The sequence below is a fragment of the Noviherbaspirillum pedocola genome, from assembly GCF_016632335.1.
GTDB classification, from domain to species: domain Bacteria; phylum Pseudomonadota; class Gammaproteobacteria; order Burkholderiales; family Burkholderiaceae_D; genus Noviherbaspirillum_A; species Noviherbaspirillum_A pedocola.
In genome coordinates this window covers 283,897-341,567 of record NZ_JAEPBG010000003.1, presented here as the reverse complement: position 1 = coordinate 341,567, position 57,671 = coordinate 283,897, and the positions used below count along the sequence as shown (strand labels likewise).

At 64.2% G+C, this 57,671-nt stretch carries 44 protein-coding genes (1 of these 44 running past the window's edge); 23 read left to right on the top strand and 21 right to left on the bottom strand.

Annotation, left to right across the window (positions count from 1 at the left end; translation table 11 throughout):
- The first annotated feature begins 245 nt into the window (after nt 1-245).
- Nucleotides 246-1,685 (top strand): NAD-dependent succinate-semialdehyde dehydrogenase, encoded by a 1,440-nt coding sequence (locus JJB74_RS10005; protein ID WP_200591704.1) that lies wholly within the window; start codon nt 246-248, stop codon nt 1,683-1,685.
- A 205-nt stretch (nt 1,686-1,890) separates the two neighbouring features.
- Here the strand turns inward: JJB74_RS10005 and JJB74_RS10000 are convergent, their stop codons facing one another.
- Nucleotides 1,891-2,397 carry an acyl-CoA thioesterase gene (locus JJB74_RS10000; protein WP_200591703.1) on the bottom strand — a complete coding sequence of 169 codons (507 nt, stop codon included), beginning with the start codon at nt 2,395-2,397 and terminating at the stop codon, nt 1,891-1,893.
- Nucleotides 2,398-2,710: 313 nt separating this feature from the next.
- Between JJB74_RS10000 and JJB74_RS09995 the strand changes: the two genes are divergently transcribed.
- A complete protein-coding gene (locus JJB74_RS09995) occupies nt 2,711-3,490 on the top strand; it encodes an SDR family NAD(P)-dependent oxidoreductase (RefSeq protein WP_200591702.1) in 780 nt (259 codons plus the stop codon).
- A 95-nt stretch (nt 3,491-3,585) separates the two neighbouring features.
- Here JJB74_RS09995 and JJB74_RS09990 read toward each other — a convergent pair whose 3' ends face one another.
- Entirely contained in the window at nt 3,586-4,203 is a 618-nt protein-coding gene (locus JJB74_RS09990) for a DUF2239 family protein (protein WP_200591701.1), read from the bottom strand.
- A gap of 438 nt (nt 4,204-4,641) precedes the next feature.
- Between JJB74_RS09990 and JJB74_RS09985 the strand changes: the two genes are divergently transcribed.
- The 5 genes from JJB74_RS09985 to JJB74_RS09965 all read left to right on the top strand — a co-directional run bounded on the left by JJB74_RS09985 (nt 4,642) and on the right by JJB74_RS09965 (nt 9,264).
- On the top strand, nt 4,642-5,388 hold the full coding sequence (locus JJB74_RS09985; RefSeq protein ID WP_200591700.1) for a GntR family transcriptional regulator: 747 nt from the start codon (nt 4,642-4,644) through the stop codon (nt 5,386-5,388).
- Nucleotides 5,360-6,490, top strand: a complete 1,131-nt coding sequence (locus tag JJB74_RS09980) for a porin (protein WP_267913149.1) — start codon at nt 5,360-5,362, stop codon at nt 6,488-6,490. The genes JJB74_RS09985 and JJB74_RS09980 overlap by 29 nt, the downstream gene beginning before the upstream one ends.
- An 87-nt stretch (nt 6,491-6,577) precedes the next feature.
- Entirely contained in the window at nt 6,578-7,612 is a 1,035-nt protein-coding gene (locus tag JJB74_RS09975) for an ABC transporter substrate-binding protein (RefSeq protein WP_200591698.1), read from the top strand.
- Nucleotides 7,613-7,697: 85 nt separating this feature from the next.
- Nucleotides 7,698-8,483 carry an ABC transporter ATP-binding protein gene (locus JJB74_RS09970; protein WP_200591697.1) on the top strand — a complete coding sequence of 262 codons (786 nt, stop codon included), beginning with the start codon at nt 7,698-7,700 and terminating at the stop codon, nt 8,481-8,483.
- Between the two features lie 10 nt (nt 8,484-8,493).
- Entirely contained in the window at nt 8,494-9,264 is a 771-nt protein-coding gene (locus JJB74_RS09965; protein ID WP_407672305.1) for an ABC transporter permease, read from the top strand.
- 38 nt (nt 9,265-9,302) lie between these two features.
- Here JJB74_RS09965 and JJB74_RS09960 read toward each other — a convergent pair whose 3' ends face one another.
- The gene (locus JJB74_RS09960) at nt 9,303-9,518 is read right to left on the bottom strand and encodes a heavy-metal-associated domain-containing protein (RefSeq protein WP_200591696.1); all 216 of its coding nucleotides are present in this window, start codon (nt 9,516-9,518) and stop codon (nt 9,303-9,305) included.
- A 208-nt stretch (nt 9,519-9,726) separates the two neighbouring features.
- Between JJB74_RS09960 and JJB74_RS09955 the strand changes: the two genes are divergently transcribed.
- Entirely contained in the window at nt 9,727-10,932 is a 1,206-nt protein-coding gene (locus JJB74_RS09955) for an NnrS family protein (protein WP_234484078.1), read from the top strand.
- A 1-nt stretch (nt 10,933) separates the two neighbouring features.
- Here the strand turns inward: JJB74_RS09955 and JJB74_RS09950 are convergent, their stop codons facing one another.
- A complete protein-coding gene (locus JJB74_RS09950) occupies nt 10,934-11,269 on the bottom strand; it encodes a CzcE family metal-binding protein (protein WP_200591695.1) in 336 nt (111 codons plus the stop codon).
- A 569-nt stretch (nt 11,270-11,838) separates the two neighbouring features.
- Between JJB74_RS09950 and JJB74_RS09945 the strand changes: the two genes are divergently transcribed.
- The 8 genes from JJB74_RS09945 to JJB74_RS09910 all read left to right on the top strand — a co-directional run bounded on the left by JJB74_RS09945 (nt 11,839) and on the right by JJB74_RS09910 (nt 19,987).
- A complete protein-coding gene (locus JJB74_RS09945) occupies nt 11,839-12,840 on the top strand; it encodes an ABC transporter substrate-binding protein (protein ID WP_200591694.1) in 1,002 nt (333 codons plus the stop codon).
- Nucleotides 12,841-12,943: 103 nt separating this feature from the next.
- The gene (locus JJB74_RS09940; protein WP_200591693.1) at nt 12,944-13,987 is read left to right on the top strand and encodes an aromatic ring-hydroxylating dioxygenase subunit alpha; all 1,044 of its coding nucleotides are present in this window, start codon (nt 12,944-12,946) and stop codon (nt 13,985-13,987) included.
- A gap of 38 nt (nt 13,988-14,025) precedes the next feature.
- The gene (locus JJB74_RS09935; RefSeq protein ID WP_200591692.1) at nt 14,026-14,856 is read left to right on the top strand and encodes an ABC transporter ATP-binding protein; all 831 of its coding nucleotides are present in this window, start codon (nt 14,026-14,028) and stop codon (nt 14,854-14,856) included.
- An 11-nt stretch (nt 14,857-14,867) separates the two neighbouring features.
- Nucleotides 14,868-15,677 carry an ABC transporter permease gene (locus JJB74_RS09930; RefSeq protein ID WP_200591691.1) on the top strand — a complete coding sequence of 270 codons (810 nt, stop codon included), beginning with the start codon at nt 14,868-14,870 and terminating at the stop codon, nt 15,675-15,677.
- 154 nt (nt 15,678-15,831) lie between these two features.
- A complete protein-coding gene (locus tag JJB74_RS09925) occupies nt 15,832-17,250 on the top strand; it encodes an amidohydrolase family protein (protein WP_200591690.1) in 1,419 nt (472 codons plus the stop codon).
- Between the two features lie 316 nt (nt 17,251-17,566).
- Nucleotides 17,567-18,820 (top strand): C45 family autoproteolytic acyltransferase/hydolase, encoded by a 1,254-nt coding sequence (locus tag JJB74_RS09920; RefSeq protein WP_200591689.1) that lies wholly within the window; start codon nt 17,567-17,569, stop codon nt 18,818-18,820.
- 262 nt (nt 18,821-19,082) lie between these two features.
- Nucleotides 19,083-19,526, top strand: coding sequence for a hypothetical protein (locus JJB74_RS09915; protein WP_200591688.1), 444 nt, complete (start codon nt 19,083-19,085; stop codon nt 19,524-19,526).
- 128 nt (nt 19,527-19,654) lie between these two features.
- Nucleotides 19,655-19,987, top strand: a complete 333-nt coding sequence (locus JJB74_RS09910) for a hypothetical protein (protein ID WP_200591687.1) — start codon at nt 19,655-19,657, stop codon at nt 19,985-19,987.
- A gap of 319 nt (nt 19,988-20,306) precedes the next feature.
- Here JJB74_RS09910 and JJB74_RS09905 read toward each other — a convergent pair whose 3' ends face one another.
- Nucleotides 20,307-21,275 (bottom strand): threo-3-hydroxy-L-aspartate ammonia-lyase, encoded by a 969-nt coding sequence (locus JJB74_RS09905; RefSeq protein WP_200591686.1) that lies wholly within the window; start codon nt 21,273-21,275, stop codon nt 20,307-20,309.
- A gap of 155 nt (nt 21,276-21,430) precedes the next feature.
- Entirely contained in the window at nt 21,431-22,273 is an 843-nt protein-coding gene (locus JJB74_RS09900) for a leucine-rich repeat domain-containing protein (protein WP_200591685.1), read from the bottom strand.
- Between the two features lie 181 nt (nt 22,274-22,454).
- Here JJB74_RS09900 and JJB74_RS09895 point away from each other — a divergent pair, with 181 nt between their 5' ends.
- The 4 genes from JJB74_RS09895 to nadC all read left to right on the top strand — a co-directional run bounded on the left by JJB74_RS09895 (nt 22,455) and on the right by nadC (nt 26,600).
- On the top strand, nt 22,455-22,823 hold the full coding sequence (locus tag JJB74_RS09895) for a hypothetical protein (protein ID WP_200591684.1): 369 nt from the start codon (nt 22,455-22,457) through the stop codon (nt 22,821-22,823).
- A gap of 143 nt (nt 22,824-22,966) precedes the next feature.
- A complete protein-coding gene (gene nadB / locus JJB74_RS09890) occupies nt 22,967-24,574 on the top strand; it encodes an L-aspartate oxidase (protein ID WP_200591683.1) in 1,608 nt (535 codons plus the stop codon).
- Nucleotides 24,575-24,603: 29 nt separating this feature from the next.
- Entirely contained in the window at nt 24,604-25,737 is a 1,134-nt protein-coding gene (nadA, locus tag JJB74_RS09885) for a quinolinate synthase NadA (protein ID WP_200591682.1), read from the top strand.
- A complete protein-coding gene (nadC, locus tag JJB74_RS09880; protein WP_200591681.1) occupies nt 25,734-26,600 on the top strand; it encodes a carboxylating nicotinate-nucleotide diphosphorylase in 867 nt (288 codons plus the stop codon). Before nadA ends, nadC begins: the two co-directional genes overlap by 4 nt.
- A 959-nt stretch (nt 26,601-27,559) precedes the next feature.
- Here the strand turns inward: nadC and JJB74_RS09875 are convergent.
- From JJB74_RS09875 to JJB74_RS09820, 12 genes are all read right to left on the bottom strand, one after another.
- Nucleotides 27,560-27,991 (bottom strand): type II toxin-antitoxin system VapC family toxin, encoded by a 432-nt coding sequence (locus tag JJB74_RS09875; protein ID WP_200591680.1) that lies wholly within the window; start codon nt 27,989-27,991, stop codon nt 27,560-27,562.
- The gene (locus JJB74_RS09870; protein ID WP_200591679.1) at nt 27,988-28,248 is read right to left on the bottom strand and encodes an antitoxin; all 261 of its coding nucleotides are present in this window, start codon (nt 28,246-28,248) and stop codon (nt 27,988-27,990) included. The genes JJB74_RS09875 and JJB74_RS09870 overlap by 4 nt, the downstream gene beginning before the upstream one ends.
- A 97-nt stretch (nt 28,249-28,345) precedes the next feature.
- Nucleotides 28,346-30,184, bottom strand: coding sequence for a glycoside hydrolase family 2 protein (locus tag JJB74_RS09865; RefSeq protein WP_200591678.1), 1,839 nt, complete (start codon nt 30,182-30,184; stop codon nt 28,346-28,348).
- Between the two features lie 52 nt (nt 30,185-30,236).
- Complete coding sequence (gene galK / locus JJB74_RS09860; protein WP_200591677.1) at nt 30,237-31,391, bottom strand: galactokinase; 1,155 nt, start codon at nt 31,389-31,391, stop codon at nt 30,237-30,239.
- Nucleotides 31,388-32,476 (bottom strand): M24 family metallopeptidase, encoded by a 1,089-nt coding sequence (locus JJB74_RS09855; RefSeq protein WP_200591676.1) that lies wholly within the window; start codon nt 32,474-32,476, stop codon nt 31,388-31,390. Before JJB74_RS09855 ends, galK begins: the two co-directional genes overlap by 4 nt.
- A gap of 18 nt (nt 32,477-32,494) precedes the next feature.
- Nucleotides 32,495-33,625 (bottom strand): galactose-1-phosphate uridylyltransferase, encoded by a 1,131-nt coding sequence (gene galT, locus JJB74_RS09850; RefSeq protein WP_234484077.1) that lies wholly within the window; start codon nt 33,623-33,625, stop codon nt 32,495-32,497.
- 326 nt (nt 33,626-33,951) lie between these two features.
- Nucleotides 33,952-34,395 (bottom strand): hypothetical protein, encoded by a 444-nt coding sequence (locus JJB74_RS09845; RefSeq protein ID WP_200591675.1) that lies wholly within the window; start codon nt 34,393-34,395, stop codon nt 33,952-33,954.
- Nucleotides 34,396-34,420: 25 nt separating this feature from the next.
- Nucleotides 34,421-48,328, bottom strand: coding sequence for a phospholipase effector Tle1 domain-containing protein (locus tag JJB74_RS09840; protein WP_200591674.1), 13,908 nt, complete (start codon nt 48,326-48,328; stop codon nt 34,421-34,423).
- Between the two features lie 400 nt (nt 48,329-48,728).
- Nucleotides 48,729-49,247 (bottom strand): 2-oxo-4-hydroxy-4-carboxy-5-ureidoimidazoline decarboxylase, encoded by a 519-nt coding sequence (gene uraD / locus JJB74_RS09835; protein ID WP_200591673.1) that lies wholly within the window; start codon nt 49,245-49,247, stop codon nt 48,729-48,731.
- A gap of 171 nt (nt 49,248-49,418) precedes the next feature.
- A complete protein-coding gene (gene puuE, locus JJB74_RS09830) occupies nt 49,419-50,363 on the bottom strand; it encodes an allantoinase PuuE (protein WP_200591672.1) in 945 nt (314 codons plus the stop codon).
- A gap of 24 nt (nt 50,364-50,387) precedes the next feature.
- A complete protein-coding gene (locus tag JJB74_RS09825; protein ID WP_407672303.1) occupies nt 50,388-51,878 on the bottom strand; it encodes a nucleobase:cation symporter-2 family protein in 1,491 nt (496 codons plus the stop codon).
- A gap of 52 nt (nt 51,879-51,930) precedes the next feature.
- Entirely contained in the window at nt 51,931-52,665 is a 735-nt protein-coding gene (locus tag JJB74_RS09820; protein WP_200591671.1) for a GntR family transcriptional regulator, read from the bottom strand.
- Between the two features lie 245 nt (nt 52,666-52,910).
- On the opposite strand from JJB74_RS09820, the gene uraH reads away from it, so the two are divergent.
- The 3 genes from uraH to JJB74_RS09805 all read left to right on the top strand — a co-directional run bounded on the left by uraH (nt 52,911) and on the right by JJB74_RS09805 (nt 55,264).
- Nucleotides 52,911-53,264: a hydroxyisourate hydrolase gene (gene uraH / locus JJB74_RS09815; protein WP_200591670.1), complete on the top strand. Its 354-nt coding sequence runs from the start codon at nt 52,911-52,913 to the stop codon at nt 53,262-53,264.
- A 27-nt stretch (nt 53,265-53,291) separates the two neighbouring features.
- A complete protein-coding gene (locus JJB74_RS09810; RefSeq protein WP_200591669.1) occupies nt 53,292-54,482 on the top strand; it encodes a urate hydroxylase PuuD in 1,191 nt (396 codons plus the stop codon).
- Between the two features lie 263 nt (nt 54,483-54,745).
- The gene (locus JJB74_RS09805; protein WP_325170118.1) at nt 54,746-55,264 is read left to right on the top strand and encodes a pilin; all 519 of its coding nucleotides are present in this window, start codon (nt 54,746-54,748) and stop codon (nt 55,262-55,264) included.
- A 24-nt stretch (nt 55,265-55,288) separates the two neighbouring features.
- Here JJB74_RS09805 and JJB74_RS09800 read toward each other — a convergent pair whose 3' ends face one another.
- The 3 genes from JJB74_RS09800 to sucC all read right to left on the bottom strand — a co-directional run.
- A complete protein-coding gene (locus JJB74_RS09800) occupies nt 55,289-56,053 on the bottom strand; it encodes a Stp1/IreP family PP2C-type Ser/Thr phosphatase (RefSeq protein WP_200591668.1) in 765 nt (254 codons plus the stop codon).
- Between the two features lie 144 nt (nt 56,054-56,197).
- Nucleotides 56,198-57,079, bottom strand: a complete 882-nt coding sequence (gene sucD / locus JJB74_RS09795; protein WP_200591667.1) for a succinate--CoA ligase subunit alpha — start codon at nt 57,077-57,079, stop codon at nt 56,198-56,200.
- A gap of 34 nt (nt 57,080-57,113) precedes the next feature.
- Nucleotides 57,114-57,671 carry the 3' end of an ADP-forming succinate--CoA ligase subunit beta gene (gene sucC / locus JJB74_RS09790; RefSeq protein WP_200591666.1) on the bottom strand. Its footprint extends 609 nt past the window's final position, so only the last 558 of its 1,167 coding nucleotides appear in the window; the start codon falls outside the window, past its right edge; the stop codon is at nt 57,114-57,116.

Below are 57,671 nucleotides of genomic sequence, written 5' to 3'. Positions count from 1 at the left end.
CTCAGCTGGGATGGCTTCGGTCATGCGCATTCACAAAGTCCTCTTCATGTTCGTTAATCGTTTAGCAGTTTTTATAGCCGAACTCACAATGTGAGCGCGGCTGCTACACTACGGCGTCCGACGCAGGCAGGGAGACGCTTTGCGCCGGAATGCGCCCCGCCATCCGCGCGCCGCTTCGCCTCTCTCGGGCGGCGCGTTACGCGTACGGCGCGGAACCGTCATCCACCGATTCTCAAGAGCAGAACATGACCTATCCGAACACCCAACTCTTCATCGACGGCCAGTGGCAGGATGCACAGGACGGCCGCTCGCTCGCTGTGCACAACCCCGCCAACGGCCAGGAAATCGGCCGCGTTGCGCATGCCGGCCGCGCCGACCTCGATCGCGCGCTTGTCGCCGCGCAGAAAGGCTTTGAAACCTGGCGCGACATGGCCCCGGCCGAGCGCAGCAAGATCATGCGCCGTGCTGCCGCCCTCATGCGCGAGCGCGCCGATGCCATCGGCCGCCTCGTGACCCAGGAACAGGGCAAGCCGCTGATCGAAGCCAAGGGCGAGGCGCTCGCCGCAGCCGACATCATCGAATGGTTCGCCGAGGAAGGCTTCCGCGTCTATGGCCGCCTGGTGCCGTCGCGCGGCAGCCTGGCGCTGCGCCAGATGGTGATCAAGGACCCGGTCGGTCCGGTCGCCGCGTTCACGCCATGGAACTTCCCGATCAACCAGGTGGTGCGCAAGGTCGGCGCCGCGCTCGCGGCCGGCTGCTCGATGCTGGTCAAGGCGCCGGAAGAAACCCCCGCCGGCCCGGCAGCGCTGATCCAGGCCTTCGCCGATGCCGGCATTCCGCCGGGCGTGCTGGGCCTGGTCTATGGCAATCCGGCCGAGATTTCGAGCTACCTGATTCCGCATCCGACGATCCGCAAGATCACCTTCACAGGCTCCACCCCGGTGGGCAAGCAGCTCGCCGGACTCGCCGGCCAGCACATGAAGCGGGTGACGATGGAGCTGGGCGGCCATGCGCCGGTGATCGTTTGCGAAGACGCCGACATCGCGCTGGCAGTGAAATGCGCCGGCGCGGCCAAGTTCCGCAATGCCGGCCAGGTCTGCATTTCGCCGACCCGCTTCCTGGTGCATGAAAGCATCCGCGGCGACTTCGAAGCCGCCATGGTCGCGCATGCGCAAAAACTGAAGGTCGGCGATGGTCTGGCCGAAGGCACGCAGATGGGCCCGCTGGCCAATCCGCGCCGCCTTACCGCGATGGCCGAGTTCACCAAGGACGCGGTCGAGCGCGGCGCCAAGGTACTGCACGGCGGCGAGCGCATCGGCGACGCCGGCAACTTCTGGCAGCCGACCATCCTGTCCGACGTGCCGCTGGAAGCGAAGGTCTTCAATGACGAACCGTTTGGCCCGATGGCGGCAATCCGCAGCTTCAGCAATCTCGAAGAAGCAATTGCCGAAGCCAACCGGCTGTCCTTCGGACTGGCAGGCTATGGCTTCACCCGCTCGCTGAAGAATGCCGATCTGCTGAGCCGCCGCGTCGAAGTCGGCATGATGTGGATCAACATGCCGGCCATGCCGTCGGCCGAGATGCCCTTCGGCGGCATCAAGGATTCCGGCTACGGCTCGGAGGGCGGTCCGGAAGCGCTGGAGGCGTATCTGAACGTGCGTTCGGTGGCGGTGATGAACGTCTGACGCGGCTGGAAGCGGCGCGGCTGCGCCGCCAATGTCGCCATGACCCGGCAGGTCTGCCCTGTGGACCTGCCGGGTTTTTTCTTGCCTGTAATCCGGATAAAGATGCTCGCAAAGTCGAGCCTTGTTCGCTTTATGCTCGAATCTGCGAACTCTTTATACGTGAGTCTGCGCGCACCGCTGTCGTAGCACAGGCAATCGCCGCCAACTAGCCTTCATCGGACGCCGCCGCCGACATCCCCTCATCCTGCTCCTTGCGCACCCGGGCCATGTGCTTCGCATACTGCTCCAGGCGCTTGTCCTCCTCGGACTCGGGCAGCCACGCCGGCACCGGCACCGTATCGCCGCCGCCGTCGACCGCGACGAACACGATCAGACAGCTGGTGGTGGTCTTGCGCCCGGCGGTGCGTGGATCGGTTGCGAACACGTCGATGGCGATATGCATGCTCGACGTGCCGGTATGGACCACCTTCGCATTCACCTCGACAATCTGCCCGATGAAGATCGGCTTGTGAAAGCGGATGCCGCCGACGTACACCGTCACGCAGTAATAGCCGCTCCAGCCCACCGCGCAGGCATAGCCGGCCTGGTCTATCCATTTCATCACCGCGCCGCCGTGGACCTTGCCGCCGAAGTTCACATCGGTGGGCTCGGCCAGAAAGCGCAATGTGACTGCGCGCGGTCGTTTTAGGGAGGCTTGTGCGTTGGGTGTCATTTGAGGTCCTGGAAGCATGAGGGGTTTTGTTGGAAGCGGCATGGATGAAGTCGCACACGAGAGGCATGTGGAGCCAGTTCGCAGCGATGCGAAGTTTAGGAAAGCTTTGGTAACGGCGCAAATCTGAATGGCGCGCCTGAGGCAAACGACATCGTCCCGAACGCTCCTCTGCCGACAGAGAACCATTCACCCCCTGCCCGCCCGCTATAATCACCGCGCCGCTATCCGGCGTTTCCTTTCCCGACGCAACCGCCATTGCACGCATTGCGCAACGCCAGGATCAACCCCGCCTCAATCAAGGAAGCTCTTACCCATGCCCCCGCAGACAAAATCCGCAGTCATCACCGGCGCCGCCCGTGGCATCGGCCTTGCCATCGCGCGCACCTTTCTCGCCAACGGCTATCACGTAACGCTGCTCGATATCGACGGTGCCGAACTGCGCAAGGCCAGCGCAAGCCTCGCCCCTGCTGATGCCGTGCTGGCCATCGAATGCGACGTATCCGTTCCCGCGCAGGTGCAGGCGGCGATCCGGACTACTGAAGAGCGTTTCGGCCGCATCGACGCGCTGGTCAACAATGCCGGCGTCGCGGTGTTCAAGCCGCTGCTCGAGACCAGCTTCGAGGAATGGGAACGGGTGCTGGCGGTGAATCTGTCCGGGCCCTTCCTGTGCACCCAGGTCTGCGCACCCGTGATGCTGAAAAACGGCGGCGGCAGCATCGTCAACATCGCGTCGATCTCGGGCCTGCGCGCCAGCACGCTGCGCGTGGCTTACGGCACCAGCAAGGCCGGCCTGATGCATCTCACCAGGCAGCAGGCCGCCGAACTCGGCAATGCCGGCATACGCGTCAATGCGATCGCGCCGGGCCCGGTGGAAACCGCGATGGCCAAACAGGTGCATTCGCCAGCCATCCGCGCCGATTACCACGACGCGATTCCACTGGCCCGCTATGGCACCGAGCAGGAAATCGCCGACGCCGTCTACTTCCTCTGCAGCCCGGCGGCCAGCTACATCAACGGCCAGACGCTGGCGGTGGACGGCGGCTTCGATGCGGTCGGCATCGGCTTGCCGACGCTGCGCGCGACAAGCCGGTAATTCGTCGCACCACCGCATGCATTCGATAGAGGTTCGCGCCGCAGGCGGCGCGCCTCATCGACGCGCTTGCTGTTCGCGATTGATCGGCGTGGACATCAGTTCACGGCGGTAACCGGTACAGACACGGGATCGGCGAGACGCATGATGTAGGCCACTACATCATCAGGCCAGCCACTCGCCAATTCAGCCAGACGATCGATTTCACCCGCAAACAAGGCGCGACTGGCGTCCTCGAAACCCGGCAGATCTCCCGACAGGACGTGCATCACGTTGTAGGCGCGTTCCATACTGAGCCGTTCCCGATCACGCGCGACATTCGCCTGTCTCGCTTCATGCACCAGTTTGCGCAACGCGACAGAAGCACCGCCAGGCTGCGAAGCGAGCCAATCCCAGTGCTCGGGAAGCAAGGTCACTTCCCGTGCGATCACCCCCAGGCGCGGCCTTCCGCGACCCCTGACGCTTATGCCTTCTTCCGTTGCCGCGGGCTCGACGGCAAGCGGCTCATCCGCGTAGCGGGCTTCCACCTCGGCACTAGTCCCGCGCAGATCCAGTTCCACCTGCTTGCCGGTGTCGTCTTCGAAAACGAGCGGCATGGCGTTCCGCTCCTCTTTCAGCGCTCGGCAAAGCGCGGTTGCGAGTTGGCTCAGCGTGCCGGTTGCGATCAAGCGCGAACCCAGAAAGCCGGTGAAGGTTTTTTTTGCTTGAGGTTTCATGAGAGGCCCGTTCGTTTTGAAAGGTACCAATAATACCCGGATAAAAATGATTTGCCAATATTACCCGGATAAATATAAGACGTAGCCGGAGGAGCTGATGCATGCCGCGCACCGCGTGCGGCATGCAGCCGTCACTGACGAAGCGAGCCAGTGTGCCAAGTTTGGCAGTGGCGATCGTCCGAAGCTTGCCTCACCGCCAACGTGCATACCAGGATGGCGGCGTCGCGATTGTCACCAAGCTGGTGCGCAACTTGTGCGCAATTCTCCGCATCGCTTGCGCACAGTACGCGTACAGGACGCTTTCCCGTATCCGCACCGATATTTTCACTGCACGATCAAGGGAGTAGACCGGTAATCGCCCAAAAGAACACAGATGGCATAGGGATTGCTTAACGGGAATTGTCAACATTCGCCTCCTTAAGGCCCGGATTCCGTTCCATGAGACGTCCCATCACTCTCGCCCACGAAGATGCGCACCAGGCGGCGCGCGCCCATGTGGAAGACCGCATGTATGCCGCACTGTATGCCGCCATCATGGAACACCGGCTGCATGCCGGCGCCAAGCTCACCGAACAGGGCCTGGCCGACATCTATGGCGCGGCGCGCTACAACGTGCGGCGGGTATTGATGCGCCTGGCCTCGGATGGCCTGATCGATCTGAAGCGCAACCGCGGCGCTCGCATTGCCAAACCAGGCGCCAAGGAAGCAAGCGACATGTTCGAGCTGCGCCAGACATTGGAAGGAGCGCTGATCGCGAAGGTTGCGCGCTTCGCGCAGGAGCTGGACTTCCTGCGGCTGCGCGAGCTGATCGCGCGCGAGCGCGAAGCCTATATGGGAGGCGATCGTCCGCGCTGGATACGCCTTTCCGCCGATTTCCACATCGAACTGGCGCGCCTGGCCGGCAACATGCTCGTGGTCGACACGCTGCGCCGGCTGGTCTCACGCACCACGCTGATGATCTCCACTGCCGACAGCCAGCAGCCCTGCTCCTTCGATGAGCATGCCGCCATCGTCGATGCACTTGCCGCTCGCAATGTGGACGGCGCACGCGCTGCGATGGCGCGGCATCTGGAGCGCTGCGCCTGCCGCATGCTGCGGCCACAACATGAAGCTTTCGATTTGCGGACGGCGCTGGGCCAGCCGGACGCGCATAGCAATGAGCCCGAACTCAACATCAAGGACTGAGATGAAAAGGAAATACGCAATTCTGGGAATGCTTGCAGGCATAGCAGGGACCAACGCCATGGCTGACACCAACGTGCAATTCACCGGCACGGTCGACAACTATGTCGGCAGCATGCGCAACAGCGGCGACAAGCGCATCGCAGCCGTCAACAGCGGCGGCATGACCACGTCCTGGTTCGGCTTCAAGGGCAGCGAGGACCTCGGCGGCGGATTGCGCGCCGACTTCGCGCTGACCAGCTTCTTCCAGGCCGACAGCGGCGCGCAGGGCCGCTTCTCCGGCGACACCCTGTTCTCGCGCGACGCCAATATCGCGTTGAACGGCGGCTTCGGACGCGTGCAGATGGGCCGCGGCCTGGCGCCGAGCTTCCTGCCATACATCCTGTCCAACCCCTTCGGCGATTCCTTCACCTTCTCGCCGCTGGTGCTGCAGTCGTATGTGCCTACCGGCGCCTTCGGCAACCGGGTCTGGCCGTCGGCCACCGCTTCCGACAGCGGCTGGAGCAACGAGATCATCTACACCACGCCGGACTTCGCCGGCTTCAAGGCCAATGTGCATTACCAGTTCGGCGAAGTCGCCGGCGACAACAGCAAGCGCAACGTCGGCATCAACGCGCTGTACTTCCACGGCCCGATCACGGCCACGGCCTTCTACCACGACACCCAGGTCAGCAACCCGACCGCGAACAACCCGATCGTCGACATCACCGGCGCCCCGGCTTTCCCGTCCACGGTGAACTTCTCGTCCATCGTGCGTCAGAAGGCATGGTTCCTCGGCGGCGCTTATGACTTCCAGGTCGTGAAAGTGTTCGCGTCCTATCAGAACACCAAGGACAACAGCGCGACTTCGAAGGACATGAACGACAAGACCTGGAGCCTGGGCGCCTCGGTGTCGCTGGGCGCCGGATCGATCCTGTTCGACTATGCGCAGACGCGCCGCTCGGGCAGCATCGTCGGCACCGATCTCAAGCGCGACACCACGTCCATCGGCTACGACTACAACATGTCCAAGCGCACCGATCTGTACGCCATCTACATGTCGGACAAGGTCAGCACCTTTGACCGCGCCGGCAGCGTCGGCCTCGGTATCCGCCACCGCTTCTAAGCTGCGGCGTCGCGCGCTCGGGCGAGGTCCGCGCGACGCCCCTTCACCCGGCCGGGCGCTTGCGCCCGGCGCTATCGAGAGAGTCTTATGTCCGCTAAAAAACACCTCCTCCGCTGGGTCGCCGGCCTCGGCCTGTGCGCGCTTGCCTTGCCGGCGCTGGCCCAGGAAACCCGCATCAAGTTCCAGCTCGACTGGCGCTTTGAAGGCCCGTCCGCGCTGTTTTTGATGGCCAAATCAAAGGGCTACTTCGCGCAGGAGAAGCTCGATGTCAGCATCGACAGCGGCAGCGGCTCCGGCAATGCCGTCAACCGCGTGGCCTCGGGCGCCTATGACATGGGCTTTGCCGACATGGCCGCGCTGATGGAATTCACCGCGAACAATCCGACCGCGCCTTCCCGGCCACAGGCAGTGATGATGGTCTACAACGACACGCCGGCCGCGATCCTCGCATTGAAGAAATCCGGCATTGCCAAGCCCGCCGACCTCGTCGGCAAAAAGCTCGGCGCGCCCGTGTTCGACGCAGGTCGCCGCGCCTATCCCATCTTCGCCAAGGCCAATGGCATCGATGCGAGCAAGTCGACCTGGGTCAGCATGGATCCGCCGCTGCGCGAGACGATGCTGGTCAAGGGCGACGTCGATGCGATCGCCGGCTTTTATTTCACCTCGCTGCTGAATCTGAATGCCCGCGGCGTGAAGGATGAGGATGTGGTGGTGATGCCCTATCCCGATTACGGCGTGAAACTGTATGGCAATGCCATCATCGCGTCGGACGCGATGATCAAACAGCACCCGGATGCGGTGAAAGGCTTTCTGCGCGCCTTCACCAGGGCGGCGAAAGACGTGATGGCCGATCCGGACGCGGCGGTCAAGGTGATCAAGGAGCGCGACAGCCTGATCGATGAGAAGCTCGAAGCGCGGCGGCTGAAGCTGGTCATCAAGAGCACCATCAATACGCCGAACGCGCGCGCCGAAGGCTTTGGCCAGGTGTCGCCTTCGCGCTTGGCGCTGATGGCTTCGCAGGTCTCGGATGCTTATGGCACGAAGAACCGGGTCGATCCCAATGCGGTATGGAACGGCAGTTTCCTGCCAACCAGGGCCGAACTCAACGTCTTCCCGAAATAAGCCGCGTATCTAAGCCGCGTATCCCTTGTACTACCCCGGGCACTGCCGCGACCATGCACATGGCGCGGCGCCCTTGAGAACCGTCATGTCCGCCACCTTCGTCGATTTCCAGCAGGTTTATCTCTCCTACGATGACTCCTCGGCCTTCGCGGTCGAGGACATCACGCTCTCGGCGCGCGCCGGGGAATTCATCGCCATCGTCGGACCTTCGGGCTGCGGCAAGTCCACCTTCATGAAACTCGCCACCGGTTTGAAGCGCGCCACCCGCGGCAGCGTGACGATACAGGGACAACAGGTCAGCGGCCCACTGAAGTTCGTCGGCATGGCCTTCCAGGCGCCGACGCTTTTGCCCTGGCGCAGCACGCTGGACAATGTGCTGCTGCCGCTGGAGATCGTGGAACCGTATCGCAGCGAGTTCAAGCGCAGGCGCGGTGAATATGTCGAGCATGCGATGCGGCTATTGAAGGCAGTAGGGCTGGACGCGCATGCGAAGCACTATCCATGGCAGCTTTCCGGCGGCATGCAGCAGCGCGCCTCGATCTGCCGCGCGCTGATCCATCAGCCGCGCATGCTGTTGCTCGATGAGCCATTCGGCGCACTCGACGCCTTCACCCGCGAGGAATTGTGGTGCGTGCTGCGCGATCTGCATGCCGAACAGCGCTTCAATGTGATCCTGGTCACGCACGACCTGCGCGAAGCGGCCTACTTGGCCGACACCATTTATGTGATGAGCAAGCGTCCGGGGCGCATCGTCGCGCGGCGCGAGAATCCGCTGCCCGGGCCGCGCGAGCTCGATGTCACCTATACCGAAGCCTTCAGCGCGCTGGTGCATGAACTGCGAGAGCGCATCGGCAGCGTACGTAGCGCCTGAGGAAGACACGATGATGAAAGCCAAGACCGCAAGACAATTCGCCCCCTGGGCCATGCTCGCCGCCACGCTGCTGATCTGGCAGGCGCTGTGCAGCCTGCTCGCTGTATCCGAATTCATTTTCCCGAGCCCGCTGGCCATCATGGGCGCGATGGTGGAATTCGCCGGCCCGCTCGCCGAGCATGCCTGGCATACCTTCTGGGTGACGATGGCAGGCTTCGCCATCGCGGTCGTCGTCGGCGTGCTGCTCGGTGCAGCGATCGGCAGCTCCAGGCTGCTGTATGCCGCGGTGTATCCACTGATGACCGCGTTCAATGCCTTGCCCAAGGCGGCCTTCGTGCCGATCCTGGTGGTCTGGTTCGGCATCGGCGTCGGCCCGGCGATCCTGACTGCCTTTCTGATTTCCTTCTTTCCGGTGATGGTCAACATCGCCACCGGCCTGGCCACGCTGGAGCCCGAGCTGGAAGATGTGCTTCGCGTCCTTGGCGCAACCCGCGCCGACGTCTTGATCAAGGTCGGCCTGCCGCGCGCGATGCCCTTCTTCTTTGCGTCGCTGAAGGTGGCGATCACGCTGGCCTTCGTTGGCTCGACGGTGTCAGAGATGACTGCATCCAACGAAGGCATCGGCTACCTGCTGGTCTCGGCCGGCTCGTCGATGCGCATGCCGCTGGCCTTCGCCGGGCTGGTGACCATAGGCGCGATGGCCATGGCGATGTACGAGCTGTTTGCGATCGTCGAGAAGCGCACCACGGGCTGGGCGCATCGGGGCAAGGAAGCGAACTAGCAAGTGCGACCGATGCCGACCGTGCGCATCGTCGCCTCCTAAGCGAAGCGGTGCGCGAGATATCCAGCTTGCGCGATGACGCTTTCCAGGCGCGAAGGATAAGTCCTGGTTTCGTCGAAGCGCACCGTCACGAGACTGCGAAACAGCGAGACCACGACATCCTCCACACCTGTCACTCCCTTCAGTGCCCATTCGATCCTGTCAATACAAGCTTCCGAAAGAAGGCCGTCAACCTTGATGGCTGCGGTTTTCATGCTGTTGCTCCCTGTGCTGATTGCGAAAACATCTGATGCGGCAAATGCCGCGATGCGAAGCGCATCCTAAGGTCCATCAAGCACGATCCGGTATGACATGGATCAAAAACCGCCGTGTGTGCCGATATCACGCATTCGACGCTTTGCTCCTTGCTGCGCCGAACGAGCCCGTTTAATATGCATAGCAAATGCATCTTTAAAGGAGTCGATGATGACCAACCCGCAGCACCAGGCCTTGCCGCATGCAACGCGCAGCGGACCGTCGTGGTTGGAACACCCGATACTCGGCTTGGGCTTTCGACCCTTCTATCTCTTGAGCGCCGCATTCGCCGCGCTGGCCATTCCCGTCTGGCTTTTGCGCTACTACGGCAAGCTGCCAGGCGCAGCGCGGGTCGACCTGGTGTGGCACACCCATGAAATGGTCTATGGATTCGCCGTCGCGGTTCTGATCGGCTTTCTCTACACCGCCGCGCGCAACTGGACCGGCTTGTGGACGCCACGCCATGGCCATCTCGCGGCGCTTGCGCTGTTGTGGCTGGCGGGACGCGCTGCCATGCTGTTGCTGAACGCGCCACTGGCAGCCATCGTCGATCTGGCCTTCCTGCCGATGGCAGCCTGGCCGCTGTATCGAGTGCTGCGCCGGGCCGGCAACAAGCGCAACCTGTTTCTCGTTGCCTTGCTTGGCCTGCTTGCGCTGGTCAATCTGGCATTTCATGCCGCGCGGCTCGGATGGATCGAGATCTCGCCATTGCGCCCGGTGCACACAGCCATTCTGATCATCGTCGTCATTGAAAGCGCCATCGGCGGCCGCGTCATTCCGATGTTCACCGGGAATGCGCTGCCCGGCGTGAAGCCGCTGGTGGATGCGCGAGGCGACCGCATCGCGTTGGCGCTGACCATTGGCGCCGCGCTTGCCTGGACGCTGTCCCTGCCGGGCCCGCTATGCGCTGGTATCGCGGCAGCGGCCGCCGTGGCGCAAGCCACACGGCTTGCCGGATGGATGCCACATCGCACGCTCGCCTATCCGCTGCTGTGGATATTGCATGCGTCCTATGCCTGGATCGTCGTCGGCCTGCTGTTGCTGGCGCTGTCCGCCCTCGACGTGGTCAGCGCCAGCGCCGCGTTTCACGCGCTCGCGGTCGGCTCCATGGCGGGACTGGTCATCGGCATGATCACCCGCACCGCGCTAGGCCATACCGGGGCCGCATTGCGCGCCGGCGCCGGCGAGACGGCGATGTATGCGCTGGTGCAGTTCGGCGCGCTGGCGCGTCTGGCAGCCGCGATCGGGCCCGTGTCGTGGCGCGATGGCGCGCTGATGCTGGCCGCGCTGACCTGGTCACTTGCCTTCCTGCTGTACCTCGCGCTGTATCTGCCGCGGCTGTGCGCGCCACGGCCCGATGGCAAGCCGGGCTGAATCAGGGGTAGTAACGCAAATCCGGCGCCACATACACCATCACCTTTCTATCGATCAGCCCCGGCGGGGCAATCATGCGCAGGTCGATCGCGCTCACGTTCGACGCGATATTGAAGTGCCAGGCGAATGTCTGATCGCCTGCCACGAAACGCACCGTTTCCCCGCCCTTCACATTCACGAAGCGGGTCGCGGGTGAAATCACCACGCTGCGCTGCGCGGCTGCCGGCGCGACGGAATTGCCATACAGATCGGGCCGTGCGGCAGGCGCGGCCACGGTGGCGGTGCAGACGGACAGGATCGCCGTGGCGAACCATGGAGAGAGTCTTCGGATTTTCATGATGGCCTCCTGACACGAGCATGGGGTTTGCTGTCGTCGACGAAGGCTGGCGCGCATGCGTGTCTTCACCCGGCGGCTATTCCAGCATAGTCACCTAGCGCGATACGTCAGCCCGAAGACGCATGACATAGCGCAGACACGCCACGATATGCGTCATGCGCAGCAAAGCGGTGCATCGACCGCACATTCCTTGTGCGCGGCGGCCGCAGGTCATCGCTTCTCGCACCATTACCGAATCCAATTGCTCATCCGTGCCGGGGATTCGGTTGGCACGCCGCTTGCAAAGTGATTGCACGAGTAGAAGCGGCTAGCATCCGGCGCGCAACATCATGCGGATGCGGGGCATTGCTCCTGCGGACATCGGTCCGCCGCCCGGATGCGGGCGTTTGATCCAGGACCATTCCGATCATGAGGAGAAGCCAGCCATGCCTATCGAACCGACCATCCCAAGCCCTTGCAGCAGCGCCCTGCCATCTGGCCTGCCATGCGATGCGGCTGACCGGCGCATGCCAGGCATGCCCGACCCTCTTCACGCCGTTTTCTTCAACCTGCCATCAGCGAGAGCAATCATGAGCAAACCTTCTGTCTTCGGCCGTCTTTTCTCGTTGAGAAAAGCCCTAGTCCTTTCCCTGACCGCGGCCGCCAGCCTTTCCGCCGCGGCGGCCGACAAGGTGACTTTCCTCACGTCCTGGTATGCCCAGGCCGAGCATGGCGGCTTCTATCAGGCCGTGGCCAAGGGCATTTACAAGAAGTACGACCTCGACGTGACCATCAAGATGGGCGGCCCGCAGGTCAACGGCATGCAGCTGCTGACTTCGGGCCAGGCCGATTTCCTGATGGGCTATGACCTGCAGGTATTGAAGAGCGTAGAGCAGGGCTTGCCAGTGACGACGGTGGCCGCGAGCTTCCAGACCGATCCGCAGGGCATGATGACTCACGAGGATGTGAAGAGCCTGGCCGATCTGAAGAATGGCAAGACCGTGCTGGTCTCGACATCGGGCCGCACCACCTGGTGGCCCTGGCTCAAGGGCAAGTACGGCCTGACCGATGCGCAGTCGCGCCCCTACACCTTCAACCTGCAGCCCTTCATGGCCGATCCCAACATCGCGCAGCAGGCTTATCCGTCTTCCGAGCTGTTCCAGGCAATGAAGGCGAATGTGAAGGCCAACTTCTACCTGTTCGCCAACGACGGCTATCCGCCGTACGGCACCACCATCGTCACGATGGACAAGTTCGTCAAGGAAAAGCCGGACGTGGTCGCGCGCTTCGTGCGCGCTTCCATGGAAGGCTGGAAGAGCTATCTCGCCGATCCGGCGGCGGCGAATGCCCTGATCAAGGCCGACAACCCGAACATGAAGGATGACCAGATCGCCTATGCGATCGAGAAGCTCAAGGAATACCAATTCGTTGGCGGCGGCGACGCGGCCAAGCAGGGCATCGGTGTGATGACCGAAGCGCGCTGGAAGAAGACCTATGACTTCATGGTCTCGGCCGAGCTGCTCAAGCCCGACACCGACTGGCACAAGGCGTTCACCACCCAGTTCGTCAAGGACCTGAAGGTCATGCCCTGAGCGTTTTGATGCGGCCGGCAACCATGCCGGTCGCATGGGGCGAAGGCGACCGTGTTGGCGCGCCGGCCCCGGCTTCAATGAAGCCGCAATCCTGGAGTACCCCATGCTTGTCACCAAACAGAAAGTCCTGCGCCGTTTCTGGTACGCGCTGATGCCGATGTCCATGCTCGACGACGGGCCGCAACCGTTCACGCTGCTCGGCGAAAACCTCGTGATCTGGAAGGGCGCCGACGGCAAGCCGGCCGCGCTGCGCGACCGCTGCTGCCACCGCACCGCGAAGCTGTCCAAGGGCTTCGTCGAAAACGGCAACATCGTTTGCGGCTACCACGGCTGGACCTATGACTGCTCGGGCGCCTGCGTGCGCATCCCGCAGAGTCCGAACAGCGCGATCCCTGCCGGCGCGAAAGTACCCTCGTTTCATTGCCAGGAGAAATATGGCTATGTCTGGGTCGCGCTGGAAGACCCACTGCAGCCGATTCCCGACTTCCCCGAAGATGGCGATCCGGCCTATCGCCGCATCCTGCAGTTCTATGAAAAGTGGAACACCAGCCCGCTGCGGGTGATGGAAAACTCTTTCGACAATTCGCATTTCAGCTTTGTGCACAAGGCCAATTTCGGTTTGATCGATAACCCGGTGCCGTCGAAATACGACTTTCGGCCGAACGACTGGGGCTTCGAAGCCGAGACCCATGTGCCGATCCGCAATCCGCCGGAAAGCTTTCGCATCACCGGCACCACCGACGCGATCACGGAGCGGCACCTGACCAACCGCTGGTATCTGCCGTTCTCGCGCCGCTTCGGCTGCGTGTATCCGGCATCGAACCGGCATCACATCATCTACAACTGCGCCACGCCCATCGACGACAAGACGCTGATGCTGGCGCAATGGCTGTACCGCAACGATGACGAGGCCAGTTGCTCGACGCAGGAACTGATCGATTGGGACAGGCCGATCACGAACGAGGACCGCGACATCCTCGAAGCGACCGAGTACGACGCCTGCATCGATACCCGCCGCCGCGTCGAATTCCACATGGAGTCGGACAAGCCGGGCCTGTTGATGCGGCGCATGCTGCTTGAACTGCTCGAGCAGCACGGCGAGGAAGAAGTGTTCGAAGCGTCCGGACCCGGGACCGCTGCGCAATGAAACCGCAACAGCCGGGTGCGCCCGGCAAGGAAGCGACGATGAAACGTGAAGAAGCTGAACTGCTTGCCAGGAGCGCCACCGAGGGCGAGGCAAAGGATGCGGTGTTGCTGGCCAATGGCGTGGAAAAGACTTACCCGAACGGTACCCACGCGCTGGACCGCGTGCGGCTGGCGATAGGCCGCGGCGAGTTCGTGTCGCTGCTCGGTCCGTCCGGATGCGGCAAGAGCACGCTGCTGAAGATGTTCGCCGGCCTCGAGCAGCCTTCGGCGGGACAGGTGCGCTGGTGGGGCAGCAACATGGCTTCAGTGAACACGCCGGGCCGCACGCTGGCGATGGTGTTCCAGGAAGCCACGCTGATGCCCTGGGCGCGCGTGGCCGACAATGCGCGGCTGCCGCTGGATCTGGCCGGCGTGCCGCGTGTACAGGCGGATGCGCGCGTGCGTGATGCGCTGGACCTGGTCGGCCTGTCGAAGTTCGGCCAGGTCTATCCGCGCGAGCTTTCCGGCGGCATGCAGATGCGCGCCTCGATCGCGCGGGCGCTGGCGACCGAGCCGAATCTGCTGCTGATGGACGAGCCTTTCGGCGCGCTCGATGAGTTCACCCGCAACAAGCTCGATGCGGATCTGCGCACGCTGTGGTCGCAGCGCGATCTCACCGTGGTCTTTGTCACCCACAGCATTTACGAGGCGGTGTATTTGTCGTCGCGCGTGGTGGTGATGGCCGCGCGGCCGGGTCGCGTGATTGCCGATGTGCCTATCGACGGCCCGGCAGTGCGCGATGAAGACTTCCGCGTGTCACCGCAATTCGTTGGCTATTGCAAGCAGCTGTCGGACCTGCTGGTTGCCGCCAATCAGACATCCGCCCATTGAAGGAGAACACCATGTCCCCCGCTTCCAGGCCTCCGCTGCTGGCCGATCCGCGCATGCGCCGCATGGCTGCGCCGCTTGCGGTCGGCGCATTGATGCTGCTCGTATGGCAGATGCTGTGCACCTTGTTGCAGGTGCCGGTCTACCTGGTGCCTTCGCCATCGGCGATTGGCCATACCCTGTTCGCCGACTGGAGCCTGCTGTTTCATGCATTGCTGGTCACCTTGCGCATCACTTTCTTCGCCTTTTCGCTGGCAGTGGGGCTTGGCGTGTTGACGGCCTTCCTCTTCGTGCAGAGCCGCGTGCTCGAAGCGGCGCTGTTTCCCTATGCGATCCTGCTGCAGGTCACGCCCATCGTCGCGATTGCGCCGTTGATCATCATCTGGGTCAAGACCCCGGCGATTGCGCTCACGCTGTGCGCAACGATGATGGCGGTGTTTCCCATCATCTCGAACACAGTGCTGGGCTTGCGCAGCGTGAATCCGGGATTGCTCAATCTGTTCCGGCTCAACCGCGCCAGTCGCTGGCAAACGCTGGTGCGGCTGCGCATTCCGAGCGCGTTGCCGAGCATTTTCGGCGGACTGCGTATTTCCTCGGGGCTGGCATTGATCGGCGCGGTCGTGGCCGAATTTGTCGCCGGCACGGGCGGAACCAGTACCGGATTGGCATATCAACTGCTCCAGGCCGGCTTCGAATTGAACATACCGCGCATGTTCGCCGCGCTGTTCCTGATTACCGTGACCGGTGTGCTGCTGTTTGGGCTGATGGGCTTGCTGTCGCGGGCCTGTCTGTCGCGCTGGCACGAGAGCGAGATGGAGGCTTGAAGCCTCCATCTCGCCGTAGGTTGGGCTGACAAGCCCAACATGAAGCCTGATCCCGTGCGGACTTCCGTTGGGCTTCCTTCGTCAGCCCAACCTACGCAATCGTTCGCAGGCTCCGTCCATCTTCATCCGCTCATCCCTGTCGATCCTGTTTCCCATGACATCTCCCTCCTTCCTGATCCAGAACGTCGCCGCCGTCATGACCGGCCTGCCCGGCGCGGCCGCGCGCCATCCCGGCCCGGACATCCGCATCGCTGACGGCAAGATCGCCGCGATGGGCAAGCTCACGCCCGCGCCGGGCGAATCCATCGTCGACGCGAGCGACTGCGTCGTGTATCCGGCCTGGGTCAATACTCATCACCACCTGTTCCAGTCGCTGCTCAAGGGCGATCCGCAGGGCATCGACCTCGCGCTGACGCCCTGGCTGGGCGCCACGCCTTACCGCTTCCGGCCGCGCTTCGATGAAGCGATGTTCCGGGTTGCGGTGCGCATCGGCCTGGTGGAGCTGCTGCGCTCGGGCTGCGGCACCGTGGCCGATCACAATTACCTGTACTACCCGGGCATGCCTTATGACACTTCCGCGATCCTGTTCGAGGAAGCCGAGGCGCTGGGCCTGCGCTTCGTGCTGTGCCGCGGCGGCGCCACGAAAACACGCGCGCTGGAAGCATCGCTGCCGGCCTCGCTGCGCCCGGAGACGCTGGAGCACTACCTGGCCGATATCGAGCGCCTTGCCGGCCGCTATCACGATGCCTCGCCGTTCGCAAAGCGCCGCATCGTGCTGGCGCCGACCACGCCGCTGCATTCGATGGACCCGGGCGAGTTGCGCGAAGCGGCGGCCTGCGCGCGCCACCTTGGCATCCGGCTGCACAGTCATCTCTCCGAGACGGTGGAATATGCGAACGGCGCGCGCGAGCGCTTCGGCATGACGCCGGTCGAGTTCGTCGGGGAACACGATTGGCTCGGCAGCGACGTCTGGTTCGCGCACCTGGTCAAGCTGGAGGATGCCGAGATCCGTCTGCTCGGCGCGACCGGCACCGGCATCGCGCACTGCCCGCAGAGCAATGGCCGGCTTGGCAGCGGCATTGCGCCGGTGCGGCAGCTCGAGGATGCGGGCGCGGCGGTGTCGGTTGGCGTCGATGGCGCGGCGTCGAATGAAGCGGCCGACATGATTTCCGAGCTGCATGCCGCCTGGCTGATGCAGCGCGCGCGGCGTGGCGAATCGGCCAGAGCCACGCATGCCGGAGGAGACTTCGAAGGCGGCGCCGATGCGGCGTCGATCGAAGACGTCGTGCGCTGGGGCAGCAGCGGCGGCGCGCGCGTCTTGGGCTTGTCCGGTCTCGCCGGCCTGGCGCCGGGCAATGCCGCCGACCTGGCGATCTGGTCGCTCGACGATCCGCGCTACTTCGGCCTGCATGACATCGCGATCGGTCCCATCGCTTCCGGTGGCAGGCCATATCTGAAGGCCTTGTTCGTCGGCGGCGCGCGCGTGGTTGCGGACGACGCGATTCCCGGCGTCGATCTGCGTGAGCTGGCGGCGCAGGCGCGTGCGGCGACCAAACGTCTGCTCGCGGCATGATGGCATGGCGCCAGTTCCGTCGCCGGCGCGTGTGAGCGGGCGACGGAGCCGGCGTACGGCATGGCGCATGCGCAGTGCTTTCCCACGCTTTGCCTGCCTCCCCGGCTGGGTCATATTTGGACAATCGTTCGATTTGCGAATTTCATCTAGCTCATAAAAGAACAAAAACGCTTCTACCGAACTTACGCGGCGCCTCCAATCACCATCCCTGAACGTCTTTTCAGCTTCTTCTAACCGATTGCCCTTTCTGTACTTGCGCCGTGAGCGATGACCGCATCGCATGCGGCGACGCTGCGAATGGAGGAATGGGCAAATCATGGATAGAAGAAAGTTTCTGCTGTCGTCGTCCGCGCTGCTGCTTGCAGGCTGTGGCGGCAATACCGATCCGGGTCCGCATAGCCGCTTCGAAGCGGGCCGCAAATATCTGTTCGAAGACGTGCCGGTCGCGGTGCTCGCCGGCAGCTGGCGCCAGATGGGCCGGCAATACGGCGCCTTCTTCGCTGACGGCATCCGGGCGACGTATCGAATGGTCGCCCCGTATGAGGACCAATACAACCGCGGCTGCGGCAGGATGAACCGCGACATCATCGAGGAAATCCATGCCGCCTACCCGCAGGGCATGCAGCAATTCTTCGTCGGCATGGCCGAAACCTCGGGACTGGCTCTGGACCAGGTCAAGGCAGCCAATGCGCTGGAAATGATCCTGATCTTCGGCTCCGGCATCTATCCGCAAACGCGCTGCTCCGGCGTATCCGTGTGGGGTGACTACAGCGTGGACAAACGCCTCGTCTACGGTCGCAACTACGACTACACCGCGGCCTTCGCCGCGCTGGACGAGCATGTGGTCGTGACCGTGTTCCATCCCGATGACGGCTCAATACCGTTCGCGATCTGCACCTGGGCCGGCTGCATCTACGCGTCCACCGGCATCAATGCGCGCGGCATCTTCGTTGAAGAAAACGATTGCTCTCAGCATGACAGGCTGGCGAGCGGCTTCTATGCCACTGGCGACCACTACAACATGCGCACCTGGGTGCGGGACGATGCGATGCTGATGGCCTTGCTTGCCGGCGCCGGCTCCATGGATGAAGCGGATACGTGGATGCGCGCCAATCTGCCGGTCTATTCGCATAACATCGGCGTGGCCGACAGCCGCGAGGCGCGCTGCTATCAATGGAATGTTGCCGAGCGCGTGCCGCATGCGCCGTATGTGCGCCAGACCGAGGGTCTGATGGCGCAGACCAATCACTATTTCCAGGTGCCGCAGGGATGGGAACTCGCGCCGTTCAGCGAAGGCGACGGCGCAAGCGGCAGCATTCCCGGCGGCAGTATCGCCAGGCTCAACAACCTGCTGAACATTGCCGAAGGGCGCAGGGGCGCGATCGACCTCGACGGCATGTGCGCCCTGATGGACGTGGAAATTGGCGACGGCGGCGCGCGGGTGGACGGCACGCTGTTTCAGATCGTCTGTCAACCCGAAACATTGCGCCTGCGGCTGACCACGCTGAAACGACGCGGTCGCTGGATCGATATTCCGTTGTCCGGGCTGCTGCTTGCGAAAAATAGCTGAGGCGCCTTCGCCTTCGCCTTCGCCTTCGCCTTTTGCGGCACGAGGGTGATCGCTCCAGTTTCTGGTACATCCGCCACAGAATGGACTTTCTTGTACGGCCCCACGGCATAGGTGGATGTGCGCAGACGCCAATGTTGCCTCTCCGCATCAAATTCTGGAATAAATTGCGGGTGCGCTGGTCAGGCACGGCTTGACGCCACCTTGGGGAGGGGCGCGATGTGTAGAATTGCATCCGCATTTGCGATCCATCCCGCCCTCATTCATGTCCGCCCCCGATTTCCTCATCAAGAATTGCCCTGGCAGCTCGTCTTCGTCGCGCTGCCCAACGAGCTGGAGCCGCCTGAAAACCTCGTTTTCCGATGCGGTTCGCCATTGCAACGGCTGCAACCGCAAGGTGTATCTCTGCCTGAATGACCAGGACTTGAAGTTTTATTCCTCGCTGAAATATCCGATTGCGGTGGACAGCCCCGATACCGAAGCGGCGCTTGCCCAGGTTGATGCCATGCCCGTGGCGACCGCAACGGAAACGAGTGCGACGCCGCGTTCGCAGGCGCTTCCGCCGGTTGCCGAGACGGCGTTGGCCGCCGCGCCCAGCGTCTGGCGGCGTCCGCCACAGATGAGCAGCGAAAACGTTTTGACGCAAGAAGACGTGGAAAACCTCGATGACATGCCGGCTTTCATGCGCTGCCTGACCCAGGCGCGATAGATGGTGCGCAGGCCGCAACGGCATCCGATCTTTCCCGGCGGGAAAAAGTGTAAGAATTTGTTATAACTGCTAACCCGTTTCCGATGTCGGGCGTTACTGGCAGACCGACATTCCACACGGAGACTTCAATGAAACTCGGAATCACACAACTCGCGCAACTGACAGTGCAAGCGCTGGACCACCGGGCCAAAACGCTTTGCGGAAAAGTCCTCGATCAGCACAATGACGCCGCGCGCGGTGAAACGCTGTATCAGCAGGTCCATGCAGAAGCGGAAAAGAGCCATGCCGCACTGCGACTGCTTCTGCGCGAAGTGATTGACGCCGCCGACCATGCGGCGCGCCGCGGAGACCGAGCCGCGGTTTCCCGAGAAAACGATGAAAAGGCGCATGCGATCAGGCAGGCCCAAGCCGCCATCGATCGCGTCGTCAGCAAATACCAGCCGCAAAGAATCGCCGCCTGAGCCGCGCGCCCGAAACGCGCTCCCCCTTACAGCGTATTGCTATCCAACGATGGTGGCCGCCATGTCGCCGCCGCCGTTGAGGCATGCGGCCAACGTTTTTCCGGTGGGCATCGATGTGAAGCCTTCCAAGGTGGCGAGCACGTTGCATGCCGTGCCGCTTTGCCGAGCGCCATCCGCGAAACCTGTTGAACATTGCCCCCAGTAACCAGCTTCTTCCGGGGCGACGCGCATTTCTGCGAGCGTAGCGGGCGGCAAACAGCGGTGTGAACGGCTCAACAGCCATCCACTTCCGCATCTGCTTTCGACGGTGAAGCCAGCGCTACTGCGCCAGCAGCGCGCAGAACCGGTCCAGGTCGACGTTGCCGCCGCTGATGATCACGCCGACGCGCTTGCCGGCGAGCTCGTTGCGCATGCGACGCGCCGCGGCAAAACCAAGGCAGCCGGTCGGCTCGAATACCATCTTCAAGCGCTCGGCGGCAAAGCGCATGCAATCGACCAGTTCCGCGTCGGTAGCGGTAAGCACATCGTCGACATCGCGGCGGATGATCGCGAAGGTGAGGTCGCCCAGATGCTGCGTCTGCGCGCCATCGGCAATGGTCTTCGGCGTGTCAATGTGCACGATGCTGCCGCTGCGGAAGGATTGCTGCGCATCATTGCCGGCCTCGGGCTCGACGCCGTACACCCTGCAATCCGGCGCCATTGCGCGCGCGGCCAGGGCGCTGCCGGAAATGAGGCCGCCGCCGCCGAGAGGCACGAATAGCGCATCGAGCGCGCCGACTTCTTCAAACAATTCCAGCGCCGCAGTGCCCTGTCCGGCGATCACGTCAGGATGGTTGTATGGCGGAATCAGCGTCATGCCATGCTGTTGCGCCAGGTCGCGGCCGATCTGCTCGCGGTCTTCGGTATAGCGGTCGTACAGCACCACATTGCCGCCGTAGCCGCGCGTGGCGGCAATCTTCGCCGCCGGCGCATCCTGCGGCATCACGATTGTGGCCGGAATGCCGAGGATACGCGCTGACAGCGCGATCGCCTGCGCGTGATTGCCCGAGGAAAAGGCGACCACGCCGGCGCTACGCTGCCTCGCATCGAAGCGAGACAGCGCGTTGAACGCGCCGCGGAATTTGAAGGCGCCCATGCGCTGCAGGTTCTCGCATTTGAAGAACACTTCCGCGCCGAGCGCTTCGTTAACGGTGCGTGAAGTGATGACGGGAGTGCGGTGGGCTTGCCCCTGGATGCGGTTGGCGGCGGCACGCACGTCGTTGAAGTCAGGGAGAGGAGGCAGATTCATGAAGTGATTGGCGGTAGCGCGAGTAGGCTCGAATTGTGACAGAAACTATTACGATCGTGCGCTGCCGCCAAGGCATGCATGAGATTCACTACACTCGCGGCCAGAGAGAAACGGCTTGAAGTTTCAATCGGAGAGTAGCGGCGCTCGACTGTCTGTTACTCGCTTTGCTCGTTTCTCTGCTGATTACGGCGGAACACCTCAACAAGGCGAGCTTCGTCCTCTTCCTCGAAGGCGCGCTCAGGAATCGTGATGCGCGTCAGTGATTGGCTTTCCAGGATGCCTTCCAACAATTTCTTCATGCCGGCTGTGCTTATTCCGCTCCGAACAATGACGACCTTGCTTAATACGTTGTTGTCTCTGAACGCGTTTGCGAGCGATTCCGCTGCAACAGTGTTGATTGGAATTTCCATCAAACAGAGCGTCTTGATACTGCGGTTGGATTTCAACGTTCCGGCCAAGGCTTCCATGCCGTATTTCCCGAATTCCGGGTTTTCAATGCTGAGTGTCTTGAGCGTCTTGTTGTTTTCCACCCCCTGAAATACGAGACATATGCTGTCACTGTCTGCCCAGTTTCCGGCAATGCGCAGAACGTCAATGGACGCGTTCATGTGCAGCATTTGGGCGCAAGCCGCGCACACTTCTTTGCTGATGTGGCCACCAGTCAGATTCAGCGTAGTCACTTTGTTGTTTTCCCCCAGTGCGATCAGTAGACCTGCAAGGTAGTCACTGTCCACGCAAAGGTCGATCTCGATGTCTTTCACTTGGGACGGGGACTGTGCGATCCAGGCACTTAGTTCAAGCAGTTCACCGTCACCGATTGACCCATCAATCATCAATTTTCCAGATGCGCTCAGCTTATTTGCCAGCAACTTTTCCAGCACGACGGGAATTTCGTCCGGCCCAGCCTGCTGCGGCGCGTCGTTCTCGGTTTGGTTGAAAGATTCGTAGCTGCGCTTCAGATTCGGAGCGCTACGTGTATTGCGTGGCGAGTTGTCCATATCAATTTTCTCTGTTTGCGCCGCCCGTATGGTCGGCAGGATGCGGTTCGTGGCAAAAGGATGTCGGGCGTTCCACCATCAAACTGCCATCTCGAAACATTTCGTTACCTGCTTTACGGCGTCGCACTGGTTATGTTCGGTATCCGAATGTTTAATACCCATGTGTTCAACGGAGAAAAACATGAACAGATTGATTTCCTGGATCGCGGCAAGTCTGGCTGGCGCGGCACTAATGGCGGCCATGGCCCCGGCAAACGCCGCGCATGTGGATGTCGGCGTCAATATCGGCGTGCCGGTGGCGCCGGCGCCGATCTATGTGGAGCCGCGTCCGCCAGTGGTGGTGCAGCCGGCGCCGGTGTATGTGGAACCGCGGCCGGTCTATGTCGAACGAGGCCCCGGCTGGCGCGAGCGCGAATGGCATGAACGTGAACGGCGCGAGCGTGAATGGCGCGAACGTGAGCGGCGCGAGCATGAATGGCGGGAACATGAGCGCTACGAGCGCCATGAGCACCACGACAACGGCTGGCATCGCGGCGAAGATCGTCGTTGATCGCAGTCAGGCTGCGCCGACGCTGGGCAAATGGCAGTAGCGTCGCCCACGCGCGGCGCTACAATGCCGGATTTCCGCGGCCGGGAGCCGGCAGCAATGCTTCCAGCCGCGACGATCAACCTGGCGGATAGCATCTTCTCCTCATGAAATTCGATGTCGTCATCATCGGCGCCGGCCTGGCCGGCCTGTCGGTAGCGCTGCACCTGGCCCGCGATCATCAGGTCGCGGTGATCTGCAAGAGGGAATTGCCGGACGGCGCGAGCAACTGGGCCCAGGGCGGCATTGCCGCGGTGCTCGATTCCGGCGACAGCATCGACGAGCATGTGGCCGACACCCTCGAAGCCGGCGCCGGCCTGTGCGACGAAACCGCGACGCGCCACATCGTCTCCCAGGGCCGCGCGGCCATCGACTGGCTGATCGAACAGGGCGTGCCGTTCACGCCGGACGCCACCGCCGAATTCGGTTATCACCTCACCCGCGAAGGCGGCCACACCCAGCGGCGAATCATTCATGCCGCCGACGCCACCGGGCGCGCGGTGCAGGAAACCCTGGAAGAGCGGGTGCGCTCCCATCCGAACATCACGCTGCTGGAGCGGCATATCGCGGTCGATCTGATCACCAGCGCCGCGCTGCCTGGCGAATCGCACGCACGCCGCTGCGTCGGCGTCTATGTGCAGGATGTGGCCAGCGGCCAAGTGCTGACGATCGCCGCCGGCAACACGGTGCTGGCCACCGGCGGCGCCGGAAAGGTGTACCTGTACACCACCAATCCCGACACCGCCACCGGCGACGGCATCGCGATGGCCTGGCGCGCCGGCTGCCGCGTGGCCAACATGGAATTCATCCAGTTCCATCCGACCTGCCTGTACCACCCGTACGCAAAGTCCTTCCTGATCAGCGAAGCGGTGCGCGGCGAAGGCGGCGTGCTGAAGCTGCCCGAAAGCGCCGGTCCGGCGGCCGGCATGCGCTTCATGCCCGGCCACGACCGCCGCGGCGAACTCGCGCCGCGCGACATCGTCGCCCGCGCCATCGACTATGAAATCAAGAAGCGCGGCCTGGACCATGTCGACCTCGACATCAGCCATCAAAGCCCGGAGTTCCTGCGCGAACACTTTCCCAACATCCTGGCGCGTTGCCTGGAATTCGGCATCGACATCACGAAGCAGCCGATTCCGGTGGTGCCGGCGGCGCATTACACCTGCGGCGGCGTGGTCACTGATGTGGCCGGACGCACCGACCTGCCCGGCCTGTACGCCGTCGGCGAAACCGCCTGCACCGGCCTGCATGGCGCAAACCGGCTGGCCAGCAATTCCTTGCTCGAATGCGTGGTGCTGGGTCGCGGCGCGGCGCAGCATATCGCGGCGCAGCCCCGGACCTCGATTCCTTCGCTGCCGCAATGGGATGAAAGCCGCGTCACCGACGCCGACGAGGAAGTAGTGATTGCGCAGAACTGGGACGAGCTGCGCCGCTTCATGTGGAATTTCGTCGGCATCGTGCGCACCACGAAGCGCCTGAAGCGCGCGCGCGAACGCATCCGCCTCTTGAAAGCCGAGATCGACGAATACTATTCGAACTTCCGCATCACGCCGGACTTGCTGGAGCTGCGCAACCTGGTCGTGGTCGCATCGTTGATTGTTGATAGCGCGCTGCTGCGCAATGAAAGCCGCGGCCTGCATTACAGCCTCGATCACTGCGATACCCTCCCCAAGGCGCTGCCCACGGTGCTCACGCCGGCGCCGCGCGAAGCCTGAACCTTATTCAACCTGCCATGGATGCAAACATGTCGGACTCCAACATCAAGACCTATGAATTCGATGCGCCGCTGGGCCTCGCCTGCTCGACCGCTTCCGCCTGGGCGCGCGTGCCCGAACAGCCGGGCCGCGAAGAGCGTGAACAGCTCAAGGCGCGCATCCGCGATTTGCTGAAGGCGCGCGGCGCGGTGCTGGTCGCGCATTACTATGTCGACGCCGATCTGCAGGACCTGGCCGAGGAAACCGGCGGCTGCGTTTCCGATTCGCTGGAGATGGCGCGCTTCGGCCGCGACCACGATGCGCAGACGCTGGTGGTCGCGGGCGTGCGCTTCATGGGCGAGACCGCGAAGATCCTGTCGCCGCACAAGACCGTTCTCATGCCCGACCTGGATGCGACCTGCTCGCTCGACCTCGGCTGCCCGCCCGAGCAATTCGCCGCCTTCTGCGATGCGCATCCGGACCGCACCGTCGTGGTGTATGCCAACACCAGCGCTGCGGTAAAGGCGCGCGCGGACTGGATGGTGACCTCGTCGATCGGGTTGGACATCGTGGCGCACCTGCATGCACAGGGGAAGAAGATCCTGTGGGCGCCGGATCGGCATCTCGGCAGCTACATACAGCGCCAAACCGGCGCCGACATGCTGATGTGGCAGGGCTCGTGCCTGGTGCATGATGAATTCAAGGGCATCGAACTCGAGCTGATGAAGAAAGAGCATCCCGGCGCGAAGGTGCTGGTGCATCCGGAGTCGCCAGCCGCGGTGACGGCGCTGGCCGATGCGGTCGGCTCCACCTCGCAACTCATCGCTGCGGCGCGCGACATGGACGCCACCGAATTCATCGTCGCCACCGACTTGGGCCTGTTGCACAAGATGCGCGAGGCTGCGCCGGGCAAGACCTTCATCGCCGCGCCCACCGCCGGCAACAGCGCCACCTGCAAGAGCTGCGCGCATTGCCCGTGGATGGCGATGAATGGCTTGCGCAACCTGGCCGCGGTGCTGGAGCGTGGACATAACGAGGTCCATGTTGATGCCGAGACGGGCCGTAAGGCGCGCGTATGCATAGACCGCATGCTGGACTTCGCCGCGGCGCGCCGCGCGCAGGTGCGCCCCGGGCCGGACTTGGGCAAGGAAGCGGCATTGTTTTCCGGAGTGGGGCCGGCATGAGCACGCTGAAAAATCCGTATGCGCCTTTCGATGCCGCGCTGAAGGCCGCCTTCGAAGCCAACATCCGGGCCGCGCTGCTGGAAGACATCGGCAGCGGCGACCTCACCGGCCGGCTGGTGCCGGAGAAGGCGATGGCGAAGGCGCGCGTGATCGTGCGCGAGGACGCGGTGCTGTGCGGCGCACCCTGGTTCGAAGCGGTGATGCATCAGGTCGATGCGCGCATCTGCATCAGCTGGAAGCATGCCGAGGGAGAAAAGATGGCAGCCGGCAGCGAAGTCTGCGCCATCGAAGGCCCGGCCCGCGCCATTCTCACGGCCGAGCGCAGCGCGTTGAATTTCCTGCAGCTGCTTTCCGGGGTGGCGACTTCGACACGACGCCATGTCGAGGTCATCGCCGGTACGAAAGCCGTGGTGCTGGACACCCGCAAGACGCTGCCCGGCCTGCGGCTGGCGCAGAAATACGCGGTACGCGTGGGCGGCGGCGGCAATCAACGCCTGGCGCTGTATGACGGCATCCTGATCAAGGAAAACCATATCGCCGCGGCCGGCGGCGTAGCCGCGGCGCTGCAGGCCGCCGCGGCGATGAAGGTCAATGCGCCGGTGCAGATCGAGGTGGAAGACATGAATGAATTGCAGCAGGCGCTCGCAGCCGGCGCGACCTCGATCCTGCTCGACAACTTCGATCTGCAGGGCATGCGTGACGCCGTCGCGCTGACCGCGGGGCGGGCGCTGTTGGAAGCCTCGGGTGGCGTGAATCTGGAAACGCTGCGCGGCATTGCTGAAACCGGCGTGGATCGCATCTCGGTCGGCGCGCTGACCAAGGATGTGCAGGCTACCGATTATTCGCTGCGCATCATCGATTAAGGCGGCGATCACCGGGCGCGATCCAGCACGTGACATCTTGCATGGCGTTCGCAAGTCGATGCGACAGAACGCACGCCGCGCGGGTCTATTGCACATGACACTCGTGACTTCGCCTTTGTAGCCGCAGTTGCAGTTGCAGTGCCGTTGCCGTTGCCGTTGCCGTTGCCGTTGCTTTTAATCCCGTTGATCGCGCCGTGGCGCCGGGCCCTGAAGCGGATAAGGTGCGGCGTCTGTCTGAGCGCAGCGCAGCGTAGCGTAGCGAGTTTAGCCGCGCCCCGCTTCAGGGTTCGGCGACACGGGAACCCCGCGCAGCGGGGCGCGATCTCCGGGTCGCCTTTTCTTGGTTACTTCTTTTGGCGAGCAAAAGAAGTAACCCGGCTGCCGGGCCGGGACCCGGCTTGCTCGCCAAGTGCGCTGGCCTTTTTGGGTCATCGGGCCTCGGATTTCGACCGGGCGGGCCTTTCAATCCAAGCCTCGATTACGCGACGACGACCAAGGCAAGAACCTGCCCCTTCAACGACATCACTCCGGTGATGCAAAACGTTTAGCGCCCCCTCGACCTAGCCGGGTCCCGGCCCGGCAGCCGGCCTACTTCTTTTGCGCGCCAAAAGAAGTAGGCAAGAAAAGGCGCCCCGGAGATTGCGCCCCGCTGCGCGGGGTTCCCGTGCCGTCGATGCCCGGAGCGGGGCGCGGCTAAACTCGCTACGCTGCGCTTCGCTCAGACAGACGCCGCACCTTTTCCCGCTCCGGGCATCGCCGTCACGGCGCAATCAACGGGGTTAAAGGCAACGGCAACGGCAAAGACAGAGGGAAAGACAACTGCAACTGCAACTGCAACTGCAACTGCGACTGCACCCTTATCTCACGCTGCCAACCTGATGCGGACTACCAACGGCCTAAAAGACAATTCGACGTCACCTTGAAAGGGCCGGCTGACTAAACCAACCTACGGAACTGGATCAGCTTGTCCAGTCTTCCAGGCCCAATCCGCCAGGAATGCGCGCAAACGCCCGATCTCGGGTCACGAGAACAACATCATCACCGCTTTGCGCTGCGCGCAATGCATGGGATTTGACATGCGCAGCAATCATCATGTCCAGCGGCGCGAGGGGCATGCCTGCGCTTTCGCAGGAGGCGCGCAGGTCCGCATAGACCATTGCCACTTCCGAAGTCCATGGCAACACATTGACCCGGCTGAGAAAAGCACGGACTTTCATGCTCAAGCCTTGCGGATATCCACGCTTGGCAAGGCCATACAACAGTTCGCCTTCAGTGACTACCGATATGGCGATGGCATGCATGGGCACAGCCACCAGTCGTTCCCGGACAGACGGAATATCTCCCTTGATGATATGGCTGGCGATATTGGTATCGAGCAGGTACGTTTTCACGCCGGCTCATCCGCAAAAGGGTCACGCGATTGCTTACCCTGACTGCGATCTGCATCATTCATGAAGTCGAGCGGCACTTCAGTCGTGGCATCAAGCGAAAAAAACTCTTCCCACGAATCCGGGCGGCGGGAAAGAATCACATCCCCGGTAACCGGATCCCGACGAATATAGACTTCACGCTCTTCAAAACGAAATTCTCGCGGAAGACGTACGGCTTGGCTGCGGCCGGTCGTGAATATCTTGGCTGTCTGGCTCATCGTGATCTCCCGAAAGCAGGTCCGGCCTGCATTTTACGGCAGGCCGGGAGCGATAGGTACCAGGATATGCATCACCAGATCATTTGCGCGGATGCAGCTACGCCGTCCCACCCCCGCTGCCCTCTTCCTCACCCGGCCTCTCCACCTTCCCCGGCTCTCCCAACGTCACCATCGTATTCGGATCCACGCGCATGCCGCGCGTAGCCGCATTGATGCGCTCGAACGGTATCTTCGGCGTCCTGTCCGCATACAGCAGACCATTCGATTCCTGGAAGGTATCGGCGAACTGCGTATAGCAGAAGCCGCTGAACATCGAGGTGACGTTCACCACTTCCAGCAGGCGCTGGTAATGGTCGTAAAAGCCTTCCGCGTCATTCGCGGTGGAATAGCCCCAGGTGCGATCGCGGTCCTGCGGCTTCACATAGGCGATGCCGCCGAACTCGGTCAGCATGATCGGCTGGCCGCGATGCGGATAGCCGTCCAGCGTCAGGATGCGCCCGCCGGGTCGCCTGCGGTCGAACAATTCCTGGGTCTTGTCGGAATAGCGCGCGCGGATCTTTTCCGGGTCGGCGTCGTAGTCATGGATGCCGATGATGTCGGTGGCTGAGGCCTCCCAGCCGTCGTTGCCGATCACGGGACGGGTCGAGTCCAGCGTCTTGGTCAGGTGATACAGCGCTTCGACCGCGTTGCGGTGCGCCTGCGTCGACATCAGGTTCGGCACGCCCCAGGATTCATTGAACGGCACCCAGACCACGATGCACGGATGGCTGTAGTCGCGGTCGATGGCCTCGGTCCATTCACGCACGATGCGGTTGATGGCCTTGCCGGTGAAGCGGTAGGCCGAAGGCATCTCCTCCCATACCATCAGGCCGAGCTTGTCGGCCCAGTACAGGTAGCGCGGGTCTTCGATCTTCTGATGCTTGCGCACGCCGTTGAAGCCCATCATCTTGGCCAGCTCGACGTCGCGCCGCAGCGCATCGTCGTCCGGCGCAGTCATCAGGGTGTCGTCCCAGTAGCCTTGGTCCAGCACCAGGCGCAGCTGGTAGGGCCGGCCGTTGAGCATGAAGCGGTCGCGCGAGATCGCTACCGAGCGCAGCGCGGTGTAGGACGCGATCTCGTCGAGCAGCTGGCCATTGCGGCGCAGGCGCACCTTCGCATCCAGCAGCGTGGGCCGCTCCGGGCTCCACAGCAGTTCGTTGCGCGAGTCGTCGATGCCGGGGTCGGACAGCACGATCTTGCGATGCGCTTCATTGCCCAGCACCTTGTAGACGTCGAAGGCCAGCGTCTTGCCTTGATGCGAGATCTCGACCTCGGCCAGCAGGTCGCCGGATAAGTCGCCTTCCACGTACAGCGAGCAGCCGATCTCGAAGCCGTCAAAATGCGGCGTCCACTGCAGCTTCTGGATGTAGGTATGCGGCACCGTTTCCAGCCACACCGTCTGCCAGATGCCAGTGGTGCGCGGATACCAGATCGAATGCGGCTCGAGCTGCCAATCCTGCTTGCCGCGCGGCTTGGCCAGATCGTGCGGATCATCCTCGACATGCACCGTCACCGTCTGCCGGCCCGATGGATCGAGCGCGCTGGTGATGTCGGCGGAGAACGGCGTATGGCCGCCTTCATGGGTCGCCACCTGGTGGTCGTTGACCCAGACCGTGGCCCGGTAATCCACCGCGCCGAAATGCAGCAGCACGCGCTCGTGTTGCGCAACCTTGCATTCGAATTCGCGCTGGTACCAGCAGGTCGTGTGAAAGCCGCGGTCGTTCACGCCGCTCTGCGGCGCTTCCGGCGGGAACGGCACTTCGATCTGGTGCGACCAGGTGATGTCATGCGCGGGAAAGCGGAAGCGCTCATCGTCATCGAACACAAAGCGCCAGGTGCCGTTCAGCGAAGTCCAGTTGCTGCGCACCAGTTGCGGGCGCGGATAAGCTCGAGTCATGGTTGTCCTTTTTTCTTGATGCACGGGTTCGTTTTCTCGGAATGGCTGGACTTCAGGCGCTGTTGCCGGCCTGCGCGCCAGCGGGCGGCATCACCGCTTCGAGTTCGGCGCGCTCCAGGTCCTCTGCCTTCTTCGCGCCCTGCGTCGGCAGCAGCACGGTGGCCAGTTGCAGCAGCTTGTCGCGGTTGTAGTGGGAGACGACGGCGGCGGCGATGTCGGCGGCGCGGCCGGCTTCGCACAGCGCAATGCAGGCGCCGCCGAAGCCGGCGCCGGTCAGGCGCGCGCCATAGACGCCGGGCTGCTCGCGCAGCAGGTCGCACAAGGTATCGAGCGCCGTGATCGACACTTCATAGTCATAACGCAGGCTGGCATGCGAGGCGTTCATCAGTTCGCCGAAGGCGCGCGCATCCACGCCTGCGACGGCCTGCAGCACGCGCGCGTTCTCGGTCACCACATGGCGCGCGCGCTTTTCCAGCAACGACGGCAGCGCGCCGAGCTTTGCCACATCCGTGACCTCGCGCAGCGAAGGCACGCCCAGCAGGCGCGCCGCCTCACGGCATTCGGCGAAGCGCTCGTTGTACTTGCTGCCGGCCAGCGTCCTGGCCACGCCGGAATCGATGACGATCAATTCCGCGCCCTTCGGAAACGGCAGCAGCCGACGCTCGAGGCTGCGGGTGTCGAGAAACAGCATGTGCTCGACATCGGCCAGGCTGGAAGCCATCTGGTCCATCACGCCGCATTGCACGCCGGCATAGCGGATCTCGGCGGTCTGCGCATCGAGAGCGATGCGCACATCGTCGATCTGCAGGTTCAGCAGCCGACGCAGCGCGCGCAGCACCGCCACTTCCAGCGCCGCGGAAGACGACAGGCCGGAACCCATCGGCACATCCGAATGCACCGAGAGCGCCAGCGGCGGCACCGCGATGCCTTTCTCCATCAGCACCTTCACGCAGCCGGCGACATAGCGCGCATAGCCTTCGGGCAGCTCGTCGTCGAGCGCGAAGTCGGCGCTTTCATCGAGATTCGACGAGTACACATGGAAGCGCTCGTCCTTGCTGCGCGCCACGCTGACATGGGTGCGCTGCGGTATCGCGATCGGCAGCACGAAGCCGTCGTTGTAATCGGTATGCTCACCCAGCAGATTGACGCGACCCGGCGCCGATTCCTCGATGGGCGTGCCCGCGTAGAAGTCTTCGATCGCCATCATTGCGCCTCCAATGGCAGCGGCCGCGCGCGGCCGGCATGCTGTTCGGTTGGCCATTCCGGATCCAGCGTCAGGTTTTCCAGGCCGTCGTCATGAATCAGGAAGGTGTCTTCCAGCTTGGTGCCGGCCAGGCTCGGATTGAAAGCCACGGCCATGCGCGCGGCCAGCGGCACCGCGGTATGCGGCGCGGCCACCACCTCGCGCGCGAGATAACCGGTCAGGCCGCCCTGGTGATGCTGGCGTATCGCTTCCGGATAGCCATGGCCGGCATAGGCATGCGCGAGCGCGGCATACACGTCGGACAGCAGCGCGCCGGGCTTGCAGGCGGCCAGGCCCGCGGCTTCGATCCCGAGCAGCGCTTCCTGGCCCGGATGGCGCGCGGCGCCTTCGAACTGCACGAAGCGGGTGAGATTGGCGATGAGCCCGTGGCCGCGCGCGCAGAACACCAGCATCGCGCGCTTGCCCAGCTTTTCCTGCGTGGCGGTCGCATGCCGGTACAGCGGCAGCCGGCGCTCGCCGGCGACTAAGGTCAGCGCCGGATGCAGGCCGCGCGCCCACAGCGCTTCGGCGCCGGCGCCGGCGAGCTGGTACTCGGTCCAGTCGGGCCGGGCCGCGCGCATCACCTCGGTCATGGCCTGCGCTGCGAGGCGGCCCACGGTGCGATAACGTTCCTGCTCGCCATCCATCAGGCGATAGCGCTGCTGCAGCATTGCGCCGGTGAGGGCGATCTCGTTTTCCCCGGGCCGGTCCGACAGCACCGGCGCGCCACCCGCCAATTGCGTCACCATGTTTTCGCGCACCTCGGGCTCGGCCCACGGCATCGCATGCCATTCGTAACCGCCCGGCACTTCTTCATCACGAAGGCGCTGCGCCTCGATCTCATCGGTAAGGATGTAGGCCTCGGTGGCGCTGACGGCGACTTCGGCTACGCCAGTTTCGGCGGTCAGCAGCACGGTGTTGGAGCCGCCGGCCGTGGCCCAGGCAAACCAGTCGGTGCCGCGCAGACGCAGCACGCCGGCGCCGGTGGCCAACAGCCAGCTGCGCATGATGGTGAGTTTCTGCTCGATTTCCTGGATTCTCTGTTGCATGGTCTCTCTTGTGTCGGGTCAATCGATGTGGACTTCGACCGCCTGCAGCTCCTTGGCCTTTTCCTCGGGCAGCACATCCATGGCGAACATGCCCGCGCCGAGCTCGGTGCCGGCCAGATACTTGAGCCGGTCGCGAGAGCGGTAAGGCGGGAAGAACTCGGCATGCAGGAAGGATTCGGGATGCGGCTTGCCATCGGTGGGCGCCCCGTACCAGGCCATCAGGTAAGGGAAAGGCCGCTGCCACAGGCCGTCGTATTTGAGAATGACTGTCTTCAATGCGCGCGCGAGATCGGCGCGTTGCGCATCGGACAGCTCGCTGAAGGTCGCAACCGGCTCGATGGTCGACACCCAGACTTCATACGGATAGCGCGCGCAGGACGGCACGAAGGCCACCGCATGCGGACCGTGGTAAATGATGCCGGTGGCGGCGGCGAGATGGCTGTCGATCATGTCCTTCAGCAGCGCGCGGCGCGTCTTTTCATAGTGCTGCTGCTGCATGGCCAGCATGCGCGCCGGCACCGGCGGCACGAAGGGATAGGCATAGATCTGCCCATGCGGATGATGCAGCGTCACGCCGACTTCGGCGCCGCGGTTTTCAAACGGCAGCACGTACTGGATCTTGCCGGTCGCGGCCGCGCGCGTGGTGCGATCGCCCCAGACCGACAACAGCAATTCGATCTGCGCCAGCGGCAGCGCGCCCAGCGAGGACTTCGGATCGGTGGTGAAGACCACGACTTCGCAGATCCCGGTGCCCGGCGCGGTCTCGACCAATGCCTGCGGCGGATCATGCGCTTCCATGGACAGCGACGGAAAGCGGTTCTCGAAGACCGCGATCGCATAGTCGCCGGCCGGCAACTCGGTCGGATTGTCGGGCGAGATGCAGACCGCGAGCGGGTTGTATTCCGGCGGTGGCATGAAGGTGCGGCCCTGCCGGTAAGCCGCGTAGGTGATCCATTCGCCGCGCAGCGGATGCCAGCGCAGATGCGGGTTCGCGTTCAGCGGATCGGGGAAAGGGCTCGGCACCGGGCCGTCGAGGCGCACCGGGGACAGGCCATACAGCGTCATCGCCCGGCCGTCGGGCTTGGTTACGTCGAGCAGGTGCATTTCAACGCCCTGCCCTGCGGCTTCCTTGTTCTTACTGTCTTGCAATGTCATCTCCATCGTCTTGCCCACGCAGGAGCTGCGCAAGCGTTACCGGACAAGCATGTGAGTGCTTCGATGAGAAAGGATTCAATTAGTGCCGTGGGGACAGGAAAGAAATGCGGGATTGCTCAAAGGAGCGGCATGTGGAAATGGTTGACGCCGACGACCGGCAGCGCCGCTTCGTGCCTGCCGCGCTCAGTACTTGCTGCTCATCACGCGAAACGGATGAGCACGCATGCGAAGTGAGAAAAACGCCCCCGGCGCGACTTCTTGGCGATTGCAGTTCAGCCTGCCTTGCATTTGCATCCGGCAATGCAAGGCGCAGCTGCAATTCATTGCCGTTGCAGAACCTGGATGATCGGAGGACCGTTGTGCACGGTAGTCACCAGCCGCAGCTCGACGGAGTCGGCATTGAAATAAAACTCGACCGACTTGTCGCGCACCATCGCCGCGTTCAGCATAGCCAGGTCGAAATGCTTGTCCACCAGCTGCTCGCCGAGCCAGTAGCGCACATGCGCGGTTCTGGGCACGCGCATGGTGATGCAGATGCCGCCACCGCTGATGGTGGGCCGGTCTTCCAGACGGTAAGTGCCGTATTCGAAGACATCCAGATGCGTAATCGGCCTGCGGTCCGGCCTGTAGTTCATGGTCCTGTCGACACAGTGGTAGACCGGCCCCGACGGATCGCGCGGCGGCAAGCTGGCGCAGGCGGACAAGGCGCAGACCAGCATGCTCGTCACTTCGACAAGGAACGCGCGCTTGCATTGCATTGCCATCCAGCTCTCCGCCTTCTGCATTACTTCATCCGAAATAAGGATCTGCCTGCTTTGGCGGCTGGTAGCGCGGCGCCAGCGGCCTGACATACGGCATCGTTCCACTCGACGCCGCGCCCTTGTTCCCGCTCATGTCATGCAACCACATCCGCTCCGGGTCCGGCGCATAAGCCGCGGGTATCGGCGACAACGGCAGCCCCAGCTTCTGTGCCATGAACTGATGCGCAAGCTTCAGGTTCCAGTCGCCCAGTCCGCCGCGGTCGTGATTATTACCGATGTCGGAATGGTCGCCCGGCAGCACCGGCTGATACCAGGTCGGACTCAGGGCTTCACCGGGGCGCGCCAGGGGTGCGCTCGGGAACAGGCCGCGCTCTTCGTCGCGCGCGACCGGATGATACAGCTGCGCGCGCGCTGGCAGATCGATGTTGTGGAAGTCGCCCGCCCCGGTGGTGACGGTGTCGAACAGCACGCCGTTCAGGCGCGCTTCGCCGGGCGCGACGATGTAGCGGCTGTACCGCACCTCGGTACGGGTGTCGCCTACCTGCACTTCATAGCGCGATGCATGATCCGGTATGCCTTGCGTGTCGATCATGCGCAGCAGCATGCGCGCCTGCAGCGAGCCGCGCGAAAAGCCCACGCTCAGGAAGTCGAAGCTCGACGCCGGATCGTCGGCTCGGATGCGATTGACTTCCTTCGACATCCATTCATAAGCGCCTGCCACCCGCATCGAAATTCCGGCGCCGGTAGCGCCGCCGAAATATTTGGTGTACCAATCGGTGCCGACCCCTTCGAAATACTTCGTAATGAAGTTGTTGCTGCGGCCTTCGGACATCCACTGCAGCAAGCCGACATTGGTGCTGTCGATGCCGGGCGCGGCATTGTCCAGGCCGCCGAAACCGCGCTTGTTCCAGGTGCCGTCGAGGAAAGCGCCGATCACATAGTGGCTCTCGTCCCCGGGCCGGAAGATGCGCTCCACCGGCAAGCCGTCGATGTCATGCTCGGTTTGGAGATAGATGCCCCGGTCGGCTTGATTGGCCATGCGGCTGCGCTTGTCGAAGTCGGCATCGATGCGGGCATCGCCGGCCGCGGCTTCGGGCGCTGCCGTGGCGCCGGTCTGCACCAGCTGCCACGCATTGCCATAGCCGGCCGCCGCCATCCGGGATTGCGTGATCTCGGCCAGGCCCGCGCTGTCGCTGTAGCCGGGCGCGCTCTGCGCCAGCGCGGCGGCGATGCGCTCATTCCACCGGGCGTCGGCTTCGGCGGTGGATTCCGGATTCCAGTAATTTGCCGCGCGGCGCGCCCGCCTGTCTGCATCGAAGCGCATGCCTTGCGCTTCGGCCGCATCGTCGCGCAGCGAACGCGCCAGCGCATTGCCCAGCGTGTCGGCGGCCGCGTCCGCAATCAGGGATTGCCAGTTCACGCTGCCGCCAGCCACCAGCGAGCGCGTCGCGCCCGATGCCAGCGTGCTGGCCAGCCGGCCGCCCAGGCTGTCCGTGCCGCCGGCTGCCGCGCCGGCGACCGAGCCGGCCGCCGCACCCAGCGCCGATGCCGCCACGCCGCGCCAGTCGAACCTGCGCTGCAGGCCGGTGGCGACCGCCACGCCCTGCGTGGCAATGTTTCCGACCGCGGCGTTGACCAGGGCCCGGCCGGCCGCGCTTTCGATGCCGAGCGAGCCGGCGATGCGCGCGCCGATGCCGGTGGCGCCGATCGCCGCGCCCACGCCGGCGCCAATGGCCGACAGCGCCAGCCCGGACCACGAGAAGCCATCCTGCACGCCGATGGCGATGCCCACCGCTTGCGACACCACCGAGCCGACCACGCTGGAAGCCACGGCCGCGCCGATGGAGCCGCTGGCGAACAGGCCACCACCGGCCGCCGGCGCCAGCACGCCAGCGGAAAACACCGTCGCCGCCACCGCGACGATGGCCACCAGGATCGCGCCCAGTCCGCCGCAACCGCCACCCGATGACTGCGGCGGCGGCGGCGCGGCCGGCACCGTGGGCGAGATGTCGCCGATCGCCTCGCCCGGGTTGTAGACGCGGAAGGTCTCGTGGTTGTTGTGGATGTTGGTGACCTTGTTCGGGATCGTCAGGCTGGTGCCGGGCGTGAGCGCCTCGGTGCCGACCAGGCCGTTGGCGTCGGCGATCAGGTACCACATGCTCGGGTCGCCCCACAGCTGCGCCGAGATCGCGCGCAGCGTGTCGCCGGCGCGCACCACGTAGCTCATCGCCGTGGCGGCCGGATACGACGGACTGATCGGCTCGTAGTTCTGATCGAAGTCGGCCGAGCTGATCGGCGTGAAGCTGCGATAGCCCTGCCTGCGCTGTTCGGTGAAGTCATGCGCCAGCGCCTGTACATAATCCATGCGCGATGGCCCGCCATTGCCGACGTCGCCGATGCGCTTGCCGTCGAGGTAGTAGTAGTTCTGCAGCCGCAGTTGGCCTGGCATCGCTTCCTGGCGGCGCAATATCAGGCCCTGGGCGTTGGTGACGTAATAGAAGCTGGTGCGCGCGACTTCATCGCGCGCCTCCCGCAGATGGCCATTGGCGTCGTACAGCAGGTGCGAGGTGCCGCTCTTCCAGCCCGGTGCGTTGGCGTTGTACGGCTGGGCCGTGATGGTGGACTGCTTGGCGCTGTCCCACCATTCGTAGCCGTAGTAGGTCGTGGTGGTGGTCGGGCCGTCGGCGGCGCTGGTGTGTTCCAGCGTGCCGTCGGCGTGGCGGTAATAGGTCGTCGTGCGGCCGCTGTTGTCCTGTTCCGAGCGCACCAGGTTGTCGCCGTCGTACACGGTATTGCGCTGCAGGGCGAGCGCGCCCGTGGCGCCGTATTCGCTATAGGCGACGACGCGTCCGAAGGCATCGTTCCTGCGCCGTGCGCGCAGGACGCCATCGATGACGGTGTCCTCCAGATAGCCATCGGCGGTGTAGCTGTATTGCTCGGTGTGCAGCTGGCCGTCGTCGCCGTAATGCGTGGCCACGCGGCGCTGGCCGCCAACGTCGTACGCCAGCTGCACGCCGTCCGTGCCAAGCGCGATCGCGACGCTGTTGTCGTCCTCGCGCGTGGCGCGCGGCCCGGTCAGTGCGCCCATGGTCAGCGTGAAGCGGTTCATCGCATCGAAGCGATACCAGTAGTCCTGCGTGCGCAGGCTGCCGTCGATGCCGTCGTGATAGCGCGCCAGCATGTGGCGGCGATTGCCGGCGGCATCGTATTCATAGCGAATGCTGTAGCGCGGATCGGTGACGGTGTCGACCCGGTTCAATGCGTCGTAGCGGATGCTGGCCTGCTGCGCGAAGTCGCGCACCGTCACGTTGTCCGCGGCCAGCAGCGCATAGCCTTCGAAGGTCTTGTTGCCTTCGGCATCGTATTCATACGTCGTCAGCGTGTGCTCGGTACGATCTCGAATGCCGCGGATGTAGCCGTTGTTGTAGTACTCGTAGACGATGTCCTGGCCGGAAGACCCGGTTTGCGCGATCAGCCAGCCAGCGCGGTTGTAGTTGTAGACGAAGCGGCGACCGCCGAGATCCTGGTGCGACAGCAGGCGGCCGAACAGATCGGTGCTGTCGATCAGGGTGCGGCCATTGGCATCCGTCGTCGTCTTGCGGTAGCCGCTATGGCCGACACCGCCAGATGCGGCCACGATGGCGGAATACGCATGGTCATAGCGGGTGACGCGGCCTTCGTAACTGACGGCGCGAACGACGCGGCCCAGGCTGTCGAAATAGGTGCGCTCGGTCAGGCCCAGCGCGTTGGTATGCGCGATGCGGTTGCCGGCTTCATCGTATTCATACACGTCATAAGCGGCCCCGGCGATCGCGCTGGCGCTGGCCGCATCGCGCAGCGGCCGCACCACGCGGGTCAGACGGTTGTTGCGGTCGTACAGGTAGTCGGTCTGGCGGCCGAGTTCGTCGAGCGCTTCGCGCAGGTTGCCGAAGATGTCGTATTGGTTTTTCATGCCGCTACCGTCGGCATGGCGCACCAGCGCGTATTGCCTGAAGCCGCCCGCCAGCCAGGCCTGCGTGCCGAGCATGCCGTTCGGATCGCGCTCGGCGACGAGCTGGCCGATGCGGTCGTAGGTGTAGAAGGTGGTCGGGCGCAGCGTCTTCACATAGCCGTTTTCCAGCGTGGCCGTGGTGGTCGGCGCGATCCTGGCCGTCATCAGGCCGAGGGTGTTGAACTGGTAATCGGTGATGCGGCCCAGGCCATCGATTTCCTGCGCGACTTCGCCGAAGGCATTGGCGCGCTGCTGGCGGTGTATCACCGTGGCGTCGACAGTCACGCCGCCGATCACCCAGTTCAGCGCGTTGGCGCTGCCGGTGTCGCCAACTGTGAAGTAGCCGAATGTGCGACCAAGACTGGCGCCGGCGGCATCGAAAAGATCGTAGAAGTACTCGTAATCGGCATTGCCGGCGATGGGCTTGAGCGCCGACACATCCCAGGTACAGGCGCCATCGGCCCCGCGTGTCAGATCGACCGGCCCCGCATAGGCACCCGTGGTGCTGCGCAGCCGGTAGTACAGCTGCAGGCGTGCCGCTTCGGCCTGCGGCGGCGCGATGCTCAGTTCCGGCGTGCGTTGCGAGACATACTGGGACAGCACCGCGGTACTGGCGCCGAGCTGCATGCTGCCGCCGCCCTTGTTGACCAGCCCGCCGGCGGCATTCACCGCTTCATAATCGAACTCGTAGCGGAAGGTGCTCTGATCGAAAGGCGTGAGCTCGGACGCATCCCACAGGAAGGTGCCGGACCCGGCGGTGGTCGGCAGCAGCCTGACGTTACGATACGTCTCATTGCTGCCCAGCGGCCGATAGCGAACGGTCATGCTCGTGGCGTCAAGCGGATTGCCGCCGAAGCGGATCGTGCCGGGCAGGTGCTGAAACGGCGTCAGCCCGCTCAGCAGCATCGGCCCGGCGTCATTCAGTCGCACGCTGCCGTAGAGCTTGTTGACGATGTCGCCCGTGCCATTGAGGCCAGCGTGGGTTTCGAAGATGACTTCAAAGTCGCCGGCAAGCGCGCCATAACTCCACGCGAAGTTGCCGGGCGCGCCAGAGGCATTGAGCACGGCGGCCGAGGTCCACGCGCCATTCGCGCCGAGCGGGCGATAGCGCACCACGAGGGAATTGGCCGTGGCGCCCTGGGCCGCGATATTAAGCACGTTGCCGGCCTGGAAGATGAATGACTCGCTACGCGCCGGACCGAAGCTGGCCGGCGTGAGATTCATGGTCGCGCCAGCATCGAGCAGGTTCATTGCGCCCTGCTTGAAATCGACGATCGTGCCCGCGTTGTCGAATGCGAGCAGCTTGACGTCGTAGCTCGCGCGCGCCATCGCGGACCAGTCGAGTCCGTACCAGCCCGGAACCACGCTGCCATTGATCGCATGAGCAGGCAAGCGCAGCGCCTGGTAGGGTCCCGTGCTGCCGGCGGCACGGTAGTACAGCGTTACCGTCGCAGCCGAGGCGGAGGCCGAACGGAACAGCATCAGCTTCGGAATCGGCGTCGAAATCGGGTTGGTGAAGGCTGCCTGCAGCAATGGAAGATTGGGGCCCGCGCGCGAGAGCGGGCGAACGCTGCGATCGGTCTGCGACAGCAGGATATTGCCGTACGGCGTCTGCCGGTAGACCGACAGCACCAGGCGATGCGCGGCGTCGCCCGGCACGAATGCAAACGGATCGGCGAGCGCCGCGTCATAGCCCGACAGGCCGCCGATGGCGGGTCCGAGATCGAACGTGGTCTGCCCGTCCGGGAAGGTGTAGGTGCCGGTCGCGGCCGGATTGCCGTTCATGTATTTCGTCGCCACGATGACGGTCCCGCCGCTGCCCCAGGCCGAAACGCTGGCCGGCAGGCTGACGGTGAGACGCCCCAGGTAAGCGACCGTGAAGCGCGTGACCAGGACACTGGTCACCGAGCCGCTTTCGACGACGCTGCCCGATGTCACCTGAGCCGCAATGCCGCGGCCTTCTTCTATCGTGCCGGCGGGTCCGACGGCATCGGTGGCGACATCGGTGCTGGCCAGCGTGACTGTCACACCGCTGTAATTGGCCGCCGTCATGCGCACTGTCGCCGTCGAACTCTGCACCTGCGCCGCCGCATGGCTGGTCACCATCTTCGGCTGCCATGTATCGATCAGCGCATTGCGCCGGTCATACGCCGAAATGGTCAGATGCACGCCGGCCGCATCCTGCGCATCCGGGCGCACGCTGCCATTCGAGATCTGCAGCATCTCGTCCAGCGTCATCGGGCGCAGGTCCGGCCCCGAGGATTCGATCTTCAGCGTCGTGTTGCCGGCCGCATCGAATACATAGGCCCGCGTTATGCCATCGCCGGCATTGCCCTTGACCAGCCGGCCGCCATGGTCGTATTCGGCGAACTCCTGCCAGCCATTGTTGACGCCCTTGCCGATAACCTGGCCCCAGGCGTCGTAGCGCGTCTGTCGCGCTTCGCCGCTGCCGGCATCCAGGCGTTCGATCTCGCGGTTGCGCGCGTCGTAGCGGTAGGTCGTCGTGTCGGTAAGCTGCGCGCCATCCGCATCGCGCCGCCAGCGCGTCTTGCGCGTGACGTTGCCGACCGCGTCGTAGTCGTAAGTGGTCACCGCGCCCATCGCATCGGTCTCGCGCATCAGCCGCCCGCCGGGGCCGTAGTCGTAGCGCGCGACCTGGTCTTCCATGCCCGGCGCATTGTTGGTGCCGCGCCGGATGCTGGTGCGCGCATTGCCCAGGCCGTCGTAAGCCGTGTCCGTGGTCGGCCGCACCGGGTTGCCGAGGAAGTCGATGAAGCCCGCGCCCTGCTCGCGCAGCTTGCGGCCCATGGCGTCGTAGACGATGTCGGTCGTGTCGCCGTTGGCATCGGTCTTTTGCGTCATCAGGCCCAGGCCGTTCCAGCGGTAGCGCGTGCTCGCCTCTGCCGTTGCGCTCGTCAGCAAGCCGCCGGCGCCGACCGTGCCATAGGCCACGTTGACGCGGGTCTCCTCGAGCAGGCGGCCGTTGCGGTCGTAACGGTAGCGGGTGATGCGGTCGTCCGCCGATGTCGGCCAGGCCGCGAGGATCGCAGCGGCGTCATTCGCGGGTTCGTAGCGCTGGCTGGCGCGCTGCGCATAGCGCGTCTCGGACAAGACCTTGCCATTCGCGTCATAGGTCCAGGCGATCGCGTCATTCTCGGCATCGATCTGCAGCACCCGTTGCCCGAGCCTGTCGTACCAGTTCGTCGTCACATTGCCGTTGCCGTCGATGCTCTGCACGACGTTGCCTGCGGCGTCATACATCTGCCGCGTCACGATGTCGCCGCGGCTGACCTGATACTGACCGTTCTGCGCGTTGTAGCGACCCAGCGTGACGTCCCTGACCGTGGTGGCGATCAGCCGGCCGTTGCCGTCATATGCATACAGCGTCTGGCGCGCATTGCTTGCATTGACTGGCAGCGGCGGCTGCGCGCCGGGGCGCAGTGGCAGCGCGACCGGGTCGCCGAAGACGATGCTGGCAATCGGCTGCATGCCGGCGTCATAGCGCCACAGGCTCAGGGTGCCGTCCGGCGCGACTTCCGCGCTCTTGCGGTTGCGCGCGTCGTACCAGGTGAGCGTGCGCCGGCCGGCGGCGTCGGTCTCTTCGATCAGGTTGCCGCGCGCGTCATACGTTTTGCTCGTGACCGGGGTGACGACCCTTGTGCCGCCGGCGGCGTCGAACATGCCGAGCGCATCGCCGGTCTGGCGGATGACGCGATCGGCGGCGTCGTAGTCATAGCGCGTGATGCGCTGCTCGGGCAGGCCGGCCGCTTCGATTTCCAGGATGCGGTTGCCGCGCGCGTCGTAGTCGTAGCGCTTGACGATGCCGTCCACGGGCAAGGTTTCCGAAGTCACGCGGCCGTTGACGTCGAAGTCGTAGCGGGTAACGCCGCCGAGCTTGTTGACCACGCTGATGCGGTTGGACAGGCTGTCCCAGGCATAGCTCTCCACATGGCCTTCGGCGTCGGTGCTTTGCACCAGGCGGTCGAGCTTGTCGTAAGCGAAACGGGTGACGGCGTCGCCCTGCGTCACGCGCGCGGTCTTGCCGCTGGCGGTGTAGGCGGTCTCGGTGACATGGCCTTCGGGATCGGTCTGCCGGATCACGCGGTTGGCGGCGTCGAAGACGAAGCCGCCGACGTTGCCGCGCGGATCAGTGATGGCGATGGCGTTGCCGAAGGCGTCATAGCGGGTGCTGGTGACGCCGCCCATCGGGTCGGTGACGCGGACCACACGTCCAGCGGCATCGAACTCGCGCAGCGTGGTGTGCGCCTTCATCAGGGATTCACGCTCGGCCGCGGACAGGCTTGCCGCCAGGCGCGCCTGTCCGCCCGGGCTCACGTAGCCGAGTTCGCGCCGCGCTGCCAGCGCCCAGTCGGCATCGCTCTCGGCCAGGCCGATGCCGATGGCGTCGATGGTGGCGACCAGGTTGCCGTTGGCGTCGTAGCGATAGCGGGTGGTGGCCTCGACCGCGTTGCCGGCGGCTTCGGTTTGCGCGACGCGTCGGCCAGCGCCGTCATACGCATAGCGGGTGCGCGTCATGGCGCTGGTGCCGGACGCGACCATCAGCCCGGTCAGGTTGCCGGCGGCATCGTAGTCGCGGTGCGTGACCACGCCCAGGCCATCGATGCTGTCGATGAGACGGCCGGCGCGGTCCCAGGTCTGGCGCTGCTCGACCGCACTGCCAAGCGTGCCGGCGGCGATTTGCGCGTTGATGTCGGCCAGTGTTGGTGCTGGCCCGGCGTTGAGCCGGTTGGCGTAGCGCAGCGTGCGCACCACGCGGCCGGCAGCGTCGAAGTCGCGCCGCGTGACGTAGCCCATCGCATCGATGCCGAGCGCTTCGCGGCCGGCGGCGTCGAAACGGTGCTGGCTGATGCGGTCCAGGCCCGGCGCGGCATTGCGGGCGATGGCGGCGCGCAGCGCTGCTTCATCGGGCAGGTCGGTGAAAGGCATCGGCCGCAGATAGGCGACTTCGCGCACCACGTTGCCGGCGGGGTCGCGCTCGAAGACGGTGACGGTATCGAGCGCCGAGATCGTGGCCAGCAGGCGGTTCGCCGCGTCGTACACATGGCGGGTGACGCGGTCGTTGGCACTGGCCACGGCAGCCAGCGCCGTGGTCATCGCCTCGACCGTGAACGCGGAGGAAGAAGCCGGCAACGGCTGCGCATAGCGGGTCTGGCGCACGAGATTGCCATTGCCGTCGTAGTCGTTGCGCGTGACCTGGCGCAGGGCATCGATGGCAAACACAGCGCGGCCATCGCGGTCGTAGAGGGTGCGCGTGATCTGGTCGTTCGGGCTGATGACGACGCGCGCGGCAAACTCGGCCAGGCCCGGCGCATCCGGCAGGCTCGTCAGGTCGACAGGGCTTGCCAGGCGCGCCACGGCGGTCTGCCGGCCTTCGCCGTCGTATTGATAGGCGGTGACGGCGCCGGTGCCGTCGATGCGGTAGCGCAGGCGCGCATTGGCGTCATACACCATCCGGGTGCGGTTGCCTGCCGCATCGATGGTGCTGACGAGGTTGCCGTCAGCGTCATACGCATACCGCGTCGTCAGGTTCAGCCCGCCCGCATCCTGCGTGCTGCTGATGCGCCGGCCCAGGCCGTCGTAGGCGTACACGGTGATTTGCGCGGTCGGCGTGCCGTCGGCGTCGATCACCGCGAGCGTGTTGCCGCGGGCATCAAAGCGGTAGCGCGTGACGAGCTTGAGTCCGCCGGGGTCGCGCGTGACCGTGCTGAGCTGCCCTTTCGCGTCGTAGGCGGATTGCGTGACGCTGCCATCCGGCGCGGTCACGCTGATGGTGCGGCCTTGCGCATCGTAGGCATAGCGCGTAACCAGGGCCAGCCCAGCCGGATCGACGGTGCGCGTGAGCACGCGGCTGGCGGCGTCGTAGGTGGTTACGGTGGACACGCCGCGCGCATCGACGGTTTCGATCACGCGGCCGACGGCGTCGACGCGGTTGGTCTCGACGCTGCCGGTGGCGTCGTTGCGGCTTTCCATCAGCTTGCCGTCGCGGTCGTAGCGATAGCGCAGGCTGTTGCCGCGGCCATCGATGAGCTGCACCGTTTCGCCATGGCGGTTGCGTATCGTGATCGTGCGCACGCCTTCGGGCGTGGTCAGCGTCATGCTGCGCGCGGCGGTGTCGTAGCGCCAGGTGCTGGTCTGGCCGTTGCCATCGGTTTGCGTGAGCACACGGCCGTAGGCGTCATAGCTGGTGCTGCGTGAAGCATTGCCGGCATCGAAGCTTTGTACTTCGCGCCCGAGCCGGTCATAGCGCAGGCGGCGCACATTGCCGCGCGCGTCGCTTTGCAGGACGACACGCCCGAAGGCGTCGTATTGCCGGCTGCGTGTGGCGCGCAGGCCGGTGCTGTCGTCGATGCTGGCGATTTGCAGGCCGCGCCGGTCGTAGGACACGAGGTTCGTGATTCCGGCACCCTGCAGCGTCGCGCCGGTCCGTTCGCCGAAGGCATTGACCTGGTAGGTGGTGAGATTGCCGAGCTCGTCGTTGCTGGCGGCCAGCGTGCCGTCGCGGTTATAGCTGTAGCGTGTGGTGGCATCGCTGGGACTGGCGACGATGGCCGCGGTTACGGCGGCATCGACCAGGCCGCCGCCGAGCTGGGCCAGCGCCGCCGGCGCGATGCGCGTGGCATAGCGCGTGCGCGCGATGCGCCGGTTCATCGCGTCGTAGCGCGCGCCTTCGACTTCGCCTTGCGCATTGATCGTGTACACGAGCTGCCCGGCGCGGTCGTAGTAATAGCGCGTGGTGTTGCCGGCGGCGTCCGTCATGGCGATGCGGCGGCCGGCCAGGTCGTAGCGGTAGCGGGTGGACCAGGCGTTCCACACGGCCTCGATATCGGCCGGCGCTGCATTCGTGCCCAATGCCGCCAGCGCGGCGCTGCCTTCGCCGCCAAGTTCGGCGACCAGGTTGCCGGCGGCATCAAAGCGTTGGGTTTGCGTGCGTTGCTCGTCGCTGCCGGCAGCGGCGCTGCGGCGCACGAGGTTGCCAACGCTGTCGTATTCATACCGGGTCGACGTGCCCGTCGCATCGGTTTCCAGCGTCTTGCGGTTCAGCGCGTCCCAGGCCGCGCTCGTGTCCTGGTCCGCGGCGCTGAGTGCCGGGCGCAGCGTGGCCACGGTTGTCGCCGGGCCGAGGGCAGCCAGCGCGGATGCGCTTACGGCCGTGGCATAGCGCAGGCTGGCGATGCGGTTGCCATTGCCGTCGTAGCGGTATTCGGTGAGATAGCCTTCGCCGTCGATGTCGCCCGCAACCCAGCCGCGCGCATCGTAGAGCGTGGTAGTGCGGATGTCAGCGGCGCTGTTGGCCGGGCGCAGCGCTTCGAATGCGGCGACGTCATCGGCATAGGCGCTCACGGTGGTGCCGACGAGCACGCTAACGCCCGACAACGATGTGCTGCGCGTGCTGCGGCTGGCGTCGAACAGGCCGGCCGGCGTTGCATAGCGCACGGTTTGCCAGGCGCGCCGCGCACCGTCGTAGCGGATCTCAGTGACGCAGCCTTCGCCATCGACCGTGCCGCGCAGCAGGCCGTCGGCGTCGTAGTAATAGCGGGTGATGCGGTCGGCGGCAGGATTCAGTGTGGGCGCCACGTCCGCGGCGGGCGTGCGTTCGTCCAGCAGCGCCGGGGTTACGGTGTTGGCGTAGCGGATGGCGCGCATGATGCGCCCGGCGCCGTCGTACACGTTTTCGGTGACGGCGCCGTTCGGCGCGACCGTCTTGATCAGGCGGCCGGCGCCGTCGTAGAAGTTGCGGCTGACGGCGTCGGCCGCATCTGCCGCGGGGCGCACCGCGTCCAGGCCCAGCGCCATGGCGGCCTCGCTGGCGCTGCCGTCGGCATTCACGCTCAGGCCGCCGAGCATGGCTGTGCGCGCGCGGCGGATGGTGGTGATCACGCGGTCGTTGCGGTCGTACACGTACTCGGTCAGGTTGCCGTTGCCGTCGAGCTCGCCGCTCTTGCGCCCGTCGGCGTCGTAGAACAGCCAGGCGCGCACGCCGGTGGCGTCGGTCGTCAGTCGCAGGCGTCCATTGCGGTCGTAGCTGTAGCGCGTGATGCCTGCGCCGGCGCTGTTGCTGCGCAATTGCGCGATCAGGCGGCCGGCGCGGTCGAAACTGCTGATGGTCTGCGCGCCATCGGCAGCGGTTTGCGTGACCCGCCCGCCGGCGTCGTCGTACTGGTAGCGCGTGAACTGGTTCAGCGCGTTGACCGACAGCGTCAGCCGGCCGAGGCCGTCGTACACCATGCGTGTGGAGGCATTGGGCGAGCCGGTCGGGGCGATGGTTTGCAGCAGCCTGCCGGCCGCGTCGCGCAGGAAGGTGGTGGTGGCGGCGGCAGCGGCGATGCCGTTGCCGGCGGCGTCCAGACTGGCATAGACGGTGCTGCTGGCGAGCTGGCCGCGGAAGTCGTATGCGTAATCGGTACGGCTGCTGCGCGACCTGTTGGCGAGCGCGTTGACCCAGGCCGCCATCTGCGCTTCGCCAGGCACGGCGAAGGGATCGGCCGCAGTGCTGATCCAGGTGTCGGCGACATAGGTAATGCTGGAAACGCGTTGCCCGAAGCCATCGTAGCGATGCTCGGTGACGCGGCCTTCGGCGCTGATGACGAAACGCAGCCGCGCCGCGCTGTCATACACGTGGCGGGTGATGAGCGGCGCGCTCGGCTGCGCATTGAGCACGCCGCCCGGACCGCGCGCCAGGTACAACGCTTCGGTCTGCAGGCGGTTGCGTGCATCGTAGACGCGCCGCACCAGGTTGCCTTCGGCATCGCGCTCGAGGATGCGGTTGCCATTGGCGTCATAGCCGTAATCGACGCCCTTGCCTTCGCCATCGATGGTGCGCGTCACGTCGCCCTTGGCGTTGTAGATGAACTCGCGCGTGGCCAGCACGCCGTCGACCGCGGGCGCGACGATGCGCGCCAGGCGCCGGGTGGCGGGGTCGTATTCATAGGTCGTCACCAGCCCGAGCGGGTCGTACACCGTGGTGCGGTTGCGGTAGACGTCGTCGTACACGAGCCGCGTGGTGGCGCCGAGCGCATCGGTCAGCGTGACAATGCGTCCGGCCGCGTCATAGGTGAAGGCAAGGCTGCTGCCATCGCTTTGCGCAATGCCGCTGATGCGGCGGCTGCTGCCGTCGTAGGCATAGGTGCTGACGTAGACCTTGCCGTCGCCGATGGCGCTGTCCTCGGGCGACAGGTCGACCGTCACGCTGGCCAGGCGATTGAGGTTGTCGTAGGCATAGCGCACCCGCGTTTGCGTCACGTAGCCGTTGGCAAAGACATCGCGCACGCTGGTGCGGATCGCCAGCAGGTTGGCGCTGCGGCCCGGCGTGGTGTCGTAGAGCAGATCGGTGAATTCGCCGTTGGTGCCGGTGACGCGGGTCAGCAGGCCGGCGGCGTTGTAGGCATAGCCGATCGTATTGCCGCTGGTGTCGCTGCTGCTGGTGAGCAGGAACATGCCGCCTGCGCCGGGCTGGTAGGTCTCGGTGATGCCGGTGTCGCCGTCGGTCCATAGCCATGCGCCATTGGCCATCGACACCAGCGTGTCATATGCGCCGGCGCCGTTCCGGTAGACATAGCGAGAGAGCGCGCCATCCCACTGGAACAGCTGCTGCGCGCCATCGGCATCGATGCGGGTGATACGGCTGCCGATGCCATTGACCGGGCCGATGAGGTTGTTGAGCTGCCGATAAAAGCCGATGCGCCAGTTGTCGTTGTTGTCGCCATCGACGACGGCCTGGCTGTTGTAGGTGCGCAGCGTACCCAGTTCCAGGCCGCGTCCCATCAGCAGTTCATCCTGGCGCTGCAGCACCAGGTTGCCGCTGGCGACGTTGACGTAAGCCCGTTCGCCATTGCCGCCCGCCGCCGCGATGCCGCCGGCCAGGCCGAGCGTGTGCAAGGATGTGTTGCCCAGCCCCAGACCGGTGCCGGTGATCAATGCCGCCATGACCTCTCTCCCGCGATTGGTGTTCGAGGCGGCGGATGCTGGCTTCATTGCAGGGGCAAAACAAGTTCCCGCTGGAATGTTTGCGGCGAAACGGGATAGGGAAAGAACTTAGGGCGGTGGCCGCGCAGGACCGCTTGGGCTAGCGGTCATTGCGTCGATGTTCGGCTTGGCGAAGGCTTGTTGCAGGCATGCTTGTGGCGGGGCTCGTGCGGAGATGTCGACGAAGTTAGGAGCCAGGATTGGCGGCAATTAAGGACGAAGGCGTTGGTGAAGCGCTTACTCGACGAGGTTCTGGGAAGGAGGCACACACGGGATCTTGCCGGTGGCGGCAGCGCGCGTGTTGCTGTCACCCCAGGCCAACATCAGCGATTGGGGCTGCGGCCGCGGCTGCGCGCCTAGCCTACTCCGCCACCGCGTCCACCAGCCTGAAGCCGCCGATGCGAATGATCTGCTCGATGCATTCCGCCGCTTCCACGTCGGGCGCGTTTTCCAGCCGCCGCGCAAAGTTTTCGAGGATGCTGTGCCGGTTGTGGCCCTTGACCGCGATCACGAACGGAAAGCCGAATTTTTCGTTGTAGCGCCGGTTCAGGTCCTGCATGCGCTCGAATTCCTCCGGGCTGCATTGATCCAGGCCCGCGCCCTTCTGCTCGCGCGTCGATTCCTCGGTGAGTTCGCCGCGCACCGCGGCGCGGCCGGCAAGTTCCGGGTGGGCGCGGATGAGGCGCAGGCGCTCTTCTTCGCTTGCGCCGCGCACGACATCGGCCATCGCCGCATGCAGTTGCGCGACGCTGGCGAAAGGGCGGCGCGCGCTGGCGCGTTCCGCGACCCAGGGCGAGTGCTCGAAGATGGCGCCGAGGCGCGCGGTGAAGTCCGCCGGGGACATCGTGTTCAATGCGGTGAGGGTGAGTTTGTCGGTCATGGTTGAGCTTGGGTTTTGATGGGCGGCATTGCGTAGGTTGGGCTGCCAAGCCCAACATCGGGCGCCTGCGGATTGCCGGCTTGTTGGGCTTCCTTCGTAGGTTGGGCTGCCAAGCCCAACATCAAACGCCCGCGGTCCGCGGGCATGTTGGGCTTCCTTCGTCAGCCCAACCTACGGTTTCTGATACGGATGCGTTTCCATCCAATGCTTAGCGATATCGATGCGCCGGCAGATCCACACCCCCTCATGCGACTGCACGTAATCGAGGAAGCGCTGCAGCGCGCGGAAGCGACCCGGGCGGCCGAGCAGGCGGCAATGCATGCCGATGGACAGCATCTTCGGACGGTCCTGTCCCTGCGGATCGCCCTCGGCGTACAGCACGTCGAAGCTGTCCTTCAGGTACTGGAAGAATTGCTCGCCGGTGTTGAAGCCCTGCGGCGTGGCAAAGCGCATGTCGTTGGCGTCCAGCGTGTACGGCACCACCAGGTGCGGCTTGCGCCTGTTGTCGCTGGTTGCGACCTCGGTCCAGAACGGCAGGTCGTCGCCGTAGTAATCCGAGTCGTAGGCGAAGCCGCCATGCTCGACGACGAGTCGCCTTGTGTTCGGCGAATCGCGGCCGGTGTACCAGCCCAGCGGAGCCGCGCCGGTCAGTTCGCGGAAGATGGCGATGGCTTCGCGCATGTGGCGGCGCTCGGTGTCTTCGTCGATGTGCTGGTAATGGATCCAGCGCAGGCCGTGGCAGGCGATCTCGTGGCCGAGTTCGACGAAGGCATCGGTCAGCTCCGGGTGGCGCTGCATCGCCATGGCCACGCCGAACACCGTCAGCGGCAGGCCGCGCGATTCGAATTCGCGCAGGATGCGCCAGACGCCGGCGCGCGAGCCGTATTCGTAGATCGATTCCATCGACATGTGCCGGTCGGCATACGATGCCGCGCCGACGATCTCGGACAGGAACTGCTCGGAGCCGGCGTCGCCGTGCAGCACATTGTTCTCCCCGCCCTCTTCATAGTTCAGCACGAACTGCAGCGCGATGCGCGCGCCGCCGGGCCAGCGGGCATGGGGAACATCGCGGCCGTAGCCGATGAGGTCGCGGGGATAGGCGTCTTTCTTGTGCATGGTGGTCCGTTTCAGATTTGCCGGTTATTCGCAGCCATGGGTGTTGGCCTTGGCCGCATGCTGCGCTTCCTCGTCGGAAGCCAGGCCGTTGAAGTACAGGTTCAGCAGCACCGCAGACAGCGCCGCCAGCAGGATGCCGCTGTGCAGCAGCGAGGACATCGCCTTGGGCATGTGCTGCGCCCAGTCGTCCGCCACCATGGGCAGCATGCCGAAGCCGATGGACAGCGCGACGATGAACTGGTTGTGCCGGTTGTTGCGGTAGTCCACGCCGGAGAGGATGCGGATGCCGGTGGCGGCGACCATGCCGAACATCACCAGCCCCGCGCCGCCGAGCACGAATTGCGGCACCGCTTCGGCGGCCTGCGCGATCTTGGGCAGAACGCCCATCACCATCAGGATCACGCCGGCAGCCACGCAGACCCAGCGGCTCTTGACGCCGGTGACGCCGATCAGGCCAACGTTCTGCGAGAACGAGGTGTACGGAAAGGTGTTGAAGATGCCGCCTATCATGGTGCCCAGCGCGTCGGCGCGCAGCCCGCGGCTGATGTCCTGTTGCGACACGCGCTTGCCCACCAGCTCGCCCAGAGCGAGGAACATGCCGGTGGATTCGATCATCACCACCAGCATCACCAGCGTCATGGTGAGGATGGCGAAGACATCGAAGGTCGGCATGCCGAACTGGAACGGCGTCACCAGGGCGAAGCCCTTGGCCGCTGCCACCTTGGCGAAGCTGACCTTGCCCAGCATCCAGGCCAGCGCCGTGCCGGCCACGATGCCGGTGAGCACGGCGATGTTGCACAAAAAGCCCTTGCCGTACTTGGTCACCAGCAGGATCACCACCAGCACGAACAGCGCAATGCCGAGATTGTCCAGCGCTGCATAGGAAGGGTTGGGCACCATGGGCGCCGGGCCCGCGCCGCTCCAGGCGGGATTGGCGACTTTTGCCATGTTCGGCGTGCCGCCCATGGCCCAGTTCACGCCCACGCGCATGAGCGTGATGCCGATCACCGCGATCACGCTGCCCGTGACGATGGGCGGGAACAGCTTCAGCACCCGGCTGATGACGGGCACCAGCAGCAGCGACAACAGGCCCGCGCCGATGACGGCGCCGAAGATGCCGGTCACGCCCAGCGAGGGATTCGCGGCCATGGCCAGCATCGGGCTCACCGACGCGAAGGTCACGCCCATCATCACCGGCATGCGGATGCCGATGAAGCGTCCCAGGCCGAAGGACTGGATCAGCGTCACCAGGCCGCAGCAGAACAGGTCGGCGCTGATCAGCGCGGCCACCTGCTCGGGCTGCAGCTTCAAGGCGCGGCCGACGATCAGGGGCACGGCAATGGCGCCGGCATACATCACCAGCACGTGCTGCAGTCCCAGGGTGAAGAGCTTGATGGCGGGCAGGCGCTGTTCCACGGCCGACGGCATGTCGTTTGCGGGCGTCTCCACGGCATCGTTGCGTTGGCTTTCCTCGGCCGGCGGCGCGGCCATGGTATTGGTATGGCTGGGGGTCATGTTGTCTCCGTATTGCTGCTCGGGATGGATGGATCTTGTTTTTTTATATTGGTTATGAATTGCCGACGGGCTTGTTGCCGGCCCGTCCGAGCGCGGCGCGCAGATCGAAGCGTCTGCTTGTGCCATCGCTCATGCGACATGCGCATTGATCGAGATGCCGCATCATGCGTTCCTGCGCCAGCGCTTCGTCCTTCTGTTCCAGCGCTTCAACCACGGCCAGGTGCTCATCGAAGGAACACGGCTGATGGCCGCTGGCTTCCGGCGTGGACAACAGCAGCGTGGAGCGCGACACCAGGCGCCGCAGCAGGTCGACCACGAGCGTATTGCCGGAAAGCTTGGCCAGCTCGATATGGAATTCCGCGGAGAGCCTTATCCATTGCGGCCGGTTGCCCTGCATGTAGGCATCGCGTTCGCGCGCGATCATGGCGCGCAGGCGCTTGAAGTCGGCAGCCTCGCCCGCCTGCGCGGCCTGCTGCACCACGCGGCCTTCGAGGGTCTGGCGCAGGTCGAACATGTCGTGCGCTTCCTGTTCACTCGGGCTGGCGATGAAGGCGCCGCGATTCGGCTCGAGATCGACCAGGCCATCGGCTGCAAGCCGCGACAGCACCTTGCGCACCGGATGGCGCGCCACGCCATAGATCTCGGCAAGCGTCTGCTCGGCCAGCTTGGTGCCGGCGGGCAGGCGGTGCTCCATGATGGCGTCGTAAATCTCGAGATACATGCGCTCTTCAAGCGGGACTTCCGGGGCCGCGTCGTTATTGGCGACCAGTCTGGGACGTATGCTCATGCTTGCGCCTGGTTGAGAGGGTTGAGGGAAGCAGGTGAAAGGCTGAAAAACGATGTTGACGAGGATGCCGGCCACCGCTAGGATTGTCAACAATTTATTTGGGTTTTTGTCGCAACCCTTTTTGTTGCACCTCCCTTGTTCAACCTCTCCGGGTGAATGCAGTCTCCACGCAGAGATACGTCCCGCCCGACCCCGTGACCGCTCAGGTCGCGGTTCCCTATCCCTGACAAATTGATGGAGCAAAGATGAGCCGTTTGACGACGCACGTCCTCGATACCGCCCATGGCCGGCCGGGACATGGCATCGAACTATCCCTGTACAAAATTGTCGACAATCAGCGTCAACACCTGGTGTCGAAGACCACCAACGACGATGGCCGCTGCGATGGCCCGCTGCTGGAAGGCGCGGCATTCACCGAGGGCGTGTACGAGCTGGACTTCGCGCTCGGCGCCTATTTCAGAAAGCTTGGCGTGGACCTGCCGCAGCCGAACTTTCTCGATGTGGTGACCCTGCGCTTCGGCGTAGCCGATGCGAGCAAGCACTACCATGTGCCGCTGGTGGCGAGCCCGTGGAGCTATTCGACTTATCGCGGCAGCTGAACCGCGACGCAATGAAGGAGACATGAGATGGAAGGTTATCTGCTTGACTGGGCCAATCTGCTGCTGCGCTGGCTGCATGTGATCGTGGCGATCGCGTGGATCGGTTCCTCGTTTTATTTCGTCTGGCTGGACAACAGCCTGCGGCCGCCGGTGAGCCGCGAGCTGAAGGACCGCGGCGTGGGCGGCGAACTCTGGGCCGTGCATGGCGGCGGCTTCTACAATCCGCAGAAATACCTGGGCGCGCCGCCGAGCCTGCCCGAGGATCTGCATTGGTTCTACTGGGAGTCGTACAGCACCTGGCTGTCGGGTTTCGGCTTGTTCTCGGTGCTGTACCTGTTCAATCCGAAGGTATTTTTGATCGATCCGAACGTGGCCAATATCTCGCCGACGGTCGCGGTCGTGGCGGCATTGGGGTTTCTGGTGCTGGGCTGGCTGGTGTATGACACGCTGTGCCGCGTGCTGCGCAAGCAGGAAAAGCTGCTGGCGGTGCTGGTGGTGCTGTATGTGGTCGCCGCGGCCTATGGCGCCTGCCATCTGTTCTCGGGTCGCGCTGCTTTTCTGATCATGGGCGCGATGATCGCGACCATCATGAGCGCGAACGTGTTCTTCTGGATCATCCCGGGCCAGCGCAAGGTGGTGGCGGCGATGAAGGCTGGCCAGCCGGTCGATCCGATCCACGGCCAGCGCGGCAAGCAGCGCAGCGTGCACAACACCTACTTCACGCTGCCGGTGCTGTTCGCGATGCTGTCCAACCACTACAGCATGACCTACAGCCACAAGCACAACTGGCTGGTGCTGGTGCTGATCATGGTGGCTGGCGTATTGATCCGTCAGTTCTTCCTGTTGAAGCACAAGGGCAAGATCAATGTCGCGTATCCGGCGGCGGCGATCGCGATCCTGGTCGGCGTGATCGCGTGGCTGGCACCGGCGCAGCAAGCGGCGGCGCCGGCTGGCGCGGCGGCGGCGGGCGTGGATGTCGGGCAGGTGCAGAAGGTGGTCGAGGCGCGCTGCGTGCAATGCCATGGCGCGAAACCGACGATGATGCCGACGCCGGCCAAGGGCATCGTGCTCGAAGGGCCGGAAGCGATCCGCAGCCATGCGCAGCTGATCTATCAGCAGGTGGTGGTGCAGAAGGCGATGCCGCTCGGGAATGTGACCGGCATTACCGATGACGAGCGGGCGCTGATTGCGAAGTGGTTCGAGGGTGGTGCGAAGTAAGACTTAGCGCTTGATCGATGGGCTGATGAACGGCCGGGGCTTCGGTGGAAGTCCCGGCCGTTTTGTTTGCCCACCCTACACATACCCCGACAACAAAGGTCATCAACTGACAAATTGCGTCACCCTCGTTGACGCGCAACGTAAGAAATTTTCTCCTGTAGCAATTTTCACCCTATCTTTCCACGCCGAAACGCATGGCATGCGTTCTGCAATGTGCCCTCCCGCAGTTTCACTGTTTGACTCAACCACAGGGAGAAAGAACGATGCGGATCAGCAGAAAACGCCGGATGGCGGCGATGCGTGGGGTGGGTGGTTTTACCTTGATTGAATTGATGATCGTGGTGGCGATCATTGGCATCCTGGCGGCGGTGGCGATACCGAGTTATCAGAACTATGTAGCGAAAGCAAAAATGGGAGCAGCCTATTCGGATATCTCTTCGGGAAAGATCGGATATGAGGCGGCCTTTGTCGATGGAAAGACTGTCGACCTCACCACAATCGGCCTGCCCTCATCAACGGGCAATTGCAAACTGATTACCGTTACTGCTCCAAACACCACCTCGGGCGCCGCTACACCAGCCATCAAATGCGACATCAACAATCCCGGACCTTCATTGGGCGCTAGCGCCTATATCCAGATCAACCGGGACGCCAGTGGTCAATATGCCTGCGTAACCAGCGTGGATACCAAGTACCAACCCACGGGTTGCAGCGGAGCCGCAGGAGGAAATAACACAACAAACAATAGTGGCACCACCGGCACCACTGGCGCAGGAGGCTAAGCCACATTGCGTTGAGCCGACAGCTTAGGCCACGTCACAAGCCAGCAAGCTAGACACAAGGACAACCGACACGTTATCCGCGCCGCCAGCCTCATTGGCGGCGCAAATCAACCCCCGGCATAACTCTTCCAAGCTCACATCCGACGCCAGCAATTCCGCGATCTCGTCATCGCCCAGCATGTCGTGCAGTCCATCCGAGCAGAACAGGTACAAGTCGCCCTCTTCCACTCGATGCTCATGCGCCTCGACAGTCAGCTCCACATCCACACCCAGCGCACGCGTGACCAGGTTGCGTATCTTCGAATGCCTCGCCTCTTCCACTGACAGCAGCCCGGCATCGATCTTTTCCTGCACCACTGAATGATCCTTCGTCAGCGCGGTCAGCACGCCGTCGCGCAGCCGGTATGCGCGCGCATCACCGGCATGCGCAATAGCCACGCGGTCTTCCCCGAACAGGCCGGCCACCAGCGTCGCACCCATGCCGCGCAACGACGGTTCATCAACCGCTGCCGCGAGGATGGCTTCATTCGCTTCCAGCGCCGCATCGACCAGCACTTCCCACAAGGTATCGACCGTCACCGGCCCGCGGAGGAAGCGCTGCTCGACCACATCGCGTATCACCGACACCGCGATATCGCTCGCCACTTCGCCAGCCGCATAACCACCCATGCCATCGGCCAGCACCGCCAGGCCGCAATGCGGCACGATGGCGACCGCATCTTCGTTGTGTGAGCGCACCCGGCCGGTGTCGGTGGCGGCGGCGAATTCGTAATGAAAGGAATGGTTCATCGCGGGCAGGCTTGGGGAGTCGCGCCAATATAGCGCCTGCGATGCCAAAGAGGAAATAAAAGAACGGTGAGCCGGCAAGAAAAACGGGGAGCCTCAGCTCCCCGTTTCACCGTTCCCACCGAAGCGGGATCGAATCACGCGTGATTACAGAATCGACTTCAGCAGGCGACCCATTTCCGAAGGATTGCGGGTGACCTTGATGCCGCAGGCTTCCATGATTTCCAGCTTCGCTTCCGCGGTGTCGGCGCCGCCGGAGATCAGCGCGCCGGCATGGCCCATGCGCTTGCCCGGAGGCGCGGTCACGCCAGCGATGAAGCCAACCACCGGCTTCTTCATGTTGTCCTTGATCCAGTAAGCCGCGTTGGCTTCGTCCGGACCGCCGATCTCGCCGATCATGATCACCGCATCGGTGTCCGGATCGTCATTGAACATCTTCATTACGTCGATGTGCTTCAGGCCGTTGATCGGGTCGCCGCCGATGCCCACTGCCGAGGACTGGCCCAGGCCCAGCGCGGTCAGCTGGCCCACGGCTTCATAGGTCAGCGTGCCCGAACGCGACACGACGCCGATGCGGCCCTTCTTGTGGATGTGGCCCGGCATGATGCCGATCTTGATCTCATCCGGCGTGATCAGGCCCGGGCAGTTCGGTCCCAGCAGCAGGGTCTTGCTGCCGGACTTGGCCATGCGGTCCTTCACTTCCATCATGTCGCGCACGGGGATGCCTTCGGTGATGCAGATCGCCAGGTCCAGCTCGGCTTCCACGGCTTCCCAGATCGCAGCAGCGGCGCCCGCGGGCGGCACGTAGATCACGGAAACGTTGGCACCGGTCTGGGCCTTGGCTTCCTTCACGTTCGCGAAGATGGGGATGCCTTCGAAGTCTTCGCCAGCCTTCTTCGGGTTCACGCCGGCGACGAAGCAGTTCTTGCCGTTGGCATACTCCCGGCACATGCGGGTATGGAACTGGCCGGTCTTGCCGGTGATGCCCTGGGTGACGACCTTGGTGTCTTTATTGATGAGAATGGACATTGTGTTTCCTTCTGCGCGTATTCGTGATTGACCGTTATTTGCCGTTGGCCGCAGCGACAACCTTTTGCGCGGCTTCTTCCATGGTGTCGGCGGCGATGATGGGCAGGCCGGATTCGGCCAGCATCTTCTTGCCCAGCTCTTCGTTGGTGCCCTTCATGCGCACCACCAGCGGCACCGACAGCGACACCGCCTTGGAAGCGGTGATCACGCCTTCGGCGATCACGTCGCAGCGCATGATGCCGCCGAAGATGTTGACCAGGATGGCTTTCAGGCCCGGGTTCTTCAACATGATCTTGAAGGCTTCGGTGACCTTCTCCGCGGTCGCGCCGCCGCCCACGTCCAGGAAGTTGGCCGGCTCGCCGCCGAACAGCTTGATGGTGTCCATGGTGGCCATTGCCAGGCCGGCGCCGTTCACCAGGCAGCCGATATTGCCGTCCAGGGAGATGTAAGCCAGGTCGAACTTGGAAGCCTCGACTTCGGCCGGATCCTCTTCATCCAGGTCGCGGTAGGCGACAATTTCCGGATGACGGAACAGCGCGTTGGAGTCGAAGTTGAACTTGGCGTCGAGCGCGATCACCTTGCCGTCGCCGGT

What these genes read in the sequence shown, in the direction of transcription:
- JJB74_RS10005 (WP_200591704.1), top strand. Translation starts at nt 246, where the DNA reads ATGACCTATCCGAACACCCAACTCTTCATCGACGGCCAGTGGCAGGAT.
- JJB74_RS10000 (WP_200591703.1), bottom strand. Translation starts at nt 2,397, where the DNA reads ATGACACCCAACGCACAAGCCTCCCTAAAACGACCGCGCGCAGTCACA.
- JJB74_RS09995 (WP_200591702.1), top strand. Translation starts at nt 2,711, where the DNA reads ATGCCCCCGCAGACAAAATCCGCAGTCATCACCGGCGCCGCCCGTGGC.
- JJB74_RS09990 (WP_200591701.1), bottom strand. Translation starts at nt 4,203, where the DNA reads ATGAAACCTCAAGCAAAAAAAACCTTCACCGGCTTTCTGGGTTCGCGC.
- JJB74_RS09985 (WP_200591700.1), top strand. Translation starts at nt 4,642, where the DNA reads ATGAGACGTCCCATCACTCTCGCCCACGAAGATGCGCACCAGGCGGCG.
- JJB74_RS09980 (WP_267913149.1), top strand. Translation starts at nt 5,360, where the DNA reads ATGAGCCCGAACTCAACATCAAGGACTGAGATGAAAAGGAAATACGCA.
- JJB74_RS09975 (WP_200591698.1), top strand. Translation starts at nt 6,578, where the DNA reads ATGTCCGCTAAAAAACACCTCCTCCGCTGGGTCGCCGGCCTCGGCCTG.
- JJB74_RS09970 (WP_200591697.1), top strand. Translation starts at nt 7,698, where the DNA reads ATGTCCGCCACCTTCGTCGATTTCCAGCAGGTTTATCTCTCCTACGAT.
- JJB74_RS09965 (WP_407672305.1), top strand. Translation starts at nt 8,494, where the DNA reads ATGATGAAAGCCAAGACCGCAAGACAATTCGCCCCCTGGGCCATGCTC.
- JJB74_RS09960 (WP_200591696.1), bottom strand. Translation starts at nt 9,518, where the DNA reads ATGAAAACCGCAGCCATCAAGGTTGACGGCCTTCTTTCGGAAGCTTGT.
- JJB74_RS09955 (WP_234484078.1), top strand. Translation starts at nt 9,727, where the DNA reads ATGATGACCAACCCGCAGCACCAGGCCTTGCCGCATGCAACGCGCAGC.
- JJB74_RS09950 (WP_200591695.1), bottom strand. Translation starts at nt 11,269, where the DNA reads ATGAAAATCCGAAGACTCTCTCCATGGTTCGCCACGGCGATCCTGTCC.
- JJB74_RS09945 (WP_200591694.1), top strand. Translation starts at nt 11,839, where the DNA reads ATGAGCAAACCTTCTGTCTTCGGCCGTCTTTTCTCGTTGAGAAAAGCC.
- JJB74_RS09940 (WP_200591693.1), top strand. Translation starts at nt 12,944, where the DNA reads ATGCTTGTCACCAAACAGAAAGTCCTGCGCCGTTTCTGGTACGCGCTG.
- JJB74_RS09935 (WP_200591692.1), top strand. Translation starts at nt 14,026, where the DNA reads ATGAAACGTGAAGAAGCTGAACTGCTTGCCAGGAGCGCCACCGAGGGC.
- JJB74_RS09930 (WP_200591691.1), top strand. Translation starts at nt 14,868, where the DNA reads ATGTCCCCCGCTTCCAGGCCTCCGCTGCTGGCCGATCCGCGCATGCGC.
- JJB74_RS09925 (WP_200591690.1), top strand. Translation starts at nt 15,832, where the DNA reads ATGACATCTCCCTCCTTCCTGATCCAGAACGTCGCCGCCGTCATGACC.
- JJB74_RS09920 (WP_200591689.1), top strand. Translation starts at nt 17,567, where the DNA reads ATGGATAGAAGAAAGTTTCTGCTGTCGTCGTCCGCGCTGCTGCTTGCA.
- JJB74_RS09915 (WP_200591688.1), top strand. Translation starts at nt 19,083, where the DNA reads ATGTCCGCCCCCGATTTCCTCATCAAGAATTGCCCTGGCAGCTCGTCT.
- JJB74_RS09910 (WP_200591687.1), top strand. Translation starts at nt 19,655, where the DNA reads ATGAAACTCGGAATCACACAACTCGCGCAACTGACAGTGCAAGCGCTG.
- JJB74_RS09905 (WP_200591686.1), bottom strand. Translation starts at nt 21,275, where the DNA reads ATGAATCTGCCTCCTCTCCCTGACTTCAACGACGTGCGTGCCGCCGCC.
- JJB74_RS09900 (WP_200591685.1), bottom strand. Translation starts at nt 22,273, where the DNA reads ATGGACAACTCGCCACGCAATACACGTAGCGCTCCGAATCTGAAGCGC.
- JJB74_RS09895 (WP_200591684.1), top strand. Translation starts at nt 22,455, where the DNA reads ATGAACAGATTGATTTCCTGGATCGCGGCAAGTCTGGCTGGCGCGGCA.
- nadB (WP_200591683.1), top strand. Translation starts at nt 22,967, where the DNA reads ATGAAATTCGATGTCGTCATCATCGGCGCCGGCCTGGCCGGCCTGTCG.
- nadA (WP_200591682.1), top strand. Translation starts at nt 24,604, where the DNA reads ATGTCGGACTCCAACATCAAGACCTATGAATTCGATGCGCCGCTGGGC.
- nadC (WP_200591681.1), top strand. Translation starts at nt 25,734, where the DNA reads ATGAGCACGCTGAAAAATCCGTATGCGCCTTTCGATGCCGCGCTGAAG.
- JJB74_RS09870 (WP_200591679.1), bottom strand. Translation starts at nt 28,248, where the DNA reads ATGAGCCAGACAGCCAAGATATTCACGACCGGCCGCAGCCAAGCCGTA.
- JJB74_RS09865 (WP_200591678.1), bottom strand. Translation starts at nt 30,184, where the DNA reads ATGACTCGAGCTTATCCGCGCCCGCAACTGGTGCGCAGCAACTGGACT.
- galK (WP_200591677.1), bottom strand. Translation starts at nt 31,391, where the DNA reads ATGATGGCGATCGAAGACTTCTACGCGGGCACGCCCATCGAGGAATCG.
- JJB74_RS09855 (WP_200591676.1), bottom strand. Translation starts at nt 32,476, where the DNA reads ATGCAACAGAGAATCCAGGAAATCGAGCAGAAACTCACCATCATGCGC.
- JJB74_RS09845 (WP_200591675.1), bottom strand. Translation starts at nt 34,395, where the DNA reads ATGGCAATGCAATGCAAGCGCGCGTTCCTTGTCGAAGTGACGAGCATG.
- JJB74_RS09840 (WP_200591674.1), bottom strand. Translation starts at nt 48,328, where the DNA reads ATGGCGGCATTGATCACCGGCACCGGTCTGGGGCTGGGCAACACATCC.
- uraD (WP_200591673.1), bottom strand. Translation starts at nt 49,247, where the DNA reads ATGACCGACAAACTCACCCTCACCGCATTGAACACGATGTCCCCGGCG.
- puuE (WP_200591672.1), bottom strand. Translation starts at nt 50,363, where the DNA reads ATGCACAAGAAAGACGCCTATCCCCGCGACCTCATCGGCTACGGCCGC.
- JJB74_RS09825 (WP_407672303.1), bottom strand. Translation starts at nt 51,878, where the DNA reads ATGACCCCCAGCCATACCAATACCATGGCCGCGCCGCCGGCCGAGGAA.
- JJB74_RS09820 (WP_200591671.1), bottom strand. Translation starts at nt 52,665, where the DNA reads ATGAGCATACGTCCCAGACTGGTCGCCAATAACGACGCGGCCCCGGAA.
- uraH (WP_200591670.1), top strand. Translation starts at nt 52,911, where the DNA reads ATGAGCCGTTTGACGACGCACGTCCTCGATACCGCCCATGGCCGGCCG.
- JJB74_RS09810 (WP_200591669.1), top strand. Translation starts at nt 53,292, where the DNA reads ATGGAAGGTTATCTGCTTGACTGGGCCAATCTGCTGCTGCGCTGGCTG.
- JJB74_RS09805 (WP_325170118.1), top strand. Translation starts at nt 54,746, where the DNA reads ATGCGGATCAGCAGAAAACGCCGGATGGCGGCGATGCGTGGGGTGGGT.
- JJB74_RS09800 (WP_200591668.1), bottom strand. Translation starts at nt 56,053, where the DNA reads ATGAACCATTCCTTTCATTACGAATTCGCCGCCGCCACCGACACCGGC.
- sucD (WP_200591667.1), bottom strand. Translation starts at nt 57,079, where the DNA reads ATGTCCATTCTCATCAATAAAGACACCAAGGTCGTCACCCAGGGCATC.